Source organism: Collimonas sp. GW821-FHT07E08, assembly GCF_059418905.1.
Genome location: NZ_JBWKQR010000005.1, coordinates 1 through 56,681, shown reverse-complemented (window position 1 = coordinate 56,681; position 56,681 = coordinate 1). Strand labels below are relative to the sequence as shown.

Annotated in this window: 54 protein-coding genes and 1 riboswitch (1 of these 55 running past the window's edge); of the genes, 31 read left to right on the top strand and 23 right to left on the bottom strand. The window is 60.3% G+C overall.

Annotated elements, in window-relative coordinates:
• From AC07RZ_RS07865 to AC07RZ_RS07805, 13 genes are all read left to right on the top strand, one after another.
• Positions 1-97 carry the 3' portion of an NAD(P)H-dependent glycerol-3-phosphate dehydrogenase gene (locus AC07RZ_RS07865; protein WP_494667544.1) on the top strand. The gene continues 920 nt to the left of window position 1, outside the view, so 97 of the gene's 1,017 nt are visible here — the last part of the coding sequence; its start codon lies off the left edge, out of view; its stop codon occupies positions 95-97.
• A 226-nt stretch (positions 98-323) separates the two neighbouring features.
• Entirely contained in the window at positions 324-776 is a 453-nt protein-coding gene (gene gspG, locus AC07RZ_RS07860; RefSeq protein WP_494667543.1) for a type II secretion system major pseudopilin GspG, read from the top strand.
• Positions 776-1,282: a GspH/FimT family pseudopilin gene (locus AC07RZ_RS07855; protein ID WP_186450497.1), complete on the top strand. Its 507-nt coding sequence runs from the start codon at positions 776-778 to the stop codon at positions 1,280-1,282. Before gspG ends, AC07RZ_RS07855 begins: the two co-directional genes overlap by 1 nt.
• A complete protein-coding gene (gene gspI, locus AC07RZ_RS07850; protein ID WP_144738345.1) occupies positions 1,283-1,675 on the top strand; it encodes a type II secretion system minor pseudopilin GspI in 393 nt (130 codons plus the stop codon).
• On the top strand, positions 1,665-2,315 hold the full coding sequence (locus tag AC07RZ_RS07845) for a PulJ/GspJ family protein (RefSeq protein ID WP_342829279.1): 651 nt from the start codon (positions 1,665-1,667) through the stop codon (positions 2,313-2,315). The genes gspI and AC07RZ_RS07845 overlap by 11 nt, the downstream gene beginning before the upstream one ends.
• Positions 2,312-3,295 carry a type II secretion system minor pseudopilin GspK gene (gene gspK / locus AC07RZ_RS07840; protein WP_494667542.1) on the top strand — a complete coding sequence of 328 codons (984 nt, stop codon included), beginning with the start codon at positions 2,312-2,314 and terminating at the stop codon, positions 3,293-3,295. Before AC07RZ_RS07845 ends, gspK begins: the two co-directional genes overlap by 4 nt.
• A gap of 14 nt (positions 3,296-3,309) precedes the next feature.
• Positions 3,310-4,596 (top strand): type II secretion system protein GspL, encoded by a 1,287-nt coding sequence (gspL, locus tag AC07RZ_RS07835; protein WP_494667541.1) that lies wholly within the window; start codon positions 3,310-3,312, stop codon positions 4,594-4,596.
• Positions 4,596-5,135 carry a type II secretion system protein M gene (locus AC07RZ_RS07830; protein ID WP_494667540.1) on the top strand — a complete coding sequence of 180 codons (540 nt, stop codon included), beginning with the start codon at positions 4,596-4,598 and terminating at the stop codon, positions 5,133-5,135. Before gspL ends, AC07RZ_RS07830 begins: the two co-directional genes overlap by 1 nt.
• Positions 5,136-5,189: 54 nt before the next feature.
• Positions 5,190-5,969 (top strand): type II secretion system protein N, encoded by a 780-nt coding sequence (locus AC07RZ_RS07825; RefSeq protein ID WP_494667539.1) that lies wholly within the window; start codon positions 5,190-5,192, stop codon positions 5,967-5,969.
• On the top strand, positions 5,966-8,242 hold the full coding sequence (gene gspD / locus AC07RZ_RS07820) for a type II secretion system secretin GspD (RefSeq protein WP_494667538.1): 2,277 nt from the start codon (positions 5,966-5,968) through the stop codon (positions 8,240-8,242). Before AC07RZ_RS07825 ends, gspD begins: the two co-directional genes overlap by 4 nt.
• Complete coding sequence (gene gspE, locus AC07RZ_RS07815; RefSeq protein WP_186450499.1) at positions 8,239-9,690, top strand: type II secretion system ATPase GspE; 1,452 nt, start codon at positions 8,239-8,241, stop codon at positions 9,688-9,690. The genes gspD and gspE overlap by 4 nt, the downstream gene beginning before the upstream one ends.
• A 44-nt stretch (positions 9,691-9,734) precedes the next feature.
• Positions 9,735-10,955, top strand: coding sequence for a type II secretion system inner membrane protein GspF (gspF, locus tag AC07RZ_RS07810; RefSeq protein WP_144738351.1), 1,221 nt, complete (start codon positions 9,735-9,737; stop codon positions 10,953-10,955).
• Positions 10,956-10,973: 18 nt separating this feature from the next.
• Positions 10,974-11,525 carry a type II secretion system protein N gene (locus tag AC07RZ_RS07805; RefSeq protein WP_494667537.1) on the top strand — a complete coding sequence of 184 codons (552 nt, stop codon included), beginning with the start codon at positions 10,974-10,976 and terminating at the stop codon, positions 11,523-11,525.
• A 157-nt stretch (positions 11,526-11,682) separates the two neighbouring features.
• Here AC07RZ_RS07805 and hslU read toward each other — a convergent pair whose 3' ends face one another.
• From hslU to dksA, 6 genes are all read right to left on the bottom strand, one after another.
• Positions 11,683-13,041 (bottom strand): ATP-dependent protease ATPase subunit HslU, encoded by a 1,359-nt coding sequence (hslU, locus tag AC07RZ_RS07800; RefSeq protein WP_144738355.1) that lies wholly within the window; start codon positions 13,039-13,041, stop codon positions 11,683-11,685.
• A gap of 11 nt (positions 13,042-13,052) precedes the next feature.
• Complete coding sequence (hslV, locus tag AC07RZ_RS07795) at positions 13,053-13,589, bottom strand: ATP-dependent protease subunit HslV (protein WP_144738356.1); 537 nt, start codon at positions 13,587-13,589, stop codon at positions 13,053-13,055.
• Positions 13,590-13,791: 202 nt separating this feature from the next.
• Positions 13,792-15,171 carry an STAS domain-containing protein gene (locus AC07RZ_RS07790; RefSeq protein WP_494667536.1) on the bottom strand — a complete coding sequence of 460 codons (1,380 nt, stop codon included), beginning with the start codon at positions 15,169-15,171 and terminating at the stop codon, positions 13,792-13,794.
• Positions 15,172-15,566: 395 nt separating this feature from the next.
• Positions 15,567-17,588 (bottom strand): TonB-dependent receptor, encoded by a 2,022-nt coding sequence (locus AC07RZ_RS07785; RefSeq protein WP_494667535.1) that lies wholly within the window; start codon positions 17,586-17,588, stop codon positions 15,567-15,569.
• A gap of 152 nt (positions 17,589-17,740) precedes the next feature.
• A complete protein-coding gene (locus AC07RZ_RS07780) occupies positions 17,741-18,124 on the bottom strand; it encodes a hypothetical protein (RefSeq protein WP_494667534.1) in 384 nt (127 codons plus the stop codon).
• Positions 18,125-18,237: 113 nt separating this feature from the next.
• A complete protein-coding gene (gene dksA / locus AC07RZ_RS07775) occupies positions 18,238-18,642 on the bottom strand; it encodes an RNA polymerase-binding protein DksA (protein WP_038497220.1) in 405 nt (134 codons plus the stop codon).
• Position 18,643: 1 nt separating this feature from the next.
• Between dksA and AC07RZ_RS07770 the strand changes: the two genes are divergently transcribed.
• Complete coding sequence (locus tag AC07RZ_RS07770) at positions 18,644-19,219, top strand: hypothetical protein (protein ID WP_494667714.1); 576 nt, start codon at positions 18,644-18,646, stop codon at positions 19,217-19,219.
• 25 nt (positions 19,220-19,244) lie between these two features.
• Here AC07RZ_RS07770 and AC07RZ_RS07765 read toward each other — a convergent pair whose 3' ends face one another.
• From AC07RZ_RS07765 to AC07RZ_RS07740, 6 genes are all read right to left on the bottom strand, one after another.
• Positions 19,245-20,300: a CobW family GTP-binding protein gene (locus AC07RZ_RS07765; RefSeq protein WP_144738360.1), complete on the bottom strand. Its 1,056-nt coding sequence runs from the start codon at positions 20,298-20,300 to the stop codon at positions 19,245-19,247.
• 70 nt (positions 20,301-20,370) lie between these two features.
• The gene (locus AC07RZ_RS07760; protein WP_494667533.1) at positions 20,371-20,964 is read right to left on the bottom strand and encodes a Fur family transcriptional regulator; all 594 of its coding nucleotides are present in this window, start codon (positions 20,962-20,964) and stop codon (positions 20,371-20,373) included.
• Between the two features lie 108 nt (positions 20,965-21,072).
• On the bottom strand, positions 21,073-22,047 hold the full coding sequence (xerC, locus tag AC07RZ_RS07755; RefSeq protein ID WP_494667532.1) for a tyrosine recombinase XerC: 975 nt from the start codon (positions 22,045-22,047) through the stop codon (positions 21,073-21,075).
• 8 nt (positions 22,048-22,055) lie between these two features.
• Complete coding sequence (locus AC07RZ_RS07750; RefSeq protein WP_494667531.1) at positions 22,056-22,721, bottom strand: DUF484 family protein; 666 nt, start codon at positions 22,719-22,721, stop codon at positions 22,056-22,058.
• Positions 22,722-22,902: 181 nt separating this feature from the next.
• Entirely contained in the window at positions 22,903-24,075 is a 1,173-nt protein-coding gene (locus AC07RZ_RS07745; RefSeq protein WP_494667530.1) for a porin, read from the bottom strand.
• A 499-nt stretch (positions 24,076-24,574) separates the two neighbouring features.
• Complete coding sequence (locus AC07RZ_RS07740) at positions 24,575-25,696, bottom strand: porin (RefSeq protein ID WP_144738365.1); 1,122 nt, start codon at positions 25,694-25,696, stop codon at positions 24,575-24,577.
• Between the two features lie 343 nt (positions 25,697-26,039).
• On the opposite strand from AC07RZ_RS07740, the gene AC07RZ_RS07735 reads away from it, so the two are divergent.
• Entirely contained in the window at positions 26,040-27,650 is a 1,611-nt protein-coding gene (locus AC07RZ_RS07735; protein ID WP_494667529.1) for a tetratricopeptide repeat protein, read from the top strand.
• A gap of 5 nt (positions 27,651-27,655) precedes the next feature.
• On the opposite strand, the gene dapF is transcribed toward AC07RZ_RS07735, so the two are convergent.
• Genes dapF through AC07RZ_RS07720 form a run of 3 tightly spaced genes read right to left on the bottom strand, consistent with a single transcriptional unit; the run spans position 27,656 to position 30,312 of the window.
• Positions 27,656-28,519: a diaminopimelate epimerase gene (dapF, locus tag AC07RZ_RS07730; RefSeq protein ID WP_494667528.1), complete on the bottom strand. Its 864-nt coding sequence runs from the start codon at positions 28,517-28,519 to the stop codon at positions 27,656-27,658.
• Positions 28,520-28,564: 45 nt separating this feature from the next.
• Positions 28,565-29,452 (bottom strand): LpxL/LpxP family acyltransferase, encoded by an 888-nt coding sequence (locus tag AC07RZ_RS07725; protein WP_144738368.1) that lies wholly within the window; start codon positions 29,450-29,452, stop codon positions 28,565-28,567.
• Complete coding sequence (locus AC07RZ_RS07720) at positions 29,449-30,312, bottom strand: lysophospholipid acyltransferase family protein (protein ID WP_144738369.1); 864 nt, start codon at positions 30,310-30,312, stop codon at positions 29,449-29,451. Before AC07RZ_RS07720 ends, AC07RZ_RS07725 begins: the two co-directional genes overlap by 4 nt.
• 277 nt (positions 30,313-30,589) lie before the next feature.
• On the opposite strand from AC07RZ_RS07720, the gene metK reads away from it, so the two are divergent.
• The 5 genes from metK to metF all read left to right on the top strand — a co-directional run bounded on the left by metK (position 30,590) and on the right by metF (position 35,853).
• Positions 30,590-31,750: a methionine adenosyltransferase gene (gene metK / locus AC07RZ_RS07715; protein WP_014008004.1), complete on the top strand. Its 1,161-nt coding sequence runs from the start codon at positions 30,590-30,592 to the stop codon at positions 31,748-31,750.
• A 150-nt stretch (positions 31,751-31,900) separates the two neighbouring features.
• Positions 31,901-32,968, top strand: a complete 1,068-nt coding sequence (locus AC07RZ_RS07710) for an AI-2E family transporter (RefSeq protein WP_494667527.1) — start codon at positions 31,901-31,903, stop codon at positions 32,966-32,968.
• Between the two features lie 79 nt (positions 32,969-33,047).
• Positions 33,048-33,122: riboswitch (S-adenosyl-L-homocysteine riboswitch) on the top strand.
• Between the two features lie 26 nt (positions 33,123-33,148).
• Positions 33,149-34,591 (top strand): adenosylhomocysteinase, encoded by a 1,443-nt coding sequence (gene ahcY / locus AC07RZ_RS07705; protein ID WP_144738370.1) that lies wholly within the window; start codon positions 33,149-33,151, stop codon positions 34,589-34,591.
• A gap of 62 nt (positions 34,592-34,653) precedes the next feature.
• On the top strand, positions 34,654-34,998 hold the full coding sequence (locus tag AC07RZ_RS07700) for a phage holin family protein (RefSeq protein ID WP_041742591.1): 345 nt from the start codon (positions 34,654-34,656) through the stop codon (positions 34,996-34,998).
• Positions 34,999-35,853 (top strand): methylenetetrahydrofolate reductase [NAD(P)H], encoded by an 855-nt coding sequence (gene metF / locus AC07RZ_RS07695; protein ID WP_494667526.1) that lies wholly within the window; start codon positions 34,999-35,001, stop codon positions 35,851-35,853.
• Here the strand turns inward: metF and AC07RZ_RS07690 are convergent.
• Positions 35,848-36,444 (bottom strand): 5-formyltetrahydrofolate cyclo-ligase, encoded by a 597-nt coding sequence (locus AC07RZ_RS07690; protein WP_144738372.1) that lies wholly within the window; start codon positions 36,442-36,444, stop codon positions 35,848-35,850. The genes metF and AC07RZ_RS07690 overlap by 6 nt on opposite strands.
• A 33-nt stretch (positions 36,445-36,477) precedes the next feature.
• Here AC07RZ_RS07690 and AC07RZ_RS07685 point away from each other — a divergent pair, with 33 nt between their 5' ends.
• The 4 genes from AC07RZ_RS07685 to AC07RZ_RS07670 are packed head-to-tail and all read left to right on the top strand — an operon-like array spanning position 36,478 to position 41,201.
• A complete protein-coding gene (locus AC07RZ_RS07685) occupies positions 36,478-38,454 on the top strand; it encodes a lytic transglycosylase domain-containing protein (protein ID WP_494667525.1) in 1,977 nt (658 codons plus the stop codon).
• 33 nt (positions 38,455-38,487) lie between these two features.
• On the top strand, positions 38,488-39,183 hold the full coding sequence (locus AC07RZ_RS07680; RefSeq protein ID WP_494667524.1) for a glutathione S-transferase family protein: 696 nt from the start codon (positions 38,488-38,490) through the stop codon (positions 39,181-39,183).
• Between the two features lie 18 nt (positions 39,184-39,201).
• Positions 39,202-40,467 (top strand): multifunctional CCA addition/repair protein, encoded by a 1,266-nt coding sequence (locus AC07RZ_RS07675; RefSeq protein WP_494667523.1) that lies wholly within the window; start codon positions 39,202-39,204, stop codon positions 40,465-40,467.
• A 23-nt stretch (positions 40,468-40,490) separates the two neighbouring features.
• On the top strand, positions 40,491-41,201 hold the full coding sequence (locus AC07RZ_RS07670) for a GNAT family N-acetyltransferase (RefSeq protein ID WP_494667522.1): 711 nt from the start codon (positions 40,491-40,493) through the stop codon (positions 41,199-41,201).
• A gap of 25 nt (positions 41,202-41,226) precedes the next feature.
• On the opposite strand, the gene AC07RZ_RS07665 is transcribed toward AC07RZ_RS07670, so the two are convergent.
• On the bottom strand, positions 41,227-41,745 hold the full coding sequence (locus tag AC07RZ_RS07665; RefSeq protein WP_092395160.1) for an Lrp/AsnC family transcriptional regulator: 519 nt from the start codon (positions 41,743-41,745) through the stop codon (positions 41,227-41,229).
• A gap of 143 nt (positions 41,746-41,888) precedes the next feature.
• Between AC07RZ_RS07665 and phhA the strand changes: the two genes are divergently transcribed.
• Entirely contained in the window at positions 41,889-42,782 is an 894-nt protein-coding gene (gene phhA / locus AC07RZ_RS07660; RefSeq protein ID WP_494667521.1) for a phenylalanine 4-monooxygenase, read from the top strand.
• 362 nt (positions 42,783-43,144) lie between these two features.
• Positions 43,145-46,786, top strand: coding sequence for an indolepyruvate ferredoxin oxidoreductase family protein (locus AC07RZ_RS07655; RefSeq protein ID WP_494667520.1), 3,642 nt, complete (start codon positions 43,145-43,147; stop codon positions 46,784-46,786).
• 75 nt (positions 46,787-46,861) lie between these two features.
• On the opposite strand, the gene queC is transcribed toward AC07RZ_RS07655, so the two are convergent.
• Genes queC through AC07RZ_RS07640 form a run of 3 tightly spaced genes read right to left on the bottom strand, consistent with a single transcriptional unit; the run spans position 46,862 to position 49,519 of the window.
• Entirely contained in the window at positions 46,862-47,572 is a 711-nt protein-coding gene (gene queC / locus AC07RZ_RS07650) for a 7-cyano-7-deazaguanine synthase QueC (protein ID WP_494667519.1), read from the bottom strand.
• Between the two features lie 54 nt (positions 47,573-47,626).
• Positions 47,627-48,388: a DUF3108 domain-containing protein gene (locus tag AC07RZ_RS07645; protein WP_494667518.1), complete on the bottom strand. Its 762-nt coding sequence runs from the start codon at positions 48,386-48,388 to the stop codon at positions 47,627-47,629.
• 57 nt (positions 48,389-48,445) lie between these two features.
• Positions 48,446-49,519, bottom strand: coding sequence for a DUF3108 domain-containing protein (locus tag AC07RZ_RS07640; RefSeq protein WP_494667517.1), 1,074 nt, complete (start codon positions 49,517-49,519; stop codon positions 48,446-48,448).
• A gap of 172 nt (positions 49,520-49,691) precedes the next feature.
• On the opposite strand from AC07RZ_RS07640, the gene AC07RZ_RS07635 reads away from it, so the two are divergent.
• The 4 genes from AC07RZ_RS07635 to rfaE2 all read left to right on the top strand — a co-directional run bounded on the left by AC07RZ_RS07635 (position 49,692) and on the right by rfaE2 (position 53,367).
• The gene (locus tag AC07RZ_RS07635) at positions 49,692-51,011 is read left to right on the top strand and encodes a branched-chain amino acid ABC transporter substrate-binding protein (protein WP_494667516.1); all 1,320 of its coding nucleotides are present in this window, start codon (positions 49,692-49,694) and stop codon (positions 51,009-51,011) included.
• Positions 51,012-51,050: 39 nt separating this feature from the next.
• A complete protein-coding gene (locus AC07RZ_RS07630; protein WP_494667515.1) occupies positions 51,051-51,722 on the top strand; it encodes a PhaM family polyhydroxyalkanoate granule multifunctional regulatory protein in 672 nt (223 codons plus the stop codon).
• Between the two features lie 218 nt (positions 51,723-51,940).
• Entirely contained in the window at positions 51,941-52,798 is an 858-nt protein-coding gene (locus AC07RZ_RS07625) for a ferritin family protein (protein WP_092395137.1), read from the top strand.
• A gap of 89 nt (positions 52,799-52,887) precedes the next feature.
• Entirely contained in the window at positions 52,888-53,367 is a 480-nt protein-coding gene (gene rfaE2 / locus AC07RZ_RS07620) for a D-glycero-beta-D-manno-heptose 1-phosphate adenylyltransferase (RefSeq protein WP_144738383.1), read from the top strand.
• A gap of 68 nt (positions 53,368-53,435) precedes the next feature.
• On the opposite strand, the gene AC07RZ_RS07615 is transcribed toward rfaE2, so the two are convergent.
• The 3 genes from AC07RZ_RS07615 to AC07RZ_RS07605 all read right to left on the bottom strand — a co-directional run bounded on the left by AC07RZ_RS07615 (position 53,436) and on the right by AC07RZ_RS07605 (position 55,277).
• Positions 53,436-53,912, bottom strand: a complete 477-nt coding sequence (locus AC07RZ_RS07615) for a copper chaperone PCu(A)C (protein ID WP_144738384.1) — start codon at positions 53,910-53,912, stop codon at positions 53,436-53,438.
• Positions 53,913-54,052: 140 nt separating this feature from the next.
• Positions 54,053-54,535, bottom strand: coding sequence for a tRNA (uridine(34)/cytosine(34)/5-carboxymethylaminomethyluridine(34)-2'-O)-methyltransferase TrmL (gene trmL, locus AC07RZ_RS07610; protein ID WP_494667514.1), 483 nt, complete (start codon positions 54,533-54,535; stop codon positions 54,053-54,055).
• Between the two features lie 43 nt (positions 54,536-54,578).
• Complete coding sequence (locus AC07RZ_RS07605) at positions 54,579-55,277, bottom strand: ComF family protein (protein WP_494667513.1); 699 nt, start codon at positions 55,275-55,277, stop codon at positions 54,579-54,581.
• Positions 55,278-55,446: 169 nt separating this feature from the next.
• Between AC07RZ_RS07605 and AC07RZ_RS07600 the strand changes: the two genes are divergently transcribed.
• Positions 55,447-56,391: a methyltransferase domain-containing protein gene (locus tag AC07RZ_RS07600; protein WP_494667512.1), complete on the top strand. Its 945-nt coding sequence runs from the start codon at positions 55,447-55,449 to the stop codon at positions 56,389-56,391.
• Positions 56,392-56,681: the final 290 nt, after the last annotated feature.

Genomic DNA, 56,681 nt, shown 5'->3' with positions numbered 1-56,681 from the left:
CACCAATGCGGTGGCCGGCGTTTTATTCGATGGCGATTCGCTGCAGTCAGTGATGGAGCTGCTGCTGTCGCGCAATCCGCGCGAAGAGGCGGCGTAACTCGCGGCTGCCGGGTTTTTTGCGGATCGGGCAAGGCGATGCAATGTCGCAGTGTGCGTTTGAAGTAGTATCATTTCTTTGTGTCGAATCAGTGACAAAACCTGGATAGATACACTGGTTAGAATTAAGTGTCTCTCTCATGCTTATTTGCAACGATTGCAGCATATAATCGCCCTTTCCAAACATGTTTATGGCTTTTTTGATAAGGAAAGAAATGCATAGCACAATGTTTCCTGCCCTTCGGCGCCGTTCCACACTTGCCATGCAACGCGGCTTCACGCTGATTGAAATCATGGTGGTGGTGGTGATCATGGGGATCCTGGCGGCATTGGTGGTGCCCAAGCTGATGGGTCGCACCGACGATGCGCGGATCCAGGCCGCGCGCCAGGATATCGGCACCTTGATGCAGGCGCTCAAGCTATACAAGCTGGACAACCAGCGCTACCCGACCACTGAGCAAGGCTTGCAGGCGCTGGTCACCAAGCCCACCACCGGCCCGGCCGCCAACGGCTGGAAGAGCGGCGGTTATATCGACAAGCTGCCGAAGGATCCGTGGGGCACCCCTTATCAATATCTGTCGCCCGGCATCAAGGGCGAAGTCGACATATTCTCTTACGGTGCGGATGGCCAGCCGGGCGGCGAAGGTAATGATGCCGACATCGGCTCGTGGGATCTGTAATGTTTCCTGTGGCGCACCGCAATCTGCGCCAGATCGGAGCCGGCCGGCGCCAGGGTTTCACCCTGCTGGAGCTGCTGGTAGTGGTGGTGATTGCCGGCATCACGCTGGGCGCGGTCTCGCTTAACGCCTTCCGCAGCGACCGCCAGGTCATGCAGAACGATGCGCAGCGCATCGCCTTGCTGCTGCAATTGACGCGCGAAGAAGCCATCTTGCGCAACCGTCCCACCGCTTTCGAAGCCGACGCCAACGGCTACCGTTTCCTGGTGCGCGAAGAAAGCGGCTGGCAGGCGCTGACCCAGGACGACATGCTGCGCCAGCGCGAATTCAAACGTACACCCATGCAGCTATCGATGAATCCGGCGCCGACCGAAGCGTCGGCGCCGGATACGCTGCGCATCACCTTCGGCCGCGAACCGGTCGACAAGCCGTTTGCGCTGACCATGGCCAGCGGCGACAGCAGCGTCGTCATCCGCGCCGATGGCATCGGTCATTTTGCGGTCGAATAAATGCTTACGCCGAAACCGCTTCCCCATCGTTGTCAAGCCGGTTTTACCTTGCTGGAAGTGCTGGTGGCGCTGGTCATTGTCGGCACGGCGCTGGGCGCCAGCCTGCGTGCGGTCGGCAGCCTGACGCAGAACAGCAGCGGCTTGCGCGCCGCCATGATGGCGAACTGGTCGGCGGAAAACCGGCTGACCCAGATCCGTCTCGGCCATGAATGGCCCGCGATCGGCAATCGCAGCTTCGATTGCCCGCAAGGCGACTTGCCGCTGCGTTGCGAAGAAAAGGTATCCGGTACGCCGAATCCGTATTTCCGGCGGGTCGAAGTAGCGGTGTTCGCCGACGCCAGCTCGGACCGGCGCATCATCAACTTGTCGCAGGTGGTGCCGAATGCGCGTTAGCAGCAAAAACGGCTCGTCCGGCTTTACGCTGGTTGAGATGATCATTGCGATCACCATCCTGGCGATGGTGGCGATACTCGGCTGGCGCGGGCTGGACGGGATCGTGCGGTCGCGGGTTGCGCTGACCACTGAAATGGAACAGACGCGCGGCATGCAGCTGACGTTTGCGCAGCTGCAAAGCGATTGCGCCCAGATCGCTCCGCTCAGCCTGATGTCGGCGCGGCCCACCTTGCTGGCGCAGCCGGGGCGCCTGCTGATGGTGCGGCTGGTGTTTGCCGACCAGCAGCCGACCCGCGTCCAGGTAATCGACTACCGTCTGCGCGACGGCCGCCTGACGCGCCAGGAGTCGGCGCCCACGCGCGACCTGAACCAGCTCGACAGCATGTGGCAGAGCGCCCTCAACGATGCCGGCGACAGCAGCCAGGCAGTGCTGCTGCAATCCGATATCGCCAGCATGCAAATGCAATTATGGGGCAGCGACGGCCAGGGCTGGCGGCCATCCGCCGCGGCCGCCGGCACAGGCAGCCAAGACAGCACCAACGTCAACGCCAACCGCTGGACCGGCCTGCAAGTCGCCCTGCAGCTGCGCGGCCATGACAACAGCACCATGGCCAAGACCTTCCTGCTGGGGGCCTCATGAGCCGGACGCGGCGGCCGCCGACGCATTACGCGCAACGCGGCGTCGCGGTGGTGACCGCCTTGCTGCTGACGACGCTGGCGGTGACCATCGTCGCCAGCCTGTTCTGGCAGCAGCAGGTGCAGGTGCGCTCGATCGAGAACCAGCGCCTGCAGTTGCAGAAAGACTGGATCATGCGCGGCGCCCTGGATTGGGCCAGCATGATCTTGCGCGCCAGCGGCCGCCAATTCAACTACGACCACCTGGGACAGCCGTGGGCCGCGCCGCTGGCCGATACCCGCCTTGACCAGTACGTGGAAGACGGCCAGCCGGCCGGCGATGCCGGTGACGCCATCCTTTCCGGCAGCATTGTCGACGCCCAGTCGCGCTACAACCTGAACAACCTGAGCCAGAACGGCGTGCCGATTCCCGACGAGGTGGCGGTGTTCAAGCGCCTGCTGGGCTATCTGCACCTGCCGACCGGCCTGGCGACCGCCACTGCGCAAGCCATCGCCAAAAGCCAGCCGATCGTCAATCCCGCCGGGCAGCAGACCGCAGCCAAGTCGGACAGCAGCGCTTTGCCCTTGCTGCAGGTGGACGACCTGCTGTCGGTGCCCGGCTATACCCCGGCCATGGTGAAGCAATTGCAAGACTTTGTCGTGGTGCTGCCCTTGGCCGGCGCCGCCATGCCGATCAATGCAAATACCGCGCCGGCGGAGGTGCTGGCGGCCCGTTTTGCCGATTTGTCGCTGGCGGAGGCGAATACGCTGGTCGCCGCACGGCGTACGGCACCGTTTCTGGATACGGCGAATTTATCGACGCAAATGTCAAACCTGTTCGGGAAGACTTTTTCGGCGAACACCAATGTGGCGGTCGCCAGCAACTTTTTTTTGGTGTACGGCAAGATTCGAATGGGGCGGGCGGGCCTCAATACCGTATCCTTGATACAGCGTCCGACCAATAACCGGGCCGGCAGCACTATAGTGTGGATTAGAGAACAATAAATGGAAGATGCGTTTTGAGTACCTTATATATCCGCTTACCCGCCAGGGCCACGCTCGATAGCGCGGCGGCAGTGGCCATGCCCGATTGCCGCTTCGCGCTGGTGGCCGACAGCGGCCGCATCGAGCACCAGGGCGCCGAGCAGCTGTCGGGCCTGGCCGAGGTAATTGCCGGCGCGACGCGCGTGGTGCTGCTGCTGGCCGCGGCCGACGTCAACCTGCTGCAATTGCAGGTACCGCCGCTATCCGACGCCAAACTGAAGCTGGCGTTGCCGAACCTGGTGGAAGAACAACTGCTGGTCGACCCCTTTGACTGCGTGATCGTTGCCGGCCGCAAGCGCAGCGGCCGGGCCGCGGCGCAGGTTGAGGACAAGCAGCGCCTGATCGCCGTGGTCCAGCGAGACTGGCTGGAGCTGCTGGTCAAGACCCTGCTGGCGCTGGGCGCGCACAATCTGCAAGCCTGGCCGGCCCAGCTCTGCCTGCCCCTGCGCGAACCGGACACGGCCGCTGCGGCCATCACCGATCATGGCGGCGACATCGACGTCGCCTTGCGCACCTCGGCCGAACAGGGGTTGGGCTGGTCCTTGTCGCCCGCTTCCGGACAGTCCGTGGCGCAAGGCGTCCTGGACAGCATGGCGGCAATTGTGCCGCAGCTGCCGGTCACCTTGTATGTGCCGCAGTCCAGCCTGGCGCAGTACCAGGAACTGGCGCAGCCGCAAGTGACGGTGCTGGCCGACGACTGGTCGCACTGGATACCGGGCGCCCAGGACCTGGCGCGCACCGGCGTTGACCTGATGAGCGGCCTGACCGCGAGCGCAGCCGGCACCGAGTTCAGCTGGCGCCGCTGGCGCTGGCCGCTGGGTTTGGCGGCAGCCGTGCTGCTGGTGAATGTCGTCAGCCTCAATTACGACTGGCTGCGCATGCGGCGCGAAGCCGCCAGCCTGCGCGCCGGCATGATGCAGAGCTATCGCGCGGCCTTTCCAAAAGAAACCGTGATCGTCGATCCGATCGCCCAGACCAGGCAAAAGATTGCCGCCGCGCAGCGCGATGGCGGCCAGCTGGCGCCTGACGATTTCCTGGCGCTGGCGTCCATATTCGGCGCGGCCTGGGCCGGATCGCCGCAAAGCGCGGACATCGCGGCCATCAGCAGCGTCGAATATCGCGACCATCATTTGCTGGTGCGCTTGAAAAACCCGGCCGACGCCGATGCGGCGGAAGCGCAGGTCAAGAGCGTGCTGGAGAGCAGCCAATTAACACTGAGCAAGCCGGCTAGCGGCGCATGGCAGATCGGGAGCCGCAAGTAATGTCGACACGTAACCAGCTACAGCAATCCTGGGAAAAAATCAGCACCCCGGCAAACCAGTATTGGGCGCAAAGAAACCAGCGCGAACGCCGCCTGCTAGGTGCGGCCGGCGCGCTGATCCTGGTCGCCGTGATTTACCTGCTTCTGCTCGATCCTGCCCTGAGCGGCCGCGCCCGCCTGCAGAAAGACTTGCCGGCGCTGCGCCAGCAAGCCGCTGAATTGCAGTCGCTGACAGCCAAGGCGGCGTCCCTGTCCGGCCAGCTGGCTGAACGGCCAGCCGCGCCGCTCAGCAAAGAGGCGGTCGAGATGGCGTTGAAAGCCAAAGGTTTGATTCCGCAAAGCGTGACGCTCAGCGGCGACATGGCCAAGGTGCAGTTGTCGGCAGTAGCGTTTGCCGGGCTGCTGGACTGGCTCGACGATGCGCAGAAGAATGCTCACTGGCAAGTGGTAGACGCCAATGTCAGTGCGGCCGGCGGTGCGAATGCGCAGCCGGGCATCGTCAATGCCACGGTCACGTTGTGGCAGCAAAAGCATGAGTAATGGCCGCATGTGGCTGGCGTTGTTATCCGGCTTCCAGGAAATTCGATGCGTGGCTTGAGCAGAGTATTGGTGTGGACGGCGGTGGCGTTGCTGAGTACGCTGGTCACGGTGTCGGTCTTTTTGCCGGCTGCCTGGCTGGCGCCGCTGCTGGAAAGCCGCACCGGCGGCAGGCTGACGCTGGGCGATGCGCAAGGTTCCTTGTGGCGCGGTTCGGCCTTCATCGGCGCCGCGCCCAGCGGCAAGGATGCTGTGACGGCGTTGCTGCCGGGGCGGTTCGCCTGGCGCCTGTCGCCACTGGTTTTGCTGGGACGGGTCGACGCGACGCTGGAGAATGCACAAGTATTGTCGGCCGCGGTCAGCATCCGCGGCAGCTGGAGCGCCTGGAGCATCAGCCCGGCCAGCATGGTTTTGCCGGCCGAGCGCCTGGCGGCGCTGGGCGCGCCCTTGAACACTTTGCAGCCGTCGGGCAAGATGCAGCTGGGCTGGCAGCCGCTGACGCTGGCGCGCAACAGCGCCGGCGGAGTGGATATCAACGGCGTGATGACGCTGGACCTGCTGGCGATGGCGTCGCGCTTGTCGCCGGTCAAGCCGCTCGGCAGCTATCGGCTGCGCTTTGACTGGCAGGGCAGGCAGGCAAGATTGACGCTGGCGACCCTGGGCGGAGCCATGCTATTGAACGGCAGCGGAAAATTGCAAGACGGCCGTTTTCAGTTTTCGGGCACCGCGGAAGCGGCGGCAGGACAAGAGGAAAAGTTGGCGACCTTGCTCAGTTTGCTCGGTCAGCGTCGCCAGGTGAATGGCAGAAATGTTATCGGACTAGAGTTCAAATCATGAAAGATAAAATGTATTCCGCACTACTTTCAAGTACATGCAACTGGCGCAGCGCCGCCGCCATCGCCTTGCTGACCTGCGCCACTGCCGTCGCGGCGCAGCCGGCGCCGGGCGCCTCCGGAACTGCCACCGAGGGCGCGAGCGGCCAGGCCGTGATGAATTTCGTCGGCGCCGACATCGAGTCGGTAATCAAGGCGGTCGGCCAGTACACCAACACGACTTTCATTGTCGATCCGCGCGTCAAGGGCAGCATCAACCTGGTGTCGGAAAAGCCGCTGAGCAAAACCCAGGCTTTCGACCTGCTGGCCTCGACCCTGCGCCTGCAAGGCTATGCGGTGGTGCGCGGCGACGGTTTTGTGAAAGTGGTGCCGGAAGCCGACGCCAAGCTGCAAGTGGCGCCAACCCGCCCGGCCAGCGTCCGCGGCGACCAGATCGCCACCCAGATTTTTTCGCTGAACTATGAATCGGCAACCAATATCCTGCCGGTGCTGCGGCCGCTGATTTCACCCAACAACACCATCAACGCCAATCCGGGCAACAACACGCTGGTGGTGACCGATTACGCGGAAAACCTGCAGCGGCTGGGGAAAATGATCGCGGCGCTCGATGTGCCGGCGGTCAATGACCTTGATGTGATTCCGGTACGCTACGCGGTGGCCAGCGATATCGCCGTGATGGCGAGCAAGCTGCTCGATTCGGGCTCTGCCGCGCCGGGCGCCAGCGATAGCGCGCGCACCATGATCATGGCTGACTCGCGGACCAATTCGGTGGTGGTGCGGGCGCCGTCGGCAGGCCGCGCCAACCTGGCCAAGTCGCTGATCGCCAAGCTCGACCAGCCGACCGCCAACGCCGGCAACGTGCATGTGGTTTACCTGAAAAACGCCGATGCCGTGAAACTGGCCAAGACCTTGCGCGCGATTGTGTCGCAGGATACGTCGATGTCGAACATCAGCCCGGCCAAGAGTTCCAGCAGCAGTTCCGGCGGCATGCTGCAGGGTTCGAACAGCGGCAGCGCGCTGGGCTCCAATAACAATTCGACTCAGCCGTCGACGCCATCGTCGCCATCTTCCGACAGTTCGTCCCAGTCTTCCGGCGGCAGCGGTAGCGGCGCCGCGGGCTTCATCCAGGCCGACGACTCTACCAATACCCTGATCATCACCGCCAGCGAACCGGTCTACCGCAATATCCGCGGCGTGATCGACCAGCTCGACCAGCGGCGTGCCCAGGTATATGTGGAAGCCTTGATCGTCGAGGTCACGGATAGCGCGGCGAGCGAGATCGGTGTGCAGTGGCTGGCCTTGAGCGGAGATTCGAACAGTAATTACCGCGTCGGCGGCGGCACCGGCTTTACCGGCACCAACACCGGCATCACCAGCGGCAACCTGTTCAACACGGCTATCGGCCAGGCGATCAATACCGGCACTACCACCTCCGTACCGACCGTCGGCAGCGGCTTGCAGCTCGGCATATTCCGCCAGATCGCCGGCAAGATCGGTTTGGGCGCCCTGGCCAGCGCCTTGAATTCGACCACCGGCAGCAATGTGCTGTCGATGCCGAACCTGCTGACGCTGGATAACGAGGAAGCCAAGATCATCGTCGGCCAGAACGTGCCGTTCGTCACAGGTTCCACCTTGACCACGGGAGCCGGCACCAGCAGCCCGTTCACCACCATCGAGCGCAAGGACGTCGGCACGGCGTTGAAGATCAAGCCGCATATTTCGGAAGGCGGAACGGTTCGCCTGGAAATTTCGCAAGAAGTATCGGCAGTCGTTGCCGGCACTGCGGGCGCCACCAATGGCCCGACGACGACCAAGCGTTCGCTGGATACGAATGTCGTGATCGACGATGGCGAGATCATCGCCTTGGGCGGCTTGATTGGCGATAACAACCAGAACGGCGTGCAAAAAGTCCCGCTGCTGGGCGATCTGCCGTTTATCGGGAATCTTTTCAAATACCAGTCCGGTTCCCGCGAAAAAACCAACCTGATGATATTTTTGCGTCCGATCATCGTGCGCGACAAAGACACCAGCAACCTGCTGGCCGTCGATCGTTACGATTACATGCGCAAGCAGCAGATCAAGGTACAGCCGGACAAGAGCATCCTGACCGATTTCGGCTCGTCGGTGACCTCCAGGCTGGAAGACGGCGGCCCGTTCATCGATCTGCGCAAGCAGGCTGTGCCGGACGGACAGCACCAGCCTGCTCCCGAGCAGCCTCAGCTGCAGATGCCGAAGCCCGCAGCTGCTCCCGGTTTTTTGAATGACAGAGCGCCATGAGCGATCCCAGGATGACCGATACGCGCCTGCTGCCCTACGCCTTCGCCCGCGATTTTTCATTGCTGGCGCAGCGTATCGAGGATGCCAACGGCGCCGACAATGCGGTCGAGTTATGGATTTCCGAGGCAACCAAGCCTAGCGCGATCGCTGAGGCCAGCCGCCGCTTCGGCCGCGTCAAGTTCCGCACGCTGTCGCGCGAGGAACTCGACGAGGCGATCGCCAGGGCCTATGCCGGCGCCGGCGGCGACGCCGCCCAGGTGGTGGACGAATTCGAATCCGACCTGGACCTCGCCAAGCTGATGCAAGACATGCCGGCGATCGAGGACTTGCTGGAATCGTCCGACGATGCGCCGGTGATCCGCATGATCAATGTGTTGCTGACGCAAGCGCTGCGGGAAGGCGCTTCCGATATCCACATCGAACCGTTCGAGCAGATTTCGGTAGTGCGTTTCCGCATCGACGGCAGCCTGCGCGATGTGGTGCGGCCAAAGAAGGCAGTCCATGCCTCGCTGATTTCCCGTATCAAGATCATGGCGCAGCTCGACATCGCAGAAAAACGCCTGCCGCAGGATGGACGGATTACCTTGCGCGTCGGCGGCAAGCCGGTCGACGTGCGGGTGTCGACCTTGCCCACCGGCCACGGCGAACGCGCCGTGCTGCGCCTGCTGGACAAGGAAGCGGGCCGGCTTGACCTGCAGCACCTCGGCATGAGCCCCGCAGTCCTGCCCCAGTTCGACCGCCTGATCGCGCAGCCGCACGGCATCGTGCTGGTCACCGGGCCGACCGGTTCGGGCAAGACCACCACGCTGTACGCCGCGCTGTCGCGCCTGAACACCAGCAGCACCAATATCCTGACGGTGGAAGACCCGATCGAGTACGAACTGGCCGGCGTCGGCCAGACCCAGGTCAATGCGCGCATCGACATGACTTTCGCCAAGGCCCTGCGGGCTATCCTGCGGCAGGATCCCGACGTCATCATGATCGGTGAAATCCGCGACCTGGAAACCGCGCAGATTGCAGTACAGGCTTCGCTGACCGGCCATCTGGTGCTGGCGACCTTGCACACCAACGATTCTGCCGCCGCGGTGACGCGATTGCTGGACATGGGGATCGAACCCTTCCTGCTGTCGTCTTCCCTGTTGGGGGTGGTGGCGCAGCGCCTGGTGCGGAAACTGTGCACCCATTGCCGCCGTCACGACGGCGAACTGTGGCATGCGGTCGGTTGCGAACAATGCGGCCACACCGGCTACCACGGCCGGGTTGGCGTCTACGAGCTATTGCTGACCACCGATGAAATTACGGCGCAGATCCATAACCGGGCGTCGGAAGCCGAGATCCAGCAGGTAGCGCTGCGCAACGGCATGCGCACCATGCGCCAGGATGGCGAACGCTGGCTGAGCGAAGGCATCACGACCCAGGCCGAACTGCTGCGGGTCACCAAGGAATGACCGAAAAGAATGACTGAAAAACCAGCGAAGAGTAGAGGACCAGAGTGCCAGCATTTCGTTATGAAGCGGTAGACGCCGCCGGCAGCACCACCAAGGGCGTGGTGAATGCGGACAGCGCCAAGTTGGCGCGTGCCGACCTGCGCGCCCAGGGTTTGCTGCCGCTGACGGTGGAAGCCATCGCGCAGCAGGTGGACGCTGCCGGCAACCTGAAACGGCGCGGTTTCGGCGAACATCTGTCGACGGTGGAAATCGCCTTGTTTACTCGCCAGCTGGCCAGCCTGCTGGAAGCCAGCCTGCCGCTGGAGCAGGCTTTGACGGCGCTGCTGGAACAGTCGGAGCGCAATTACCAGCGCGACCTGATCGCATCGATCCGGTCCGACGTCATGGGCGGCGCTTCCCTGTCCAGCGCGCTGGCCGGCCATCCGCGCGATTTCGCCGAAATCTACCGGGCGCTGGTTGCATCCGGTGAACAGATCGGCCAGCTGTCGCGCGTGCTGTCGCGGCTGGCCGATTACATCGAGCGCCGCAATTCGCTGGTGCAGAAGGTGAAGCTGGCGTTTACCTATCCGGCGATCGTGACCGTGGTGGCCTTCGTGATCGTGATTTTCCTGTTGACCTATGTGGTGCCGCAGATCGTGTCGGTGTTCGCCAACACCAAGCAGAAACTGCCGATGCTGACAGTGATGATGCTGGCCACTTCCGACTTTGTCCGCAACTATGGCTGGATCGTCCTGATCGTGGTGGTTGCGCTGTTCTACGGCTGGCGCATGGCGCTGAAAAACCCTGCGACCAAGATGCGCTGGCATACCTGGCTGCTGAATGCGCCGCTGTACGGGAAATTCGAGCGCAGCTTGAATACCGCCCGTTTTGCCAGTACGCTGGCGATTACCACCGGCTCGGGCGTGCCGATCCTGAAAGCGCTGCAAACCAGCCGCGATACGCTGTCCAACGTCGCCATGCGGCAGCAGGTCGACACGGCCGCCACCAGCGTGCGCGAAGGGGTGGGCCTGGCGCGTGCGCTGGCGGCGCATAAACATTTTCCGCCGATGCTGATCCACATGATACGGGCCGGCGAAGTGACCGGTGAATTGCCCGCCATGCTGGAGCGCGCCGCCAGCGCCCAGGAACAGGACCTGGAACGGCGCGCCATGACCATCGCCGGCTTGCTGGAGCCGGCCCTGATCCTGGCGATGGGGGTGGTGGTGCTGCTGATCGTGCTGGCGGTGCTGATGCCGATTATTGAAATCAACCAGTTGGTGCGTTAGGACAAAGTCAGGAAAAGCGTGAAACTGCAAATAACAAAAAAACTCGGCCGCCAAAGCAAGCGCCTGCCGGAATTCCTCAGCCTGCTGCTGTTCATGCTGCTGTGCGCCTGCACGGCATACTGGGTGATGCAACTGATCAAACCGCAGCTGCGCGCGGTGACCGCGCCGCCGCAGGCGGAACAGGCGCAGATCGATGTTTCCCTCGCGGCGGGACTGTTCGGCGGCCGCGGCACGGTGACGGTCGCCAGCAATTACCAGCTGCTGGGTGTGGTGGCGGCGAAAAAAGACGGCGAGAGCGTGGCGATCCTGAGCGCCGACGGCAAGCCGGCGCAGGCGGTGCGGCAGGGCAAGGAGCTGCTGCCGGGAACCAGCGTCAAGGAAGTGCACGCAAGCTATGTCTTGTTATCCGAGGGCGGGGTCCTGAAGCGTGTGATGCTGCCGGAAGATGCGCGCACCAAGTCGGGACTGGGTGGCGCTTCGCCAATGCCGGCGCCGACCCAGATGATGCAGCAGGCGCCTAACCAGGACTTGCCGCCGGAACAGCCGGCGGTGCCGGTGCAGGATAAATAAAGCCGTAATTAAGGCAGCCGGAGACCAAAGAACATGCTCGTTTTAGACTTGCTCAAGTCATCGCGGGCATGTTCCATTGACATCCAAAATTTTGCCGTTCTTGCCGGCTAGCGGTTTGCCGCCGGGGGATCGGCCCGGCGACAACACAAGCGGCTGTTTACAGTACGTAACGCGACAAGTCTTCGTTCACCACCAGGGCGCCCAGGCGCTCATCGACATAAGCCGCATCGATCACCATGGTTTTCTCGGCGGCGTTGGTCGCCGAAAACGAGATTTCTTCCAGCAGTTTTTCCATCACCGTGTACAGCCGGCGCGCGCCGATATTCTCGGTTTTCTCGTTGACCGAGAAAGCGATTTCCGCCAGCCGCTGCACGCCTTCCTTGGCAAACTCCAGCGTGACGCCTTCGGTGGCCAGCAATGCTTCGTACTGCTTGGTCAGGCAGGCGTCGGTGCCGGTCATGATCCTTTCGAAATCGCTGATCGACAAGGAGTCGAGTTCGACCCGGATCGGGAAGCGGCCTTGCAGTTCCGGGATCAGGTCCGAGGGCTTGGCCAGGTGGAACGCCCCGGAAGCAATGAACAGGATATGGTCGGTCTTGATCATGCCGTACTTGGTGTTGACGGTGGTGCCTTCCACCAGCGGCAGCAAGTCGCGCTGCACGCCGGCGCGCGAGACATCGGCGCCGCCGCTGTTTTGCGAGCGGGTAGCGATCTTGTCGATCTCGTCCAGGAACACGATGCCGTTTTGTTCAACGTTGCTGATGGCTTTCTGCTTCAGTTCATCTTCGTTGACCAGCTTGGCGGCTTCTTCTTCGATCAGGACTTTCATCGCATCCTTGATCTTGATCTTGCGGTTTTTCTTGCGGTTGCTGCCGATGCCGGAAAACATGGATTTGATCTGCTCGGTCATTTCTTCCATGCCGGGCGGCGCCATGATTTCCATCTGCGACGAAGCTTCCGACAGTTCTATCTCGATTTCCTTGTCGTCGAGCGCGCCTTCGCGCAGCCGCTTGCGGAAAGTCTGGCGGGTATTCCCATCCTTGCTGCCTTTGTCGCCATTGCCTTCGCCTGGGTCCTGTTCAGGATGAAAGCCGAAATCACGCGCCGGAGGCACCAGGATGTCGATCACCCGGTCTTCGGCGGCGTCTTCCGCACGCGTGCGGACCTTGCGCATTTCAGCTTCGCGGGTTTGCTTGATGCCGATGTCGATCAGGTCGCGGATGATGGTGTCGACATCGCGGCCAACATAGCCCACTTCGGTAAACTTGGTGGCTTCGATCTTGATGAAGGGAGCATCGGCCAGCTTGGCCAGGCGCCGCGCGATCTCGGTCTTGCCGACACCGGTGGGCCCGATCATCAAGATATTCTTCGGCGTGATTTCGTGCCGCAGCGGTTCCGCAATCTGCTGCCGGCGCCAGCGGTTACGCAATGCGATCGCCACAGCGCGCTTGGCGCGATCCTGGCCGACTACATGTTTGTCCAGTTCTGAAACGATTTCTTGGGGAGTCATGTTCATGGTGTTGGGTCTTAATCGAGAGTTTCGATGATGTGCGACTGGTTGGTGTAGATGCAGAGCTCGCCGGCGATCACCAGCGATTTCTTGACGATATCGGCCGGCGACAATTCGGTGTTTTCCTGCAGCGCCTTGGCGGCCGACTGGGCAAAAGTGCCGCCCGAGCCGATCGCACCAATACCGTCGGCAGGCTCCAGCACATCGCCGTTGCCGGTGATTACCAGCGTGGTTTCGCGGTCGGCGGTCAGCAGCATCGCTTCCAGCCGGCGCAGCATGCGGTCGGTGCGCCATTCCTTGGCCAGGTCAACCGATGCCCGCATCAGATTGCCCTGGTGTTTTTCCAGTTTTGCCTCGAACAGGTCGAGCAGGGTGAAGGCATCCGCGGTGCCGCCGGCAAAACCGACCAGCACCTTGCCTTGATATAACTTGCGGACTTTGCGGGCCGTGCCCTTCATGACGACGTTGCCGAGAGTGACCTGGCCATCCCCGCCCAATGCAACGCTGTTGCCGCGCCGTACTGAAAGGATGGTGGTGCCGTGAAATTGTTCCATTTTGCTAGCCTCAGAAAATGCGGCCCGGGATAGCCTGGCCGCGCATGCGGGGCGCGGGGCGCCGGCTCGCATGTATTTCGCTATCGAATGACAAATCGATACTGTCCCAAAAAAATGGGGACGGCCGGTCTGATTACAAGCGCTGAATTGCGTGGATTTAGCGTTGTTTTTATGACTGCAGAGGGTGGGTTTTGTTAAAAGCTTAATTTTTGCGTGATACCACGCGGACAATTTCCTGTATGCCGACTACCTTGAACAGGGCAGTCACCAAGTGGTTGACGTTGTGAAACTCGATCGCATTGCCGTTGCTGGTGAGTAATGACAGCCCGTTGAGCAGTTCGCCGGCGGCGCTGAAGTCGACCCTGGCCAGGCGCGAGCAATCGATGATTGCAGGACTATGGGCGTTGGCGTGGGTTTGGATCTTGGTCAGCAACTCTTCAGTCCGGCCTTCGATCAGCACCGGCATGAGCAGGCTGTTGTTGCCGCTGAGGCTTACGCCCTGGGTATTGTCTTCGGCCGCCGTGATGATCTTGGAGTGGGGGGCGACAAACGGCGGCGGCGAGACTTCAAACGTGATCGAATAATCTATGCTGGCGTCTTCGTAAGCCTGTTCCTGGTTGAGCAGATGCAGGATTTCCAGCAGCAGCAGCCAGGGCGCGGCGGTTTCGTCGCGCCGTCCGACCAGCAGGATCTCGCGGATCTTGTCGGCCAGTTCGTCGGCGCCGACCAGTATCAGGTCCAGCCCGGATTTTTGCAGTTTTTTCAGCATGCGCAGCAGCAGGCCGCAGCCGATCGGGTCGACTGAGCTGACTCGGGTAAATTCGAGACGCACGGCAGGATGGGTGACGCTCAGTTTTTGCGCGCGCTCCAGCTGCTTGCCGATGTTGGCGTCGAGCTTGCCGGAGAAGGCCACGGCTGGCGTCGCGCCTGTCTTTTCCTGGGGCTTGGCTTGCGGATCGAGGGTCATGATATCGATCCAGGTCGGCGGCGAGGTTTCAAACTTGTTGGCGAAGTCGACCGACAGATTGTCGAATTCCTGCTGCCTGCCGGTGATCTGGTACAGGTCCAGCAGCATCCACCAGACAATGTGGGTGGACGAGCCGAGATTGTTTTCGGCGATGGCGCTCAGCAGGAGCGCTTCGGCGATGTCGTTCTGGTCGCTGGCGAACAGCACTGCGGCCTCTTCAATCACTTCCGGGGTATCGGATACCGACACTTCGATGCTGCCGCTGCGCGACTGGTCATCCAGGTATTCCGTGGTCCTGCTCATCACGGGCAGCGTCAACTGGGTGGTGTTGCCCTGGGTAAGCGTGACCGGCGCCACGCTGTCCGGACCGGCCGGTTTGGCAGAGGGCGGCAGATGAACGAACTCGGACGACATTTCCGATTCGATCGCATCGATCTTCATGGTCGTGGTGCTGCGTGCGGCGCCGTCGCGCAGCGTGATCGAGTTGTTCAGCCGCTCATGGTTTTCACCAAACAGAACCGGCGCTTGATTGTCTGCTGCGGCTGGTACTTTGTCATCCGCCGGCGGTGCGCCGTTTGGACGATTGTTTTTGCCGAAGAGCGAGAAAATCCCCACGTGTTAATCCCGAAAGTAAGTTGCTATCAAAGCTGCGATTTTATATGTACTGGAATGGCGCGCCTGTTCCGGCACCGGTTCCGCGCATTGCGTTTTTATCATCGCATTTGCCATGGCGCCTGCTATGTTCATGGCTACATTTTTGTTTTGAGACTGCTCCCGCTTTTGCTCATTATTACGCAAAAAAAGCACGATCAATCGATACCTCCAAAGGTAACACAAAGCAACTCAGGAAGTATGTCCAGACCCCCTAAGTTGCGACATAAATATGTCATGTTTTTTGCATATCGAGTGATGAGAACGATCATTCTATCTACGGCTTCCGGCGCCGACCGGGACTGCGCGGCAGCATGTTGCCTGGCATTTCGCTGGCCTCGCAATCCCATTTTTCCGGCTTAGAACTTGGTGCGTACGCCAAGGATGAAGCTGCGTCCCGGCTGCGGTGCGACATCTTTCAACACCGAGGTCGCCAGGCGGATATCCTGGTTCAGCAGGTTTTTGGCCAAGGCAAACCAGGTGAGCTGCAGCGCACCGACTTGCTGGGTGTAAGAAAGGTTGGCGTCGATCTTGGTGTAGCCCGGCGTCACGCTGTTCTCAAAGGTCGCCAGGCGGTCCTGCTGCTGCGCGCGCAGGATAGTGAGGCCGCTGCGCCAGGCGCCCTGCGCATAACCGAGATCAACGCCATAGCGGCTAGCCGGCTGCAAGGGCAGGTTGCCCATGTTATCCAGCCTGCCGCGCGAGGTATCGGCGAAGCTGCGTATCGAAAAGCCCTCGCCGCGCAGGTTGTAGCTGAGTTCCGCCTCGGCGCCGCGGATGGTGGCGTCTGCCTGCGACCAGAAACGCTCGGTGAATTCGCCCGCCGGATCAGGTGCGCCGCTGCTGTCAACCGTGCCGGCGTTGCGGCCAAACACATAGTTGCTGACGTGGTTCTGGAACAGGTTGGCTTTCCAGCGGATCAGTCCGCTGGTTTTTTGCAAGGTCAGTTCGATATTGCGCGAAGTTTCCTTTTTCAGGGCCGGGTCGCCGATATCGAACGTGGCGGTGGATTCATGCGGCCCGCGTGAATACAGCTCTTCGGCTGCGGGCGCCCGTTGCGCGATCGACACCGTAGGGCCGAAGCCATATCCTGGCAGGAAGCTCCAGAGGGCGCCGACCGAATAGGACGCCAGGTTGAATTTGCGGTCGGCGAAGCCGGATTCCGCTTCGGGGCGGCGCTTCACCGATTCAAGGCGCAAACCGGCGCTGGCCAGCACCGGGCCGAAGTTGCGCTCTTCCACCAGGAATGCCGCGATCGAAGTCGATTTGGTGCGCGGCACGGTATCCGGCAAGCCGCTTTCGGCTGCCAGGGCCGAGAAGCGCGTGTCTTCGGTCTGCATGCCGAAGGTGCCGTGCCAGCCGGCTAACGGCTTGTGCGCGAGTTCCCATCGGCTCTCAGTCGACTTGTTGGAGAAGATCGTATTCGGCTTGCCGTTTTCCTGTTTCTCGGTGTGGGTGTAGTCGGTGTGTCCGAGCTTGAACGTCAGCTTTTCGAAACCGGCCAGCGGGTTGTCGATCTGGCCGGCAATGTCGTAGCGGGTTTGATGCAGGTCGATAAAGGACTTTTCCGCGGTGGGGATGCCGTAGTGGTCGTCCAGGGTTGCCACGGAGGCGCCGATATAGCCCCAGGACGCAATATAGGACGCGCCGGCGCCGACCCCGGTTTCGTGGGTGAAGGAATTCGGCAGGCGGCCCGACGCGGAACCGGCGTCGTTGCGGTTGGCGTGTTCCGGGATCTTGTAGTTGCCGGTGTCGCGCCAGTTGCCGTCCAGGTGCATGCCTATCGGGCCGGTAGAGCCGTCCAGCACCAGCGATGTGCTTCTGCCGTTGTCGCCGCTGCCATAGCGGGCCTCAGCCTCGCCGCTGATTCCTTTTTGCAGTTCGGTAGGGATGCGGTCATTGACGACGTTGACCAGGCCGCCGATGGCGCCGGAACCATACAGCAACGCGGCCGGGCCGCGCAGGATTTCAATCTGGCGTGCAATCGCCGCTTCAGTGGCTACCGCGTGGTCGTTGGACAGGCTGGAGACATCGGCCACCGACATGCCGTTTTGCAGGATCTTGACGCGTGGACCTTCCATGCCGCGGATGATAGGACGGGAGGCGCCGGCGCCGAAGCCGGATGCCGACACGCCGAGCTCCTGCGACAAGGTGTCGCCCAGCGAAGCGCCGGTCTTGTTGCGTAATTCTTCGCCGAACAATACCTTGGCCGGGGCCAGGATCTGGGTGTCGACATTGGCATTGAGCGGGCTGGCGCTGACTACGATGGGCGGCAAGGCCCTGGCCTGTCCGGCAGTGTCGGCCTGGGCCGATGCGGTGGATGATAGAACGGCCAGCGCGGACAGGACCGCGCTGGATAACAGCGTACGTTGGGCAAGCATGATGATTCCTAGACAGGTAATGGCCGTCGGCTTCCGGATCGATGCGGAATACGCGCGTCAGAACGCGATCGATCACCCGTGGTCCGGCATCCGGGCGACGGCGATAAATGGTGTGATGCTTCGGGATAAGCGAAGCGCTTGGCTGCGTCCTGTCAGGAACGAGGTGGTGCGCGTGGTGAAAAGTGGCAGGTGAACGGGGCGTCCCAGGAAGCGAATGCCTGCCACAAGGCCAGCAGGTGTTTGCCAGGCAGGGGCGGCAGGTTCAGGGGGACCGAGTAGATCGCCGCCGCCAGGGTGGCGTCGTCGAACGCTGCGCAAGAGTGATGCGCTTTGCCGCCGCCTTCGATGACGCGTTCGATTACCGACGTGATGTGCGTCAGGCTGGTCGACTGTTTGTTTTCCCAGGCCGCATGGACAATGCTATGCGTCAGTCCCAGCCATTGCGAGAACAGGATCGCGCATATCAGCACAAGCGCCAGCACTGGCGCCGGGGCAGCGTGCTGGAGGCGTCTCGAACGGAGGGCTTGGGCTGGCATCAAGGAATCTGGATAAGCGGGACACGGCAGCAGGAAAAGCGACGGCGGTCAGGCAGGGAAAGCAAGGCCGTTGCTCTGGCTAGTGTTTTCCCGCAGCCGGACCGCTCCGGGAATCAATCGCCGTAAAGCTTTTGTTTCAGTTCGCGGCGTTGTTGCGCTTCCAGCGACAGGGTGGCGGTCGGGCGCGCCAGCAAACGTGGAATGCCGATCGGTTCGCCGGTTTCTTCGCACCAGCCGTATTCGCCGGCATCGATCGAAGCGATCGATTGCTGCACTTTCTTCAGCAGCTTGCGCTCGCGGTCACGGGTACGCAGTTCCAGCGCATGTTCTTCTTCGATGGTCGCGCGGTCCGCGGGATCCGGCACCAGGACGGTTTCGCGCAAATGTTCCGTGGTTTCTCCGGCGTTCTTGAGCAGGTCGATTTCTAGCTGCTGCAAACGCGCCTTGAAGAAAGCCAGTTGCGCTTCATTCATGTAGTCCTTTTCGCTCATCTTGAGGATTTGCTCTTCGGTCAACAGAATGGAATCAGATGTTGGTTTGGTTGTTTTAGTAGCCACTTCGCTTGCTTTCGATACGACGTTTTTTTCAATTTTATCCGTTAATCCGGCGCTTGCGGGCTTGTTGCTGGTGCTGCTGGCGCCGGATCTGGCCGTTGGGGAACTCAGTTTCTTTGTTACAGAACTACTGGCCTGGGTATTGCGCGCTGCCTTGTCTGCCGCCGCAGCGGAGGATGACTTGGCAATCGCCGTTTTCTTGGCTAGGGATTTTACAACAGGTTTGGGACTGGGTTTGGCAACTTTGGGAACCGCCTTGCTTGCGGTGGCAACGGGAGGCTCGGTCTTCCGCGGCGCCGTGGCGGAAAGTTTTGCCGGTTTTTCAGCTACTTTTACGCTGCTGGCCGCGCTTTTTGCAGTGCTCTTCACTGCGCTCTTAACCTTACTGCTGGCGGGAGCAGCAGCCTGCCGGGCTTTCGGCGTCGATTTGCCTAGCGAGGCCGGTGCCTTCTTGGCAACGGTCTTTTTAACGGTCAGGTTCATGGTCCTCTCCCTTAAATCAGCGGCCAAGCAATGGTGTGGTTGGCCCGCTATCCAGTGATTTCCCAGCGCAAAACTGCCATAGTTTATACCAAACATTGCTCCAAACCGCGAATAAAGATGTCTTTCGGCAGATTCTTGCCAATGAAGACCATTTTGCTGCCGCGTGTCTCATTTGCGTCCCATTTGCCGCCGACATCGCTGCCCATGATCTGGTGCACGCCTTGAAACACCACCTTGCGGTCGGCCCCATCCATCAACAATACGCCTTTGTAGCGCAACATGCGCGGTCCGTAGACCTGCACCAGGCCGCCCAGGAATTCATCCAGGCGCGCGGTATCGAACGGCCTTTCACTTTTGAAAACAAAAGCGGCGATCTCATCGTCGTGATGCGCGTGGTGGTGGTCATGGTGGCCATGTCCTTCATGCTGGTGGGACGGATGGTCGCAGTCGTCGCCGCTATGCTCGTGGGCGTGCGCTTCCTCGGTTGCCAAAAAGTCAGGATCGATTTCCAGCTTGGCGTTGAGGTTGAAGCCGCGGATGTCCAGGATTTCTTCTATCGGCGTATGTTGCGGATCAAGGGTAATGACAGGCGCACGCGGATTGATGCGCTTCAGGCGGCTGGTCAGGGCGGCCACTTCTTCCGGTGCCACCAGGTCAGTCTTGGAGAGCAGCAGCTTGTCGGCGAAACCGACCTGGCGTTGCGCCTCTTCCTGCTGGTCGAGCTGCATCATCGCGTGTTTTGCATCCACTACGGTGACGATGGCGTCGAGCATGAAGTGCATCGCTACTTCGTCGTCGACAAAGAAGGTTTGCGCCACCGGTCCTGGATTGGCCATGCCGGTGGTTTCGATGATCACCCGGTCGAAATTCAGTTCGCCTGCGGTGCGGCGGCGCGCCAGCGTGGTCAGGGCGACGATCAGGTCGCCGCGCACCGTGCAGCAGATGCAGCCGTTGTTCATTTCGACGATTTGTTCGGTGCTGTCTTGCACCAGGATTTCATTGTCGATATTTTCCTGGCCGAACTCGTTTTCAATCACGGCGATTTTATGGCCGTGCTGCTGCTGCAGGATGCGGTTGAGCAAAGTGGTTTTCCCGGCGCCGAGAAAGCCGGTCAGGATGGTGGTTGGTATAAGTGCCATGGTGGAATCCGGAAAAGTAAAAAACGATATGAAGCCGAGAGGGGTGGGATCGGCAAGCCGCTGCGGCAGATTAATGCGCGCAGTCGGCGCACCAGCCCTTGATGGTCAGTTCTATCTCATGCCCCTGGAAACCTTTGCCCAGCGTGTCCTGCAAAGCTTGCTGCAGCTGCTTGCGCAGCTTGGCCGGCGTGGTGCTGCTGCCGCCATGGCTGTCTCCGAGCGCCAGTATGCTGTCGAGGAAACCGGCATCGCCGCTGCCGTCCAGGCAGAATACCTTGGCGCAGCGGGTGCATTTGAAATGGCCGTGCTGGTGCTGGGCGTGATGTGCCGCGTGGCCGGAGTGGCTGGACTCGCTGTGTTCGGTGCCGGCGCTATAGCGGAATACGCGGTCGTCGCCGGCAATCTTGTGCGCCAGGCCGGCATCTGTCAGGCAGTCGAGAGCGCGATACAAGGTCACCCGGTCCATCTCGACAAACTGGTCTTGCATGTCTTGATGCGAAAAAGCGCAGCGCGCTTCCAGCAGGGTAGCGAGTACCTTGATGCGGGCAGGGGTGATGCGCAGCGCAGCTTCGCGCAGCTGCGCCTCGGCCAATGCTGCCGCATGCGGACGAGAGCTGCCGGCGGCAGCGGTCGCGGCAGATTTGGATTTTGGACCTGGGTTCATATGGAAATATAGGTAGCTGAGACTTCAATTATGCCTGAAATGCAATTCAGTTGCATATTTGATGTGGCTTATGTTCCAAACGGCCGTCGTTCGCGGTTTGCCTGCTGTCTATTTCTCGGTGATTTTTTTTGCCCGCGGATGGGCGGCGTCATATACCTGCGCCAGGCGCTGGAAATCCAGCGAAGTGTAAACCTGGGTGGCGGCAATCGACGCATGGCCCAGCAGTTCTTGCACTGCGCGCAAGTCGCCCGAACCCTGCAGCATGTGCGAGGCGAACGAATGGCGCAGCACATGGGGATGGACGTTGCTGGCGATGCCAAGCGACTGCGCATGGTGCTTCAAGCGCAGCTGGACCACGCGCGGCGAGACGCGGGTGCCGCGTTCGGTCAGGAACAAGGCTGCTGCATGTTCGCCCTGGTCGCTCTTGAGCAATGCCGCACGTTGCGGCAGCCAGGCAGCAATGGCTTGTATTGCCGGTTTTCCTACCGGCACGCTGCGCTTCTTGCCGCCTTTCCCGGTGACCGTCACTTCGGCGGCGTCGAGGTCGATCCAGCCGGCCGATTCATGGTCTGCCCGGCGGCTGTAGCGCAGGTCCAGCCCCGCCAGTTCCGAGACTCGCAGGCCGCTGGAATACAGCAATTCAAACATCGCCTGGTTGCATAACGCCATGCTGGAGCCGGCATCGGCTAGCGGGTTGCCGCTGGCGACCAGGTGTATCGCGTCATCCGCAGCCATCGCTTTCGGCAGCGGTTTGGCGCGCTTGGGTGCTTTGACGCCTTCAACTGGATTGCTGGCGAGCGTGGTCTGCTCCGCCAGCCATTCGAAGAATCCGCGCCAGGCTGAAAGCTTACGTGCGATCGAACTGGGATTCAAACCGCGGGAATGCAGCTGCGCGGCAAATTTACGGATGTGGAAATGGGTGACGGCGGCGAACTCCCAGTTAGCCCCCAATGCTTGGGTCAGGCTTGCCAGCTCTTTCAGGTCGCGGCCGTAGTTGCTGATGGTGTGCGCTGACAGCTGGCGCTGGCTGGCCAGGCTATCCAGGTAGCCGCTGAGATAAGACTGGTTGGCGCCGGCGCTCACGATCGAAGTTATTCGAGCAGGCAGGCCAGCGCCGCGCTTGCAGTCTCGCCAATCTGCACCAGGAAGTCGGTCGCCATGTCGGCGCTGAAGCGTTGCGGATCGGGGGAGCCCAGCACCAGCAGGCCGAAGGTTGCCGAGGCGGCGGCGCTGCTGCGCAGCGGCAGCATGGCGACGGACTGGATATCCTGTTCTAGCCAGGAGGCTGCTTCGAAATCGTTGTTGCTGCCGCAAAACGGCAGGTTCAGGCCATTCGCGAAAATCTTGGCGTCTTCGGATGCTTCCGCCGCAAACCATGTATGAGAATAATCCTCGGCCACGCCCCACAGGCGCAGGGTGGCTTGTGGCACCGCAAAGCCGGTGCGCAGGCCGTCGACCAGCGTGTGCGGCAGATCGACATCGTTGCGGGCCAGCAGCAAGCTGCGGGTCCAGGCATGCAGCTTGTGCGAGCTTGCATCGTTTTCCTGGGCATTGCGCATCATGTCGGCCAGGCGCAGGTCCTGTACCTTGATTTTCTCGCGCAGCACTTCCATTTGCCGTTCTTGCAGCGACACGGCCCGGCCCAGCAGCGGACTGCTGAGGCGGATCTTGGCCAGCAGTTCGGCATGTTCTTCAAAAAAATGGGGAGAGTCGATCAGATATTGGGCGACAGTATCGGGATCAGGTTGGAAGCTCATGTATATATCGGTGATGAAAAAAGAGAATGACCAAGGGTACACCGCTATGCCGGTGCATGACAACCTGAGGCCTGGACCGGCAAGGCAATAAAAAAGGCCCACATGGCAAGCCATGTGGGCCTTTTACATCTCTAGTCAAGCAACCTGGCCCGCTTGCTGCTGCGGGTCCAGCCAGCTTAAATTAGAACTTGTGGCGGATACCAACAGCAACTGCTGTTTGGTTGCCAGTGTTGCCGAGGCTGTCGCCATACACGCCTGGATTGACAGCATCCTTAGCGCGCAGGTTCGAAACGAATGCATACAGGTCAGTACGCTTCGACAGGAAGTAGTCAGTACCCAGGTTGATTTGGGTCAGCTTGCCCTTGGCGGAACCAGCATCAGCAAATGTCAGCTTGTTGTACTGAACGCTAGCCAACAGGTGCAGAGGAGCTGTAACAGCGTAGTTCACGCCCAGTTCGAAGATGTCAGCCTTGGTGTTGTTGAAGCTGCCAACTGTGAAGCCGCCGTTTGTCAGGACGCCAGTAGCCGACGAGTATGCCAGAGGTTGCTTGGTACGCGACCAGTTACCGTACAGACGTGCAGGGCCGACTTGGTAGCTAGCACCCAGGCTGAATGTCTTCAGAGCTGTGTCGCCAGCAGCGCCGTGACCAGCGAATGAAGTGTTGCCGAGGATCGAAGTGTCGCTGGCGTTAGTGCCGCCAATGGTACCCAGTTTCGATTGGTAGTAAGCAGCGAACAGACCCAGTGGGCCGTTAGCGTACTGACCGCCCAGACCGAACGATTGACCGTTCGAAGTTTGACCAGCTGCTTCGCCGAAACCGTAGATTGCGCTAGCTGTGAAGCCGGACAGATCTGGTGTGTTGTAACGGATCGAGTTGTTGGTGCGTGTACCTTCCAAACGGTTCAGGTTGTGACCGACGGAACCAGTTACGCCACCGAAATCTTGAACCGAAGTCCATTGGCTGACGTCGTCCAGGATGTCAGTTTGACGACCCAGCAGAACGGAACCGAAGTTGCCGCCCAGACCGACTACCGATTTACGACGGAACAGGTTAGTTGCGCCCTTGTCTTGGCCGTTCAATGCGCCAGTGTCGTTGTTGAAGCCAGCTTCCAATTGGAACAGAGCCTTCAGACCGCCGCCCAGATCTTCAACGCCCTTGAAACCCAGACGCGAACCTTGGATAACGCCGGAGTTAACGCTGAATTTGCTGCCTGTGCCGCCAGTTGCTGTTACAGCTTTGCTTGTGTAAACGATGCCAGTGTCGACGATACCGTAGATAGTGACGGAGCTTTGAGCTTGTGCTGCACCTGCGATTGCGCCGAGTACGGCCAGTGCGATTAGTGATTTCTTCATTTGACGTCCTTTATTTAGAAAACTGTCTTAAGGATCCGTACATCTTGCCGGATGGATGAACATTAAGGTGTCTCGCTGGCTATGCTGGCGGTTTGGTTTCCTGTGATGCTATAAATTGGTCGAAATTGGAGAAGATTGTTAATTCTGTTGTATTTTTGTGACACGAGGCAGCGCAAGCCCGCGCTCTGGGCTGGTTGTGCTTTTCTAAACGGCTTGCTGGGGGAGGCAAAAAACGGAGGGGATATTATTTGCTATCTGGCATGTTAAAGATGCATGGAGCATCAGTGCATCTGAAAATTGCCATTTCCAGTTTGTTTAAAGCAGGTTTTGGCGACAATGTACGTCAAAATCTTCTATTTTTAAATAATCTCGGGCTACGTACAGGTGATTCTTCTTCCCGGCCGTAGCGATTGATGCGTCGAACCGGGAAGAGAGGGGGCATGCAAGCCCCCTCGATGCAATCGACTTTATTGTCAAACGACAATAAAGTCCAAGTCCATTAGAACTTGTGGCGGATGCCGACAGCAATCGCGGTCTGGCTGCTGTTGCCATTGTCGCCCTGTACTGCTGGAGCGGAAATGTCGCCAACCAGCGCGCCATTGCGGCCCTTTGCGTAGGAAGCCAGGGTGTACAGGTCGGTACGCTTGGACAGGTAATAGTCCAGGCCCAGGTTGAACTGGGTCACCGATGGCTTGGAGCCTTGGCTGCCGTCGATCGATGTTTTTGTGTGCTGAACCGCTGCCAGCAGGTGCATCGGTGCTGTCACGGCATAGTCTGCGCCCAGTTCGAAAACATTTTGCTTGAGCAAGTCTGGCACGTTGACGCGCGACCAGTTGCCATACAGGCGTGCTGGACCGGCTTGATAGCTGGCGCCCAGGCTGAATGTCTTGTTAACTGTAGTGCCGTCAAGGTTGGCGGCGGACAGCTGGGCTGGGGTCAGGCCAGTCAGGGCGGCGACGCTGGAAATCAGCGTGTCGCTAGGAGTGGCGCCAAACTTCGATTGGTAGTAGCCAGCGTACAGTCCCAGCGGGCCGTTAGCGTAAGTACCGCCGGCGCCGAAGGATTGGCCAGCAGTCGTATGGCCGGCTTGTTCGCCGAAGCCGTAAATCAGGCTGCCGGTGAAGCCGCTCAGGTTCATGCTGTCATAGCGGATCGAATTTTGGGTGCGGATGCCTTCAAGGCGATCCAGGGCGTGCGGGTTGCCAACGAAATTGCCGAAGTCTTTAACGGACGTGAATGCATGGCCAGCATCGTCCAGGATGTCGGACTGGCGACCCAGCGTCACTGTACCGAAGTTGCCGGCCAGGCCAACCACCGATTTGCGCGCAAAACCTTGGCCGTCGAACGCGCCGGTATCGTTTTTGAAGCCGGTTTCCAGTTGGAACAAGGCTTTCAGGCCGCCACCCAGGTCTTCGGTGCCCTTGAAGCCGAGGCGCGAAGTGTCGATGTTGCCCGAGTCAACGCCGAACTTGTTGCCATTGCTGGCGGTGCCGGTTCTGGCGTTGTGGTTCGAGAAAGTAATGCCGGTATCGACGGTGCCGTAGATGGTGACCGAGCTTTGCGCTTGTGCGGCGCTGGCGATTGTGCCGAGTGCGGCCAATGCGATGAGTGATTTTTTCATTTAACGTCCTTGATTTGATGATCGGCAACTGAGCTTTTTGCCGGAGCCGCGAACATTAAACGGGGTTGACATAAAAGAATGCTGTTTTGTCAGTTGGCTATTTGTTATTTTGTGGAAATTAGTGTTAATAATGAAATTTGTTGTATTTTCACAACTGTTGTGTGTTTTTCATGCTTCTTTTCCTTGAGACTCCTGGGCCAAGGCTTCCATTACCACCTGTAGCCAGATATGGTTGATTTGTAAATCCATGTAGCGTAAAAGATGCGCAGATTGTAAAAATCGGCCAAAAATAAAACTTAATTGATTTATCGAGCATAATTTAGGTTTTTATAATGAATACTTTATGGCTAAACGTGAGGACCTAGCGATTATCCGCGCCGCTCGCGCAGGGCAAGGCGCAGCGCAGCTGGCTTTAGGTACCCGTTATCTGTTTGGCGGCAATGGCTTGCCGCAAAGCTTCTCGACCGCGCTGCACTGGCTGGATCGCGCCGCGCAGCAACAGGAGTCCGAAGCCTGGATGCTGATTGGCAGCCATATCCCGCTGGAAGTGGCTCGTGCCGCTGCCGATCCCCTGGCTATCTGCGTCTGGTATGAACGGGCTTTTGATGCCGGCGTGATGCAGGCGGGCCTGGTGCTGGCGCAGCTGGTATTGACCGGCAACGGCCAGCTTGGCGGTGAGCAGGTACTGCCGGGACTGCGCGCCAAGGTGATCAAGGTATTGGAAACCGCTGCCAACGCAGGCGTTGCCGAAGCCCAGTGGCTGTTGGCGCAGCATGCCGACAGCGCAGCACCGGCAGTCGCGGTCGGCCGGCAGTCGCCGGCGGTGACTGTCAGCGATACGAAGGCTGAAAACAAGACGGAGCAGGATGCCACCCTGAAGTGGACTGCGCGCGCCGCAGATGCCGGCGTGATGCAGGCTCAGCAATCGCTGGCGCAACTGGCCTGGGAAAAAGCCGATTGGCCGGTTTTCCTGGAAAGAGCATTGCCGCTGGCCAGGGCGCTGTCGGAGCAATATGTCGAAATCCTGGCGCAATTGAATGTGCCGTCGGAAACCCTGGCGCGCCAGCTTGGCGAGGAAAACCTGTCTCTGCTGCTGCGCTGCGCACAGGTATTGCAGACCAGCGATGCCTTCGATGCGGGCGAGGTGCAGCAGTTTCTTGAACTGGCCGCGTATGGCGACGACAAGGCTGCGCAACTGGCGCTGGGCTTGTGGTATGCCCGCATGAACAGCGACGGCCAGCGCTTGCTGGTGGGGAGCGGTTCCGCCAATTACAAGAAAGCAATCCGCTGGCTGACGCTGGCCGGCGAAGCCGGATTGGCGGATGCCTGGTATGCCTTGTCACGGATTTATCTGAAGTCCGAGTTTTCCCAGCGCAATCTGGTGGATATGCAGCGTCACCTGGAGCACGCCGCTGAAATGGGCCATTGCGCGGCGCAGCTGGAGTGCGGCCTGAGCGCCTGGCGCAATCGCCGCGAGCAACTCGCCAACGATGTGCGCGCGGTGTATTGGCTGCAAAAGGCGGCCGCCCAGGGCAGTCGCGAGGCGGCCGACTTATTGGACAAGATTGCCGACGGCGCACGGCCGGCGCCATGGGCGGAGGCCGCCAGGCAGCAGCTGACACGCGAGCAGGTCAAGGCGCATCCGTTCCTGGCGGCGCGCATCGAATTGGCCACCTTGTTCGGCCTGAGCCGGCCGGAAGCGCTGTTGCTGGATCTGAACCAGGCTGACTGCGGCCACTGCCTGGTGGTCGACATTCGCACCCTGTACGCGCGCAGCAAACGGCGCTTGATCCAGATCCAGACCGGCGACGAACGCCAGGCCCTGAGCCGGATTGCACGTTTGTTCGAAGATGTGGACTGCGGCCCGAACGGGCCTGAAGGAAATTACCGGCAACGCCTGTACCGTTTCAAGACGGCGCTGCCGGCGGCAGAGTCAGAAGCTGACGCCGACTGACGAGCTCAGCCGGCTCCGCCGATTTCAATTTCACCCTCGAATACCGATACTGCCGGACCAGTCATGAATACCGGCTGCCGGTCGCCGGCCCAGGCAATCGACAATTCGCCGCCGTGGGTCTGCACCTTGACCGGCGAATCCAGCAAACCGCGGCGTATTCCTGCCACCACCGCGGCGCAAGCGCCGGTGCCGCAAGCCAGCGTTTCGCCGGCGCCGCGTTCAAATACGCGCAACTTGGCATGGTGGCGATCGACAACCTGCAAAAAACCGGCATTGACGCGATTTGGAAAACGCGGGTGGTGTTCGATCAGGGGGCCGTCGGTCAGGACCGGCGCCGCTTCGCTGTCTTCGACCACTTGCACCGCATGCGGATTGCCCATGGAAACCACCGAGATCCAGACCTGCCTGCCCTGGATGTCCAGCGGCCACAGGGCATCGTCGCCCATCGGGCGGCTGTCCAGGTTGCTGGCGTCAAACGGCACCGCAGCGGGCGCCAGGATAGGCGCGCCCATATCTACCGTGATGCGGCCGTCGTCTTCCAGCTTTGGTTCAATGATGCCGGACATGGTTTCAACCCGGATCGCACGCTTGCCGGTCAAACCCTTGTCGGTGACAAACTTGACGAATGCACGAGCGCCGTTGCCGCATTGCTCAACTTCGCCGCCGTCGGCGTTGTATATCCGATAGCGGAAATCGACGCCGTCCGCCTGCGATTTTTCCACCACCAGCATCTGGTCGGCGCCCACGCCAAAACGGCGGTCGCCCAACTGCTGCCATTGCGCTGGAGTGAAATCGACATGCTGGTGAATGGCGTCGATGACAATGAAATCATTGCCTGCGCCATGCATTTTCGTGAATTTGAGTTTCATGCGTACATTATGGTGGAAACGGCGCCGGCGCGCAGCAATGTTGAATTACGGCTCAGCCGGCGGCGAATAAACATCGGGATCGCCAGGCGGGCGCGTCTTGAAGCGCTTGTGAGCCCAGAAATACTCGGCCGGCGCTTCCAGGATGCGGGCTTCGATGAATGCGTTCATGCGGCGGGTAGCCTCTGTCATATCGTCGCCCGGATAGTTTTCCCATGCCGGATAAAAGGTCACTTTCCAGCCTTTGTAGCCGGGCAGGAAAGTCGCGATCATCGGCACCACGCTGGCCTTGGTGGCGGCGGCAATGCGGGCGGTGGCGGTCAGCGTCGCCGTCGGGATGCCGAAAAACGGCACGAATTCGGCGTCCTTCAAGCCGAAGTCCATGTCCGGCAGCATGATGAATGGAAAACCTTCGCGCATGGCACGGATAATCGGTTTGACTCCTTGCTCGCGGGTAAACAGCTTGACCGGGCGGAAACGCGAGCGGCCCTTCAGCAGCGCGGCATCGGTCACTGCATCTTGCTGGCGCGTATAGATGGTGCAGATCGACAGCGAGGAATTCAGCACCAGGGCGATGCCGGGGATTTCCAGGCAAACGAAATGCGGGCACAGCAGGATGGTCGGGCCGGCCTGCAGCGTGCTGAGCGGCAGGTCCGATTCGATCTTGATCAGCCGCCGCAAGCGGCTCTCCGAAGCCCACCACAGCACGCTGCGCTCCAGCACGCTGCGCGAATAAGCCTGGAAGTGCCGGCGCGCCAGCACCACGCGCTCGGCTTCCGCCATGTCAGGAAAACACAGCCGGAGATTGGTCAGCGTGATATGCCGCCGCGGTTTCATGATGATAAACAGCAGCGAGCCGAGGGCTTCGCCGACCGGGCCCAGGATCCACAGCGGCAGGAAATGCGCTAGCCACAGCAAGCCGAGCAGGGCCCTCATGCTTGCGGCTCCTGTGCCGCGGATGCCGGCGGCGCCTCGACTCCAGGCGGCGTCTTGTAGCGGTTGTAGCTCCAGATGTACTGCGCAGGGCAGCGTGCGATCAGTTTCTCCATGGCCAGGTTGATGGCCAGCGTGCGCTGCTCCGGGGTGTGGCCGGGGGTTTCATCGAAAGGCACGAAGCGGATCACGTAACCGCGGCCGAACGGTAGGCGCTCCGCATAAGACAGGATGATCGGCGCGCCGCTCATCTGCTGCAGCTTGGCCGGCAAGGTCATGGTGTAGGCCGGCCGGCCGAAAAAATCAGCCCATATGCCTTCGCCGTTTTGCGGTACCTGGTCCGGCAGCAAGCCGATCGCCTGGCCTTTCTTGAGCGCCTTGAACAAAGTGCGCACGCCGGCCAGGTTGGCCGGCGCCAGCAACAGGTTGTGCCGTCCGCGCGCGCCTTCGATCAAGGGCTTGAGCGCGGCTTTGCGCGGCGGGCGGTACAGCGCGGTGAGCGGGGTCTTGGTGGCGATCGCCTGGGCGATGATTTCAAAGCAGCCCAGGTGCGGAGTCAGGAAGATCACGCCGGTCTTGGCGTCCAGCGCCGCTTGCGCCAGTTCCCAGTTCTCGATGGTGGCGGTGCGCAGCACCCGCTGCGGCTCGGCGCACCAGATGAACGGCAGCTCGAACATGCTCTTGCCAGATTCGCTGATCGCCTGCGGCAAAGCCGCTTGATAACCGGCCCGGAACAGGTTGTCCTTCAATTTGCTGCGATACGAAGCCGAGGCCAGGTATACTAGCCAGCCGCCCAGCGTCCCTATTGCATGCAAGAAAAATAAAGGGAGCGTCGACAGCAGGCGGAAGAGTGTTACAAGCATTGGCGGAGCTCATCAAGAGCTAAAAGAGGGTGGATTTTGCCGATTTTTTTCAAGAGGCGTAAAATAGCACAATAGTTTGAAAACCGAATATCGTTGCAAGGTGATTTTGGAAAGCGGATTGGTTGCTTGCCAGAATTATCTTAATATATAGTAATTAGCATTATCCGCCGAGTTAATAGACAACTTGCGAGGCGGCATACAAATTTCGCTAAAGCGTCGCAGGCTCAACAGGTTTGACTGCGACATGGTCACCACTGTTTTTTTGTAGGAGCCTGTTATGGCACATGAATACCTCTTCACTTCCGAATCCGTTTCCGAGGGTCATCCCGACAAAGTCGCGGACCAGATTTCCGACGCGATCCTCGACGCCATCTTTACCCAAGACCCGCAAGCCCGGGTCGCCGCCGAAACCCTGTGCAATACCGGCCTGGTCGTGCTGGCGGGTGAAGTCACCACTTTCGCCAACGTCGATTACATCGCCGTCGCGCGCGAAACCATCAAGCGTATCGGCTACGACAACGCCGACTACGGCATCGACTACAAGAGTTGCTCGGTGCTGGTCGGCTACGACAAGCAATCGCCGGATATCGCCCAGGGCGTGGATGAAGGCAAAGGCATCGATCTCGACCAGGGCGCCGGCGACCAGGGCCTGATGTTCGGTTATGCCTGCGATGAAACGCCGGAACTGATGCCGGCCGCAATCTATTACGCGCACCGGATCGTCGAACGCCAGTCGCAGCTGCGCAAGGACGGCCGCCTGCCTTGGCTGCGCCCGGACGCCAAGTCGCAAGTCACGCTGAAATACGTCGATGGCGTGCCGGTGGCGATCGACACCGTGGTGCTGTCGACGCAGCACGCGCCCGAGATGCAGCACAAGGCGATCGAAGAAGCGGCGATCGAAGAAATCATCAAGCCGGTGGTGCCGAAGGAATGGCTGCAAAACACCCGCTACCTGATCAACCCGACCGGCCGTTTCGTCATCGGCGGCCCGCAAGGCGATTGCGGCCTGACCGGACGCAAGATCATTGTCGATACCTACGGCGGCGCCGCGCCTCACGGCGGTGGGGCATTCTCCGGCAAGGACCCGTCCAAGGTCGACCGCTCGGCAGCCTACGCCGGCCGTTATGTAGCCAAGAACATCGTGGCCGCCGGGCTGGCGACCCGCTGCCAGATCCAGGTGTCGTACGCCATCGGCATCGCCAAACCGACCTCGGTGATGGTGACCACCTTCGGCACCGGCAAGATCAGCGACGAGAAACTGGCGCAGCTGGTGCTGGAACATTTCGACCTGCGTCCTAAAGGCATCGTGCAGATGCTGGACCTGCTGCGCCCTATCTACCAGAAGACCGCAGCCTACGGCCATTTCGGCCGCGAAGAGCCGGAATTCACCTGGGAACGCACCGACAAGGCCGCTGCCTTGAAAGCCGCCGCCCTGTAATTGCCGCCCGCCGGCATGGCGGGAATGGATGTTTCATTTCCCCGCCATGCCGGACCAGACATCGGCGATGCCAGAATCGTGCTTTGCACGATGGTAGCGACTTGCTACACTGACCACCTCAGTGACTACGATAAAAGAAACAAGTCCGCCATGGCCTCTGCCCCCCAATCCGTTTCCGATTCATCCGCCGATGGTCCGCCTCTGCGTCCCGTGGTGACCACCTTGCCGCGTTTCCGCCTGGCCGCCTGGCTGGTCGCGCTCACGGCGCTGTTCCTGGTGATGACCTTGCACATGCTGACGGCGCTGCTGGCCGGTCTGCTGGTCTACGAGCTGGTGCGCACGCTGACGCCCCTGGTGCAGCGCCGCCTGACCAGCCAGCGCGCGCACCTGATTTCGGTGGTGTTCCTGTCGGCCATCATCATCGGCTTGCTGACGCTGGCGATTGTCGGCCTGGTGGCCTTTTTCCACGGCGGCCCGGATCGTATCCAGGTGCTGCAAGGGAAGCTGATGGTGGTGGTGGACCAGGCCCGCACCCAGCTGCCGGCCTGGCTGCAGCAGTACCTGCCGGACGATATCGACGACATCCGCGACATCATCAGCGACTGGCTGCAATCGCATCGCGGCGAGGTGCAGCTGGCCGGCAAGGAAGCGGTGCAGGTATTCGTCCACGTGCTGGTCGGCATGGTGCTGGGCGCCATGGTGGCCCTGAATGCTGCGCATCCGATGCCGCTGCTGCAGCCGCTGGCCGCCGAACTGCTGGGACGGGCGCACCTGCTGGCGGACGCATTTCACCGCGTGGTGTTCGCCCAGGTCAAGATTTCCCTGTTGAACACTGCGCTGACGGCGATTTTCCTGCTGGTGGTGTTGCGGCTCGGCGGCATCCACCTGCCGTTGACCAAGACCATGATCGTCGTCACGTTCCTGGCGGGTTTGCTGCCGGTGATAGGCAACCTGATTTCAAATACGCTGATCGTGCTGGTTGCGTTGTCGGTATCTATCTATGTGGCGGCGGCGGCGCTGGTGTTCCTGATCGTGATCCACAAACTGGAATACTTCCTGAACGCGCGCATAGTCGGATCGCAGATCAACGCGCGCAGCTGGGAATTGCTGCTGGTGATGGTCCTGACCGAAGCCGCGTTCGGCTTGCCGGGGCTGGTGGCGGCGCCGATTTACTATGCTTATATCAAGAGCGAGTTGCACGAAATGGGTTGGGTCTGAGGCTTATTCGCCGAGTCGGATAACCGGAATAAGCGCTTCACCTAGCCGAAAGCTTGCCGTTTGCTTTAAAATGGCGGCTCGTATCCAAGGAGCGTTGCGACAGACACGGTCTGCCAGGCTTGGTACAGTCATTTTGCAACTGCGCTCACGTTACTTTTTTTCTAACGAAAGGAGGGCGTGATGAACGCCGCAGTCATGAACGCATCTACACATTCCTCGACAACTTCCACCGCCAACGATTACGTGGTTGCCGATATCAGCTTGTCCGCCTGGGGCGACAAGGAAATCAAGATCGCCGAAACCGAAATGCCGGGCCTGATGGCGATCCGCGAAGAATTCGCCGCTGCCCAGCCGCTCAAGGGCGCACGCATCACCGGTTCGATCCACATGACGATCCAGACCGCGGTGCTGATCCAGACCCTGGAAGCATTGGGCGCCAAGGTGCGCTGGGCATCCTGCAATATCTATTCGACCCAGGACCACGCCGCCGCCGCGATTGCCGCTGCCGGCACGCCTGTGTTCGCCTTCAAGGGCGAATCGCTGGACGACTACTGGGATTTCACGCACCGCATTTTCGAATGGCCGGGCGAACAGCAAGCCAACATGATCCTGGATGACGGCGGTGACGCAACACTGCTGCTGCACCTCGGCACCCGCGCGGAAAAAGACATTTCAGTCTTGAACAATCCAGGTTCCGAAGAGGAAATCTGCCTGTTCAACGCCATCAAGAAAAAGCTGGCGACGGCGCCAAACTGGTATTCGACGCGCCTGGCCCAGATCAAGGGCGTGACGGAAGAAACCACAACCGGCGTGCATCGCCTGTACCAGATGCACAAGGAAGGCAAGCTGGCCTTCCCGGCGATCAACGTCAACGATTCGGTCACCAAATCCAAGTTCGACAACCTGTACGGCTGCCGCGAATCGCTGGTCGACGGCATCAAGCGCGCCACCGACGTCATGATCGCCGGCAAGGTCGCCGTCATCGCCGGTTACGGTGACGTCGGCAAGGGTTCGGCGCAAGCCATGCGCGCCCTGTCGGCGCAAGTCTGGGTGACAGAAGTCGATCCGATCTGCGCCCTGCAGGCAGCGATGGAAGGCTATCGCGTCGTGACCATGGAATACGCGGCCGAGCACGGCGACATCTTCGTCACCTGCACCGGCAACTACCATGTGATCACCCATGACCACATGCAAAAGATGAAGGACCAGGCGATTGTCTGCAACATCGGCCATTTCGACAATGAAATCGAAGTCGCCGCGCTGAAGCAATACACCTGGGAAAACATCAAGCCGCAAGTCGACCACATCATTTTCCCGGACGGCAAGCGCATCATCTTGCTGGCCGAGGGCCGCCTGGTGAACCTGGGTTGCGGTACCGGCCACCCGTCGTATGTGATGAGCTCGTCGTTCGCCAACCAGACCATCGCCCAGATTGAATTGTTCGTCAATACCAAGGCCTATCCGGTCGGCGTATACACCTTGCCAAAACATCTGGATGAAAAAGTCGCGCGCCTGCAGCTGAAAAAACTGAATGCGCAGCTGTCGGTCTTGACCGAAGAGCAGGCGGCTTACATCGGCGTCAAGCAAACCGGTCCTTACAAGCCGGAACATTACCGCTACTAACCGCCGGCTGCGCACCGGCAAGCACCGGTGCGCAGGTCCTGCAACTCCAAGAGGAACACGCGATGCGCTTACTGATTACCTGGCTGATTAATACCCTGGCCTTGCTGGCGGTGCCGTATCTGATGCACTCGGTGCAGTTCGCCAGCTTCGGCGCGGCGCTGATCGCGGCGCTGGTGCTGGGCTTCGTCAACACCCTGATCCGTCCGATCCTGCTGCTGCTGACCTTGCCGGCGACCCTGCTGACGCTGGGCTTGTTCATCTTCATCATCAACGGCCTGATGTTCTGGCTGGTGTCGCACCTGGTGAGCGGGTTTTACGTGGCGAGCTTCTGGTCGGCGGTCGGTGGCGCCATCTTGTACAGCATCGTTTCGTGGGCACTTTCCACCTTGCTACTGAAGAAGAATTAGATGTCACAAAAAAACGCTCAAAAGAATTTCAGCATTGAGTTTTTCCCGCCCAAGACCCCCGAAGGCGCCGAAAAACTGCGGGTGACGCGCGCCAAGCTGGCCGAGCTGCACCCACGGTATTTTTCGGTCACTTTCGGCGCCGGCGGTTCGACCCAGAAGGGGACGCTGGATACGGTGCTCGACATCCGCAGCGAGGGCCATGAGGCTGCGCCGCACCTGTCCTGCCTGGGCAGCTCGCGCGAATCGCTGCGCGCGATCCTGGCGCAATACAAGGACCATGGCATCAAGCGCCTGGTGGCATTGCGCGGCGATTTGCCCAGTGGTTACGGTGCGATGGATATTTCTTCCGGCGAATTCCGCTACGCCAACGAGCTGGTGGAATTCATCCGCGCGGAAACCGGCGACTGGTTCCATATCGAAGTCGCCGCCTATCCTGAAATGCATCCGCAAGCGAAGTCGCCGCAAGACGACGTGCAGCGTTTTGCCAGCAAGGTCAAGGCAGGCGCCAACGGCGCCATCACGCAATATTTCTACAATGCCGATGCGTATTTCCGTTTTGTCGACGAAGCGCAGAAACTGGGCGTGGCAGTGCCGGTAATCGCCGGCATCATGCCGATCACCAACTACTCGCAGCTGATGCGTTTTTCCGACATGTGCGGTACCGAGATCCCGCGCTGGATCCGTCTCAAGCTCGCCAGCTACGGCGACGATACGGATTCGATCCGAGCCTTCGGCCTGGATGTCGTGACCCAGCTGTGCGAACGCTTGCTGGCGGGCGGCGCGCCCGGCTTGCATTTCTACACGCTGAACCAGTCGCCGGCGACCATCGCCATCTGGCAGCGCCTCAAGTTATAAGTCGGCCGTTTCAGTAATGACGGCGTCCAGCGCGATATCGTGCGCTGCGCCGTCAAACTCCGCCAACCCGCAGGAATAGGCGATGCCGACTGTCTGCGGCCGCGAAAGCGGCGCCAGCGTCCGGTCGTAAAATCCGCCGCCGTAACCCAGCCGTATCTTGTTCCGGTTAAAACCTACGCAGGGAATCAGCAGGGCCTGCGGCATGACGGTCACATAGCTGGCCGGTATGGCGACGCCGAATCCATCCTTGACCATGGCTTCTCCCGGGGTCCAGCTGACAAAGCGCAGCGGGCTGTCGACGCCTGTCACTACCGGCAACGCCAGGCGCATGCCGCGCGCCGCCAGTTCGTCATAGGCCGGGCGCAGGTCCGGCTCGCCGCGGATCGGCCAGTAGACACCCAGCGTGCCGTCCGGATGCGCCTGGCTCCAGCCGGTAGCCCAGGCGACTACCCGTTTTCCAAGTTCCGCATCCCAATCGCGGCGGTGCGCCGGATCGATGGCCTGGCGCGTTGCCAGCAAGGTACGCCGCAGCTGCGCTTTGTCCGGTCCAGGTGTTGCATCACTGGCATCACATGCTATGCTAGGCGTCATCGTTCGCACTCGTAAAATAAGGTTGGCAGTTATATGTTCAAAAAGAAATGGCTTGCTGTTATCGCCGTCGCCGTGGCTTCTTCCGCTGTGATGGCGAGCGCTGCGTATGCCCAGAAACGTTCCGCAAATGGCGCCACCGCAGCCAGCTACGCCGGCCAGGACGATAGTTTCCTGGCCTTGCGCGATGCCGCTCGCGCCAACAATGCGGATAAAGCGGAGCTGCTGGCTTCTACTTTAAGTGATTATGACATTCCTTCCTATGTCGATTATTACCGCCTGAAACCGCTGATCAAGGACCTGGTCGCGCCGCAATCGGATATCCGCGACTACTTGGCGCGCTACGACGGCAGCGCGATCGCCGACCGCCTGCGCAACGACTGGCTGCTGGAGCTGGGCAAGGCAGGCGACTGGAACACCTTCGACGAGCAATATCCGAAATTCGTACTCGACGACGACACCCAGCTGAAATGCTATGCGCTGATGTCGGCCGCCTTGAAAGGCGTAAATGTCGCCAATGAGGCGCGCGCCTTGCTGACCACGCCTAAGGATTACGGCCAGGGCTGCACCGGCCTGATCGGCATATTGGCGCAGAACGGCCAGTTCAGCGCCGATGACGTGTGGTTCCAGATCAGGCAGGCGGTAGAGGCCGGTTTCGCAGGCGTTGCGCGCCGCATGACGCCGTATATCGACGCTGACGACTCCCAGGTGGCGCAAGCCATCGACAAGTCGGCGCTGGTGCTTGCGCGCGGTCCCGGCGCCGGCCGCAGCAACCACGAATTATTCATACTGGCTTTAGGTCGGGTGGCCAAGAACGACAGCGGCCGCGCAGCCGCGGCCCTGAGCGCCGGGGCCGACCAGCTGACTTCGTCCGAGCGTTCACTGGCATGGGCGCAGGTAGCGCTGCAATCGGCGCTCAAGCTGGAGCCGCAAGCCATCGATTACTGGCGCCAGGTGAAGAGCAATGCAGTATTGTCGGGCGACGCTTATCAATGGCGCGTCCGCTCCGCCTTGCGCGCCAGCGACTGGAAACTGGTGCGTAGCGGCATCGAGGCAATGCCGGAGGCTTTGCGCAGCGATCCGGCCTGGATCTACTGGCAAGCCCGGGCCGACCAGGTCCAGGGTAAAACCGAGCAAGCGCAGCAGCAGTTCGAGTCGATCGCCGACCAGACCAATTTCTACGGCCAGCTGGCGCTGGAAGAACTGGGCCAGAAAATCATCGCGGTGCCTTCCAACCAGGTCTTCAGCCCGGCCGAAATGGCGCCGATGACAAATAACCAAGGCTTCCGCCGTGCGCTGCGCTTTTTTGACATGAACCTGCGTTTCGAAGGCGTGCGCGAATGGAACTGGGAGCTGCGCAAGATGACAGACCGCCAGTTGCTGACCGCCGCCGAATTCGCCCGCCAGAACAATGTCCTGGACCGCATGGTGAATACTTCCGACCGCACCAAGGTTGAAATCGATTTCAGCCAGCGTTTCCCGTCGCCCCATCGGGACGTGATGACTACCAATACCCAGAACCTGGGGCTCGACATGGCCTGGGTCTATGGCGTGATCCGGCAAGAATCGCGTTTTATCAGGAGCGCCCGCTCGAATGTCGGCGCCAGCGGCCTGATGCAGGTGATGCCGGCGACGGCGCGCTGGGTCGCTAAAAAAATCGGCTTGAGCGGTTTTACCAACGACCAGATTGCCGACGTCAACACCAACATCCTGCTGGGCACCAATTACCTGAGCATGGTGCTGGCCGACCTGGACGGTTCGCAAGCGCTGGCGTCGGCGGCCTACAATGCCGGTCCCGGCCGGCCGCGCGCCTGGCGTTCGACTTTGCCGGGCACGGTCGAAGGCGCGGTTTTTGCGGAATCGATCCCGTTCGGAGAAACCCGCGGCTATGTCAAGAATGTACTGTCCAACGCGACTTATTACGCGGCCCTGTTCGACGGCAAGCCGCAATCCCTGAAAGCGCGCCTGGGCACCGTCGCGCCCAAGGGATTTGTCGAATCGGCCTTGCCTTGAGACGGCATAGAATGTCGGAATCTGGAGTCGCTTATGCAAACCACCGAGCTTGACCCCAGCCTTTCCGCCGCTTTGCAAAAAGCCGGCGCGGACGGCTTGCTGCTGGTGATCGCCAACAAGAATTATTCTTCATGGTCGATGCGGCCATGGGTGGCGATGACCGCCTTCGGGATCCCGTTCAAAGAGATCAAGATCCTGCTGCGCCAGGCCGATACCGCGAACCAGATCGGCCGCTATTCGGCCAGCGGCCGGGTGCCGATCCTGATGGTGGGCGAGACGCCGATCTGGGATTCTCTGGCGATCTGCGAATACCTGGCCGAGCAGTTTCCCGATCTCGGCATGTGGCCGCAAGACGTGCTGGCGCGCGCTACCGCTCGTTCGATATGTGCGGAAATGCATTCCGGTTTCGCGGCGTTGCGCTCGGACATGCCGATGGATATCCGCACGCACAAGCCCGGATTCGGCCGTACCGCCGGCGCCCAGGCCGATATTGCGCGGGTAGTCGAAATCTGGGAAACCTGCCTGTCCGAATTCGGCCACCATCAATTCCTGTTTGGCGCTTTCTCGATTGCCGACGCCTATTTCGCCCCGGTGGTGATGCGCTTCCGCAGCTACGGCGTTTCGCTGGCGCCGGCCCTGCAGGCATACGCCGACCGGATGCAAGCGCATCCCGCCGTGGCGCGCTGGATGCTGGAAGCGCTGGCGGAAACCGAAGTACTGCCGGATTAACGGGATTCAATAACAGCCATGAAAGTTTTTGCAGTCGGCGGCGCGGTACGCGACGAGTTGCTCGGGCTCCCGGTGAAAGACCGCGACTACGTAGTGGTCGGCGCTACGCCGGAAGACATGCTGGCGCAGGGCTTCCGCCCTGTCGGCAAGGATTTCCCGGTGTTCCTGCATCCCCGCACGCACGAGGAATATGCGCTGGCGCGCACTGAGCGCAAGACTGCGCCCGGCTACAAGGGGTTTGTGTTCCATACCGATCCCGACGTTACGCTGGAGCAGGACCTGGTGCGCCGCGACCTGACCATCAACGCCATTGCACGAGCCGAAGACGGCACGGTAGCCGATCCATTCAACGGCCGCCAGGATTTGCAGGACAAGATATTCCGCCATGTATCCGATGCTTTCGCCGAGGACCCGGTGCGCATCCTGCGCGTGGCCAGGTTTGCCGCGCGTTTTACCGACTTCACCGTGGCGCCGGAAACCAATGTGCTGATGCAGCGCATGGTGGCCGCCGGCGAAGTCGATGCGCTGGTGCCGGAACGGGTGTGGCAGGAACTGGCGCGCGGCTTGATGGAAACGCAGCCGTCGCGCATGTTCGAGGTCTTGCGCGCATGCGGCGCCTTGGCGCGCATCCTGCCGGAACTGGATGTCCTGTGGGGCATACCGCAGCCGGAAAAATATCATCCGGAAATCGATACCGGCGTACACGTGATGATGGTGCTGGACACCGCCGCCCGCGAAAATTTTGCGTTGCCGGTGCGCTTTGCCGCGCTGGCGCATGATCTCGGAAAAGGCGCGACGCCGGCTGCCGGCTGGCCTAGCCATCATGGTCACGAGGGGCTTGGCGTGGCGCTGGTGGAACAGGTGTGCCAGCGCCTCAAGGTGCCGGGCGAGGTGCGCGACCTGGCGCTGATGACGACGCGTGAGCACGGCAATGTCGGCCGCGCGTTCGAGCTGCGCGCGAATACCATCGTCAATCTTTTGGGGCGCTGCGACGCCTTTCGCAAGCCGCAGCGTTTCGTCGACATGCTGCGCGCCACTGAATGCGATTACCGCGGCAGGACCGGTTACGCCGGCAAGCCGTTTCCGCAATTCGCTTATCTGCAGGCCGCCCTGAAGGCGGCGCAGTCGGTCAATGCCGGCGTGATCGCCGGCATGTTCCAGCAACAGCCGCAACGGATACCCGACGCCATCCATGCGGCGCGTGTCGAAATGGTTGAGCAGGTAGTGCAGGCACAACGGCTTCGTCCGGGCGGCCCTGGCACGGGCGGCCCGGACTCGGAGTAAGCTTATCCAACAGGAGAGCCAGGATGACCACGACAGATGCCAGGGCAGGTTCGGCCAGCGAGGCGCCGGGAAAAACCGGCGGCGCCGGCACGGACAAAACCAAGGCATCGCGCTCCACAATATTCGTCAAGGAACTGTCGCGCCGCGCTCGCTGGCGTTTGCTGCGCCATTTCCTGGCGTTGAATAGCGGCGATCGTCTGTTGCGCTTCGGTTCGGTATTGTCGGACGAGCTGGTCAGCCGTTACGTTGAAAATATCGATTTTTCGCGCGACACAGTGTTTGGCGTCTATGACCGCAAATTGCGCCTGCTCGGTGTCGGCCACCTGGCGTTTGCGCCGCGCGAAGCGATGCCCTCGGTGAGCGCTTCCACCACCAAGGAGCGGGTGGCCGAGTTCGGTGTCTCGGTCGCCGCTTCTGCCCGCGGCATGGGAGTCGGCAGCCGCTTGTTCGAACGGGCCGCCATCCGTTGCCGCAACGTCGATATCGACACCTTGTACATGCACTGCCTGTCGTCAAACAAAGTGATGATGCACATTGCTAAAAAAGCCGGCATGGCCATCCATCGCGATTACGGCGAGGCCGACGCCTACCTGAAGCTGCCGCCGGCCAATCCGGCCAGCGTATTGCAGGAAGCGGTCCAGGAACAGGTGGCGACGCTCGATTACACGCTCAAGGCGAACTTGCGCGCCGCGCTGAAATGGCTGGGCAGCTTGCCCGGCATCAAGCGCGACTGAAGCGGCCTCGCAGCTCAAAGTCCTTTCAAAGCAAGGGCAGTGCAGTGGTGTCCTTGATGCGCTGCAGCGCAAAGCTCGATTTGACGTCCAGCACCGCCGGATGGCGTAGCAGCGTCTCCATCATGAAGCGCGAAAAATGGGTCATGTCTTCCACATGCACCCGCAGCAGGAAATCCATTTCGCCGGTCATCGCGTAGCACACGACGACTTCCGGCCATTGTTCCACCGCGGCTGAAAAAGAGGCGCGCGGCGACATGGCCTGGTGCTGCGCCGCGGCCTTGGTGCCGCTCAGGTACTGCGGGTCGCTATGTTTTTCCAGGCGCACGTTGATGTAGGCCAGCAGGCCCAGGCCGATCTTGTCCGGCTCCAGCAGCGCCACGTATTGCCGTATCACGCCGGCCTGTTCCAGCTGCTTGATGCGGCGCAGGCATGGCGACGGCGACAGGTTGACCCTTTCGGCCACTTCCTGGTTGCTCAGGCGGCCATCCTCCTGCAAGATCGCCAAAATTTTACGGTCTGTTGCATCCATTGCAATCGTTGGCATAAATGACCCTAAAGAGAATGATTTTCATGTGATTATTGCGCAAATTTTTTCATACAGGGCGAATTTTGCAATTAACTGCCATCAACTCAGCCCTATACTGTAGGTATTCAAGCGCTCGGCGCGTTTAGCTCAGGAAAACGAAAATGGATGCAAAGGTAAAGAGTGCAGGCGTCAATACCGACGATTTTTTTGCCACGGTCGCTGAAAAATCGGACGGCGCGGCATTGCGCGGCGATTACAGCAAGATCGATGCGCAATACGTCGTCAAGCAGGACTGGGATGCTTACACGCCGGAGCAGCACGCGCTATGGCGCCGCCTGTACCAGCGGCAAGCCAGGCTGATCCCGGGACGGGCTTGCGATGTATTCATCGAAAGCCTGGAAATGCTGAACATCGGCGACGGCATTCCGCGCTTTGAAGACAGTTCGGCCCTGCTGTTCAAGGCTACCGGCTGGACCCTGGTGGCGGTGCCGGGCCTGGTGCCGGACCATACTTTCTTCGAGCACCTGGCCAATCGCCGTTTTCCGGTCACGGTCTGGCTGCGCAATCCTGAAGAATTCGACTACATTGTCGAACCGGACGTATTCCATGACTTTTTCGGCCATGTGCCGCTGCTGTTCAACCCGATTTTTGCCGATCACCTGCAGGAATACGGCAAGGGCGCCCTGAAGGCGATGAAGCTGGACGGCCTGTCGATGCTGGCGCGCCTGTACTGGTACACCGTCGAATTCGGCCTGATCCAGAGCCCCGAGGGCTTGCGCGTGTACGGCGCCGGAATCCTGTCCTCGGGCGGCGAAATCGAACATTGCCTGACCAGTCCAGCGTCGCTGCGCCTGCCGTTCGATGTCGAACGCGTGATGCGGACCTTGTACAAGATCGATTCCTACCAGGAAACTTATTTCGTGATTGACGATTTCCAGCAGCTGTTCAACGACACCGCGCCGGATTTCACGCCGATGTACCAGCGGCTGAAGGCGCTGGAACCGTTGCCGGCGAACACTTTGTTGCCTGGCGAAACAAACCTGGCGCTGAAATAAAAAAGCGGATCCTGCCGGGGAGAGCAGAATCCGCAAACTAGTGATAATGGGAACACTAGAGGGAGGAATGCCCGACATGACTGGCCCTGGGGGAGGTATTCAGCCATATCAGACAAGGTGCCATTACACGCTCAGTTGATTCCCATTCCTATTTGATTTACCAGTTGTTACAGTTGTTACGCCCGCTTTGCCGGGCTGTTTGCTGCGGCGTGCATTGAGAGAAGTACCCGCTTGTGATAATGTGCGAGCGCAATGAGCAGTAAAAAAACAGGACGATTTGCCCACAAGGCGAAGACGTTTTACCGCGTAGGATAACCTCCACGCAGTGCAATCAAAAACATAATTTTTGGCACGGAGACTGAATGAACGCACCACTCAAATCGGCGCAAGCCTTGCTGCCCACACAATCGGCGCAAGCGTCTGAAGCTGATGGCATTTCCCTGGATGACAAATTTACGCTGGAGCGTGGCCGTGCTTTCATGACGGGCACACAAGCCATCATCCGCTTGCCGATGCTGCAACGGCAACGCGATGTCCTGGCAGGCTTGAACACCGCCGGTTTTGTGACCGGCTATCGCGGTTCGCCGCTGGGCAGCGTCGACCTGACCGCCGCCAAGGCAAAAAAATACCTCGACGCGCACCACGTCAAGTTCCATCCCGGCATGAACGAAGACCTGGCAGCAACCAGTGTCTGGGGCACGCAGCAGGTGAACCTGTTTCCGGGCGCGCAATACGACGGCGTATTCGGCCTGTGGTATGGCAAAGGCCCCGGCGTGGATCGCTGCGGCGACGTCTTCAAGCATGCAAACATGGCCGGCACTTCCCGGCACGGCGGGGTGCTGGTGCTGGCCGGCGACGACCATGCGGCAAAATCCTCGACCACCGCCCACCAAAGCGAACATATCCTGAAAGCATGCGGCATCCCGGTGCTGTATCCGTCCTCGGTGCAGGAATATCTCGATTACGGCATGCATGGGTGGGCCATGAGCCGCTATACCGGCCTGTGGGTATCGATGAAATGCGTGACCGACCTGGTCGAGTCCGGCGCTTCGGTCGATCTCGATCCGGACCGCGTCAAGATCATCCTGCCGACCGCTGCCGACCTTGAACTGCCTCCGGACGGCTTGAACATCCGCCTGCCGGACACCGTGCTGGGACAGGAAGCGCGGATGAACAACTACAAATGGTATGCCGCGCTGACCTATGCGCGCGTCAACAAGCTCAACCAGATCATCTGGGACAGCCCGGTTGCCAAGATCGGCATCATCACCGCCGGCAAATCCTACCTGGATACGCGCCAAGCGCTGGCCGACCTCGGCATCGATGAGAGCGTGGCGCGCGACATCGGCATCCGCCTGTACAAGATCGGCATGACCTGGCCGCTGGAAGCGGAAGGCGTGCGCGAATTTGCGCAAGGACTGGAAGAAATCCTGGTGGTGGAAGAAAAACGCCAGATCCTGGAATACCAGGTCAAGGAAGAACTGTACAACTGGCGCGATGATGTCCGGCCACGCGTAGTCGGCAAGTTCGACGATACCGGCGAATGGAGCAACCGCAGCGGCGAAGGCCATGGCGACTGGCTGCTGCCGGCGACCTACGAATTGAATCCGGCGCAGATCGCCAGGGCGATTGCGACGCGCATTTCGAAGTACTTCGCCGGGCATCCGGTGGCGCAGCGGGTGCAGCAGCGGGTCGCTTACCTGGAAGCCAAGGAAGCGTTGCTCAATATCAGCAGCAAGCCCGATCCGAACAAGGACCGCATCCCGCATTTCTGTTCCGGCTGCCCGCACAATACCTCTACCAGGCTGCCGGACGGCAGCCGTGGCCTGGCCGGTATCGGCTGCCACTACATGGTGTTGTGGATGGACCGGGAATCGTCGACGTTTACCCATATGGGCGGCGAAGGCGTGACCTGGGTCGGCCAGGCGCCATTTACATCTGAAAAACACGTGTTCGCCAACCTGGGCGACGGCACCTATTTCCATTCCGGCCTGCTGGCGATCCGTGCCTCGGTCGCGGCCAAGGTCAACATCACCTACAAGATCCTGTTCAACGATGCGGTCGCCATGACCGGCGGCCAGGCGTTCGACGGCCCGCTCGACCCGGCCATGATTTCACGCCAGATTGCGGCGGAAGGCGTGACCCCGATTATCGTGGTGACCGACGAGCCCGACAAATACGCCGCCGGCACCGACTGGGCGCCAGGCGTCACCATCCGCCATCGCAGCGAACTCGATGCCGTGCAGCGCGAACTGCGCGAGATCAGCGGCACGTCGGCGATGATTTACGACCAGACCTGCGCTTCGGAAAAACGTCGCCGCCGGAAACGCAATGAATATCCGGACCCGGCCAAACGCGCCGTGATCAATGAAGCGGTATGCGAAGGCTGCGGCGATTGCAGCGTGCAATCGAATTGCCTGTCGGTGGAACCGCTGGAGACCGAGTTCGGCCGCAAGCGGCAGATCAACCAGTCTTCATGCAACAAGGATTTTTCCTGCGTTACCGGTTTTTGCCCGAGTTTCGTCACGGTCGAAGGCGGCAGCTTGAAGAAGCCGGCCAAAATTGCCGCGACGCCGGCGACGGCTGCGGCCCCTGTGGCCAGCCTGCCGTCGCCGGTCTTGCCGAATACGGTAAAACCTTTCGGCATCCTGGTGACCGGCATCGGCGGCACCGGCGTGGTGACCATCGGCCAGATCCTGGCCATGGCTGCCCACGTCGAAGGCAAAGGCTGTTCGGTGCTGGACATGAGCGGCCTGGCGCAAAAGGGCGGGCCGGTGATGTCGCATGTGCGGCTGGCCGATCATCCCGACGATATCTACTCGACCCGTGTCGGCACCGGCGATGCCGACCTGGTGATCGGCTGCGACTCGATTGTCAGCGCCAGCCGCGATGCCCTGTCGCGCATGGGCGAGGGACGCACCTTCGCCGCGATCAATGCAACCCGCACGCCTACCGCCGCTTTCGTCAAGAATCCGGACTGGCAGTTCCCCGATGCCGCGGCAGAGCAGGATATACGTGCAGCGTGCGGCAGCGACCGGGTGGAATTCATCGATGCCGGCCGCATTGCCACCGCCTTGATGGGCGATGCCATCGCCACCAACATGTTCATGCTCGGTTATGCATGGCAAAAAGGCTGGGTGCCGTTGCAAGAGGCGTCGCTGATGCGGGCGATTGAGTTGAACGCCCTGCAGGTCGCCTTCAACAAGCAAGCCTTCGTCTGGGGCCGCACCGCGGCTTGCGACCTGGCTGGGCTGGAAAAACGTACCCGCCTCAGCGATACGCCGGCGCAGGTGATTGAATTCAAGCGCGCACCGAACCTGGATGAACTGGTCAAGCGTCGCGTAGCTATCCTGACGTCATACCAGGATGCCGCATATGCGGAGCAGTATCGTGTTTTCGTCGAGCAGGTGCAGGCAGCCGAAGCACAGCTGCCTCACGCTGAAAGCGGACGCGGCGCGCAGCGCCTGAGCCTGGCGGTCGCTACCTACCTGTTCAAGCTGATGGCTTACAAGGACGAGTACGAAGTTGCCCGTTTATATACCGACGGTGCTTTCAAGGCCAAGGTCGCCGGCATGTTTGAAGGCGATTACAAGCTCAAGTTTCACCTGGCGCCGCCGCTGCTGGCCAAGCACGATGTGCACGGCCATCTGATCAAGCAGGAATTCGGTCCGTGGATGATGCGCGCTTTTGGCCTGCTGGCCAAGCTGAAATTCCTGCGCGGCAGCGCCCTGGATATTTTTGGGTATACGGCTGAGCGCAAGGAAGAGCGTGGCCTGATCGTGCACTACAAGGAAATCGTTGCTTCCTTGTTGCCGCAATTGACTGTAGATAACCTGGCTGCTGCCGTGGCAATCGCCAGCATCCCGGAGGAAATCCGCGGTTACGGCCACGTCAAGGAACGGCACCTGGCCGCAGCACGCATCAAGGAAACGCAGCTGCTCAATCAGTTCGGTCATCCCACGCCAGAACGCAAGGCGGAATTGTCGCGCTCGATCGCAGCTTGATCCAACACGATAAAAAACGGCCGGCAGATGAATATCTGCCGGCCGTTTTTATTTGTGCGTCGGTTCGCGGATGGATCAGGCGCCGGCAGCCTGCCTGAATTGCTGGTATCCCCGCGCACGCAAGGCGCAAGCCGGGCAGGTGCCGCAGCCATAACCCCAGTCATGCAGCGCGCCGCGCTGGCCCAGGTAGCAGGTATGGGTATCGGCCCGGATCAGGTCGACCAGGGCGTCGCCGCCGAGGTCCTGCGCCAGTTTCCAGGTCTCCGACTTGTCTATCCACATCAATGGCGTTTCCAGCTTGAGCTGGGTCGCCATGCCAAGGTTCAGCGCCACCTGCAAGGCTTTCATGGTGTCGTCGCGGCAATCGGGATAGCCGGAAAAATCGGTTTCGCACATGCCGCCCACCAGCACGTTCAAGCCGCGCCGATAGGCAACCGTCGCCGCTACCGTCATGAACAGCAGGTTGCGGCCTGGAACGAAGGTATTCGGCAGGCCGTTTTCCTGCATCACGATTTCAACGTCTTCGGTCATCGCGGTCGATGAAATTTTCGAAATCAGCGACAGGTCGATCAAGTGGTCTTCACCCAGCTTGCCGGCCCATTGCGGAAACTGGGCGCGGAGTTTCTGCAGCAGGACCGGGCGCACGGTCAGTTCGACCGCATGCCGCTGGCCGTAGTCGAAGCCGATCGTCTCGACCCGCTCATAGCGCGATAAAGCCCAGGCCAGGCAAGTAGTGGAGTCCTGGCCGCCGCTAAACAGGACGATGGCGCCGTTTGGTGTAGTCATGTGATTTACTGTTCAATGAGATTCAAGTAGGGATTGCATGCCTTGATTTCAGGCTTATTTGCCGGCCTTGTTGCTGACCTGCTGCAGGGTTTGTTCGACAAAGTCCTTGTTCGGATCGGTAAACCGCAAGCGCACCGGATACCATTCCAGGGACGGCGCCAGCCAGATATCCAGCTGCTGGTCCTTGGCGTCCGGCGGCGGCGCCTTGAAAATGTGGACTGTATCCAGGTCACCCAGCGGCGTCTTGATTTTTTCAGTGCTGATGACCTTGAACGTCCACGGTTCTGCATCGCGCATGCCGGCTACAAAGAAGGTCCATTCGGAACCTGGCTTGAACTGCTGCGGCGCTGCCCGCGCCACCGAAATCAGTTGCCAGATGATGCTGGTGCGGTCCTGTTCGCCGCCTTTTATCGGATAACTCTCGCTGGATTCGGAAAAGCCGATGGTGCCGCTATCGCGATGGAAGGTGGTGGTGGTCGCTTCCTTGCGAAAACGCTTGTTGACGAATTGGGTCGGCGCCAGGCCAAAGCTGTCGATGGCGCCTTCGCTGGAAGCTTCCAGGATTTTTCCAAACAGCATGGCGCGGGTTTCCGATTTGACGCTGAAACGCTTGTCGTCCACCTGCCATTTGACGCTGCCTTCTCCTCCCAGTGTAATGCCGCTCTGCTTGGCCTGGATCGCGTAAGTCAGGTCAGCCGACGGCGGCAGGTCTATCTTGTACTTGCTCGCCGAGTGATCGGTGGCCGCTGCGGAAGCTGTCAGCATGCTGCAGCACAGTGCGGCGGCCAAGGATAGGCGGAGTAAGGATGGTTTCATGGTTTTCCAAAAAAATGATGCCGTTTTCAAAATACTTGATCCGATGCCTCAGGCAGGTCAATTTGCCGATGCCGTATCCAGCCGTTTCATCTTGGACAGCGACATGTCCAGATAGTCGCCGTTGGTTTCGGTAAAGCGCAGTTTGACCGGATACCATTCCTGATGCGGCGCCAGCCAGATATCCAGGCGTTGCTCATGCGAGCCTGCTTGTGGAATGCGAATTACATGCCAGGCGTCGAAATCGTCGCCGCCGACCGTAATCTTTTCCTGGCCGATGATCTGCATGCGCCAGGTTTCCGCATCCACCGGACCGGCGACGAATATGTCGATCACCGCACCTGCAGCGAATTGCGAGCTGTCGCCGCGGCCGATGCTGGCCAGTTGCCAGACCACGCTGGCGCGGTCCTGTTCGCCGCCGCTGCGTGGATAGCTGTTCTGCGACGATGAAAAAATGATGTTGTTCAGTTCACGATGAAAAATGGTCTGGGTAGCAGGTTTGCGGAAGCGTTTTTGCGTATAGGTCACCGGCGCTACGCCAAAACCGTTGATTTCGCCTTCGCTTTTGAAATCAAGGACGGTAATGAACAGGGCGCCGGCCTCGCCGTTGATGGTGTAGCCCCCGCCATCGGTTTGCCAGGTGATTTTGCCGCTGCCGTGATAATTCTGGCCCTTCTGCAAGGCTTCTACATTGTATTTCAGCTCTGCCGACGGCGGCGGACTGGTCTGGTAGTGCTTGCCGGCCGCGGGCGTCGCCTCGGCTTGCGCCACCGGTTCGGTTGCCGGCGCAGTGGCGGCACTGGCCGCAGCCGTGCCGGCCGCCGGATCGGTTGATGCCGGAGCGACCGGCTCGGCGCTGACGATCGGCGTCACGGTTTCCCTGATGGGCGTGTCCGGCACTTCCACGGCCGGTTCCGGCGCCGGCCGCGGTTTCGGCGCTGCCTTGGGGGCTGGCTTGGTGCTGGGCTTGGGCTTCGGCTCCTGTGGCAACAGCACCGGCTTTTCGGCTGGAGGTAAAGGCGTCAGGTTGGCCATGATCACGGGTTCGGGGCGGTTGACCGGCACCGGCACGCCGAATTGGCGGTTGCCCCAGGCGATCAGGAGTATGTGCAGCAGCAAGGTGAGCAACAGCACCCATAGCCAGCGGCTACGGCTGGCAAAGGGATAGCCCGGAGTTGTGGATGATGCGGAAGAAGACGACATCCGCATAGTGTAAACGTATCCGCCGGGATTAAGCTCGGCAACAGTGAAGCGGGCGATAAACCACGTAAAATATTGTATTTACATCAAACTAGAATAATCGCCGATGCCTTATCGTTTTCCCCATGCTGCCGGCGTCGCGCTGGCATTCGCGCTGGCCACGGGCGCCATGGCGCCGGCCGCATCCGCCGCGCCGGCCAGTTTGCCGCCGATCCGGCTGGGCATGATCGAAGGCATGTCGGGGCCTTTCGCCAATGCGGGCGAAGCGGTAGAGCGCAATATCCGGTTTGCGGTGGAGCAAGTGAATGCGCGAGGCGGCGTGCGCTTGCCAGATGGCAAACATTTGTTGAGCTTGACCGTGTTTGACAGCAAGCAAGGCGTGGAGGACGCGTTATTGCAGCTGAAGCAACTGACCGACCAGAAAATCCCCTTCGTGCTGGAGGGCAACAGCTCCGCGGTGGCCGGCGCGCTGGTGGATGCGATCAACAAGCATAACGTCCGCAGCCCGGACAATCGGGTGCTGTTCCTGAACTACTCGGCAGTCGATCCGGTCTTGACCGGCGAAAAATGCAGCTTCTGGCATTTTCGTTTTGACGCCAATGCCGACATGCGCATGCAGGCGCTGGTGGATGTCATCAAAACCGACAGCAAGGCAAAAAGCGTTTACCTGATCGGCCAGGACTACAGTTTCGGCCAGCAGGTCGCCAAGGCCGCGCGCCGGCAGCTGCAGGCGGCGCGGCCGGATATCAGGATAGTCGGCGATGAGTTGCATCCGATCGGCAAGGTCAAGGATTTTGCACCCTATATCGCCAAGATCCGCGCCAGCGGCGCCGATACGGTTATCACCGGCAACTGGGGCAACGACCTGACCTTGCTGGTGAAAGCTGCGAAAGAGGCGGGGCTGCGTCTCAAGTTCTACACTTTCTACGCCAATAGCCTGGGAGCGCCGGCAGCTATCGGCGATGCCGGCGTGGGCACGGTGCGCGCAGTCGCGGAATGGCACCCCAACGCGGTCGACGGCAATGCCGCCAGCGATGCGTTTTACCGCAGTTTCCGGCAGCGTTATCCGCAGCCAAAAGATGACTATCTGTTTTTGCGTATGGATGTCATGATCGACATGCTGGCAGCTGCCATCGAAAAAGCCAGGACCACTGACGCGATCGCCGTGGCGCGGGCCCTGGAAGGAGCACAGTACAAGAGCCGATTCCATGAAGCCAGCATGCGCGCCGGCGATCACCAGCTGATACAGCCCTTGTACGTGGCCGTGATGCAAAGGCTTGCCGACGGCGGTATCCGGTTTGATAATGAAGGCAGCGGCTACGGCTTCAAGACTGAACGTTACCTGGCGCCGGCGGCAACGGCGACGCCTAGCACGTGCCAGATGCGGCGTCCGCAGGATGACGCTTCGACCCCGGGCGCAAGCTGACAGCTGTTATAAATAAATGATCTCTGAAGGAGATATGTGATGAGCCGTTCTAGTATTCCAGGAGCCGACGCAATGCAGGATAGTCTCGAATTCATCAAGAAAATGTGGGGCGGCATGGGCGTGCCGGGCATGGTTGTTCCTACCTTGTCGGTGGAAGAAATCAACAAGAAGATCGGCGACCTGAAAGCCGTGGAATCGTGGCTGAATCTCAACCTGAACATGCTGCGCACCACGATACAGGCGCTTGAAGTGCAGAGCGGGACCATTTCCGCGCTGCAGGCAATGGCGGCAGTCAATCAGGCCGGCGCAGAACGGCCAGACAGCAGCGACGCCGAACCCAGTGCAAGTTCCTGGGCGGCTGCGGCAGGCTTTCCGTTTTCATTCATGAACCCGGTGCAGGAACCAGCTCCTCCGCCAGCGCAAGCTGCGCCGCCGGCGGCTGAAGCTGAAAGCCCGCCTGCGGCAAGCGGCATGGCGGGACCCGCGTTGGGCAATTCCAACGCCTGGTGGGATTTGCTGCAGAACCAGTTCAAGCAAGCCGTCAATAGCGTAGCCGCGGCGGAAAAAATGGCCACGCCGGCAAAAACCGAGGCCAGGCCGCGCAGTAAAGCAAGCAGTGCGGCATCCAAGCCTGCCGGCAAGAAAAACGGCACGGTTGCCGGCGGCAAGGCAGTCCCGCGTCCAGGCAAGGCCAAGGTTGTTGCAAAATAATGTAATGACAAGCCTGGTTTTTGGATAGCTTGACTCGCGTCGGATACGTGCGATGATTAGAGATCGGTGCTTGGATGGAAAACTCTAAGTGATACCTTGACTTTGTTGTGATTTGAGCAGGATTTTCAGGAAAAACTCGGCCGTCAGCCGGTTTATAAACGGTCTTGTAACAAATTCTTGGTAAAATCGAACAGTTAACTCACTTGCTTAAGGTATGTATGCTGTATCCAGAACTGTTTAAATCGCTGGAACAAGTCCGTTGGAACATGGAGACCGATATTCCATGGGACAAGTTTGACGCCACCCAGCTGTCCGACGAACAAGCTCAAACTATTCGTATGAATGCGATTACGGAATGGTCGGCGCTGCCTGCAACCGAGATGTTCTTGCGCGATAACCACGGCGACAGCGATTTTTGCGCTTTCATGTCGGTCTGGTTTTTTGAAGAGCAGAAGCATTCCCTGGTGCTGATGGAATACCTGCGCCGTTTCCGCCCTGAACTGGTGCCTACCGAAGCCGAGCTGGACAAAGTGCGTTTCGAATTCGATCCGGCGCCGCCGCTGGAAACCCTGATGATGCATTTCTGCGGCGAGATCCGCCTCAACCACTGGTACCGTTGCGCCTCCGACTGGCACACCGAGCCTGTCATCAAGCAGATCTACAAGATCATCAGCCAGGACGAAGCGCGCCATGGCGGCGCTTACCTGCGTTACATGAAGAAGGCGTTGTCTGAAGTGGGCGACAGCGCTTCCGCCGCTTTCGCCAAGATCGGCGTCTTGATGGCGTCGGCCCGCCGTACCGAAAAACCGCTGCACCCGACCAACCTGCACGTGAACCAGTCGCTGTTCCCGAACGACACGGTGCAGAGCCGCCTGCCGGACCCGGAGTGGCTGGAGCGCTGGCTGGACGATCAGATCAAGTTCGACGGCGTATGGGAAAAGAAGGTGGTCGACCGCATCCTGCACAATATGTCTTTGCTGTTTGAACGCACTTTCGATACGGTGCAGGAACTGAACCGCTATCGCAAGGAAGTCGTGGCCCGCCTTGCTGCCTTGACGCCTGCTCCGGCAGCCTGATGTGACGGCGCCAGGCTTTGGCGCCGCCGCGACCGCAGACAATCTGTTTGATCCCAAGCCGCAGCTGTTGCGGCTTTTTCATATTCGCCATGCCTAAATTTGAAACCAAGCTTTGCACCCGCGCTGAATTGACATCCCGTGTGGCCGCCTTGCCGCAGCCGGTGGTGCTGACCAATGGCGTATTCGATATCCTGCACCGCGGCCATGTCACATACCTGGCGCAGGCGCGCGAGCAGGGCGCCGCGCTGGTGGTGGCGGTGAATACCGACGCCTCGGTCAAGCGACTGGGCAAGGGCGATGACCGGCCGATCAATACCTGTGCCGACCGCATGGCCGTATTGGCAGCGCTGGAAGCCGTCAGCCTGGTGGTTGAATTTGATGAAGATACTGCCTTGGAAGTCGTGCAGGAAGCGCGGCCTGGGGTATATGTCAAAGGCGGCGATTACCAGATGGACGCCATTCCAGAGGGACAGGCGGTGCTGGCATATGGCGGGCAGGTGGTGGCGATCCCGTTTGCGCATGACCGCTCGACCAGCAAGTTGCTGGACAAGGTGCGCCAAGGCTCCTGATCGTCGGCATCGGCAAGATGAAAAAAAGCGCGGATTCCGCGCTTTTTTTATACGTACATCGTTTGTCTTCAGTGCTGGTGCGGCGCGTCGGCTGCCTTGCCGCTCAGGTCGGTGACGTATACCGATACCTCAACTTTGCCGGCTTTCTGGAAGGTCAGCGTCAGCGGGAATTTATCGCCAGCCTTCAACGGCTGCGCCAGGCCCATCAGCATGATGTGGTAGCCGTGGCCCGGCGTCATCTCGACGGTGCTCGCCGGCGGTAGTGCAATCTCGCCGACTTCACGCATTTTCATGACATTGCCATCCATCGCCATGGTGTGGATCTCGGCGCTTTTGGCGGCCGGCGTGCTGACGCCTATCAATTTGTCCGCTTCCTTGCCCTTGTTTTCGATACTCAGGAAGGCGCCGCCGCTTGGCTGGCCTGGCACCGTGGCGCGTGCATAGGGATGGCCGATGTGCAGGCTGCCGAGTTCGTATTCATGCGCATGGGCGGAAACACTGAGGGCGAGGGCGCAGAAAAGCAGGGAAACGGAACGTAAAGACATGATGATAGACCTCTGATTAATTTGGGAAATACCAACCGCAAATCGAAGAAAATGCAGTGACTGGAAACATCATGCCTATTTGCAAGATGATGGATTATAACAATCGCGGCCAGGTTGTCCCTTTACCAATTGAAATCGATTCAGGCTCCACCGCTATAGCCGTTCTGGCGCCATGCCTCATACACCACGACCGCCACGGTATTGGACAGGTTCAGGCTGCGGTTGTCGGGCCGCATCGGCAAGCGGATGCGCTGCGAGGGGGCAAACGATTCGCGCAATGCCGGATCCAGTCCGCGCGTTTCGGAGCCGAATACAAAGACATCGCCTGCCTGGAACTTGAGATCGGCAAACGGCGTCGAGCCGTGGGTGGTCATGGCGAACATGCGGCTAGGATCGTAGGCGCCGGCGGCGCGCATGCTGGTGACGAAGGCATCCCAGCTGGCATGCACCTGCATGGTGGCGTAGTCATGATAATCCAGGCCCGCCCTGCGCATCTTGCTGTCATCCAGGGGAAAGCCAAGTGGTTCAATCAGATGCAATTGCGCGCCGGTGTTGGCGCACAGGCGGATGATGTTGCCGGTATTCGGCGGTATTTCCGGTTCAACCAGTACGACGTGGAACAAGGTGATTCTCCTGATATATGTAATCAATGGATTGCAAGGATGGTCATGGCGTCCTTGCAAACACAAAATTGGTAATGCGGCGGGCGCCATGCCGGCGCAGCGTTTGCGCCAGCGCATGCAGCGTTTCGCCGGTAGTCATGACATCATCGACTACGCCTATGTGGCGGCCGCGTATCTGCGCGATGGCGGCCGGCGGCACGATAAACGCCTGGCGCAGGTTGCGGCGCCTTTGTTCCAGGTCTGGCGCCAGCGACTGCGGCAGGGTATCGCGTTGCCGCAACAGCAGGCCATGCTGCAAGCCTAGCCCAAGCAGGCGCGCCAGGGGTTTGGCTATTTCCAGCGCCTGGTTGAAGCCGCGCTGTTGCAGGCGCTGGGCGCTGAGCGGCACGGCCGTCATGATATCCGGCAAATCCCCCGGCAGGCCCCGATGATCGCTGACGCGGCTGGCGTCGCACAACATTTGTGCAAATACGGGCGCCAGCGCCAGTCGGCCGCCGAATTTCAGCGCCAGGACCAGCTGGTCCGCCGGCGCGCCATAGTCGCAGGCTGCGATGGTGGCGTCGAAGGCGCGCGGCTGTTTCAGGCAATTGCCGCATAACACCGGGCCATGGCCATCGTGCCGGGGCAGCGGATTTGCGCATTGTGTACAGCGCGGCTGGCCGCCGGAAAAATAGTGCCTGCTGCAGCCATCGCAAATGACGCGCTTGCCATTGCGCCCGCATAGCGCGCAGCTGGATGGCATGGCCGTCAGGATGCGGGCTAATTGCTGTCGCGGCCAATGGCGTAATTGGCGAAATAACACTGGGCGGATCCCGTTCTGGTCGGATGGATGTCGGTACGCTCAGCCTACAGGCTATCAAGCGTGTAAACTACTGGCGATTATCGCATTTCATCTCACCTGCCGGATTCCGATGTCTACCTCACTCCCTCCTTTTGAAGCCAGTCAAAGTGCGCCGATCGACCTGCGCCGGGTACGCCGGCTGTTTGCCCAGCCTGCGCTGGTGCGCGAATCCGAATTCATGCGCCGTGAAATTTCAAGCCGCATGCATGAGCGCCTTGCCCTGGTGAAACTTGCTCCGCAGCGCGTGCTGGATGCCGGCTGCGGCGCCGGCCCGGATATATATACGTTGCAGCAACGCTTCAGCGAAGCCGCCATTATTGGGCTGGACGCGTCTGCCGCCATGCTGTCGATGGCAAAAGAGCAACGCCAGACGGCGCAACTGTCGGTCAACCGCTTGTTAAAGAAGTGGCTGCCGTTTACCGGCAACAGCGGCGAGCTGGCGTCCGACCTGGTGTGCGGCGATTTTGCGCAGCTGCCGCTGGCGCCAAACACGGTCGACCTGGTCTGGTCCAACCTGGCCCTGCATTGGCACCCGCAGCCAGACCGGGTGTTCGCCGAGTGGCGCCGCGTATTGCGGGTGGATGGCTTGCTGATGTTCTCCTGCTTCGGTCCCGACACATTCAAAGAATTGCGTAATGCCTTTGCCGGCATCGATGACGGCGCGCACGTACTGCCTTTCGTCGACATGCATGATTTTGGCGACATGCTGGTCAATGCCGGTTTCTCGACGCCGGTCATGGACATGGAAACTATCACGGTGACTTATGACACCGTGGAGAAATTGCTGGCCGATGTCCGCGCCTGGGGCGGCAATCCGCTGGCGACGCGAGGCCGCGGTTTGTTGGGACGCGCCGCCGGGGCTCGTATCAAAGCCGCGCTGGAAGCCGGGCGCCGGCCGGACGGCAAATTGCCGCTCACTTTTGAAATCATCTACGGCCATGCGTTCCGGCCAGTACCCAAAACCACCAGTGGCGGCGAGTCGATCGTGCAGTGGAACCTGGGTAAAAACAGGTAAATGAAAATATATTTAACAAAGGACTTGCGGGGAAGAAGGAGGGTTGCTATAGTTCGCCTCCCGTTGAGAACGACGCGAAATGAGCGAAGCAGCTGAAGTAGAAAAGAGGCTGATTTGTGAGTGGAGTTTGAGAGGGGAAAGCGGGGATTGAGTGTGTTGTAGGTGTTGAGAAGTTTTTCGGTGGTTGGTAAAAAAGTAGTTGACGAAAATCTGGAAACGCCACATAATCTCATCTCTCTGCTGCTGACAAACAAAACGATTTGACGGCGACGCGAACCAGGGTTCTGGTG

Coding starts and splice junctions, on each gene's coding strand:
- AC07RZ_RS07725 (WP_144738368.1), bottom strand. CDS start 29,452: ATGAGGGCCCTGCTCGGCTTGCTGTGGCTAGCGCATTTCCTGCCGCTG.
- dapF (WP_494667528.1), bottom strand. CDS start 28,519: ATGAAACTCAAATTCACGAAAATGCATGGCGCAGGCAATGATTTCATT.
- AC07RZ_RS07645 (WP_494667518.1), bottom strand. CDS start 48,388: ATGAAACCATCCTTACTCCGCCTATCCTTGGCCGCCGCACTGTGCTGC.
- gspE (WP_186450499.1), top strand. CDS start 8,239: ATGAGCGATCCCAGGATGACCGATACGCGCCTGCTGCCCTACGCCTTC.
- AC07RZ_RS07780 (WP_494667534.1), bottom strand. CDS start 18,124: ATGCCAGCCCAAGCCCTCCGTTCGAGACGCCTCCAGCACGCTGCCCCG.
- AC07RZ_RS07745 (WP_494667530.1), bottom strand. CDS start 24,075: ATGAAGAAATCACTAATCGCACTGGCCGTACTCGGCGCAATCGCAGGT.
- AC07RZ_RS07750 (WP_494667531.1), bottom strand. CDS start 22,721: ATGAGCTTCCAACCTGATCCCGATACTGTCGCCCAATATCTGATCGAC.
- AC07RZ_RS07600 (WP_494667512.1), top strand. CDS start 55,447: ATGTCTACCTCACTCCCTCCTTTTGAAGCCAGTCAAAGTGCGCCGATC.
- AC07RZ_RS07625 (WP_092395137.1), top strand. CDS start 51,941: ATGCTGTATCCAGAACTGTTTAAATCGCTGGAACAAGTCCGTTGGAAC.
- queC (WP_494667519.1), bottom strand. CDS start 47,572: ATGACTACACCAAACGGCGCCATCGTCCTGTTTAGCGGCGGCCAGGAC.
- AC07RZ_RS07670 (WP_494667522.1), top strand. CDS start 40,491: ATGACCACGACAGATGCCAGGGCAGGTTCGGCCAGCGAGGCGCCGGGA.
- AC07RZ_RS07760 (WP_494667533.1), bottom strand. CDS start 20,964: ATGAACCCAGGTCCAAAATCCAAATCTGCCGCGACCGCTGCCGCCGGC.
- AC07RZ_RS07720 (WP_144738369.1), bottom strand. CDS start 30,312: ATGCTTGTAACACTCTTCCGCCTGCTGTCGACGCTCCCTTTATTTTTC.
- hslU (WP_144738355.1), bottom strand. CDS start 13,041: ATGAACATGACTCCCCAAGAAATCGTTTCAGAACTGGACAAACATGTA.
- AC07RZ_RS07785 (WP_494667535.1), bottom strand. CDS start 17,588: ATGCTTGCCCAACGTACGCTGTTATCCAGCGCGGTCCTGTCCGCGCTG.
- gspG (WP_494667543.1), top strand. CDS start 324: ATGTTTCCTGCCCTTCGGCGCCGTTCCACACTTGCCATGCAACGCGGC.
- AC07RZ_RS07770 (WP_494667714.1), top strand. CDS start 18,644: ATGGAATCAGATGTTGGTTTGGTTGTTTTAGTAGCCACTTCGCTTGCT.
- AC07RZ_RS07615 (WP_144738384.1), bottom strand. CDS start 53,912: ATGTCTTTACGTTCCGTTTCCCTGCTTTTCTGCGCCCTCGCCCTCAGT.
- AC07RZ_RS07685 (WP_494667525.1), top strand. CDS start 36,478: ATGTTCAAAAAGAAATGGCTTGCTGTTATCGCCGTCGCCGTGGCTTCT.
- AC07RZ_RS07605 (WP_494667513.1), bottom strand. CDS start 55,277: ATGCCATCCAGCTGCGCGCTATGCGGGCGCAATGGCAAGCGCGTCATT.
- AC07RZ_RS07655 (WP_494667520.1), top strand. CDS start 43,145: ATGAACGCACCACTCAAATCGGCGCAAGCCTTGCTGCCCACACAATCG.
- AC07RZ_RS07845 (WP_342829279.1), top strand. CDS start 1,665: ATGCGCGTTAGCAGCAAAAACGGCTCGTCCGGCTTTACGCTGGTTGAG.
- rfaE2 (WP_144738383.1), top strand. CDS start 52,888: ATGCCTAAATTTGAAACCAAGCTTTGCACCCGCGCTGAATTGACATCC.
- AC07RZ_RS07680 (WP_494667524.1), top strand. CDS start 38,488: ATGCAAACCACCGAGCTTGACCCCAGCCTTTCCGCCGCTTTGCAAAAA.
- phhA (WP_494667521.1), top strand. CDS start 41,889: ATGGATGCAAAGGTAAAGAGTGCAGGCGTCAATACCGACGATTTTTTT.
- metF (WP_494667526.1), top strand. CDS start 34,999: ATGTCACAAAAAAACGCTCAAAAGAATTTCAGCATTGAGTTTTTCCCG.
- AC07RZ_RS07630 (WP_494667515.1), top strand. CDS start 51,051: ATGAGCCGTTCTAGTATTCCAGGAGCCGACGCAATGCAGGATAGTCTC.
- AC07RZ_RS07735 (WP_494667529.1), top strand. CDS start 26,040: ATGGCTAAACGTGAGGACCTAGCGATTATCCGCGCCGCTCGCGCAGGG.
- AC07RZ_RS07765 (WP_144738360.1), bottom strand. CDS start 20,300: ATGGCACTTATACCAACCACCATCCTGACCGGCTTTCTCGGCGCCGGG.
- AC07RZ_RS07675 (WP_494667523.1), top strand. CDS start 39,202: ATGAAAGTTTTTGCAGTCGGCGGCGCGGTACGCGACGAGTTGCTCGGG.
- hslV (WP_144738356.1), bottom strand. CDS start 13,589: ATGGAACAATTTCACGGCACCACCATCCTTTCAGTACGGCGCGGCAAC.
- AC07RZ_RS07690 (WP_144738372.1), bottom strand. CDS start 36,444: ATGACGCCTAGCATAGCATGTGATGCCAGTGATGCAACACCTGGACCG.
- metK (WP_014008004.1), top strand. CDS start 30,590: ATGGCACATGAATACCTCTTCACTTCCGAATCCGTTTCCGAGGGTCAT.
- ahcY (WP_144738370.1), top strand. CDS start 33,149: ATGAACGCCGCAGTCATGAACGCATCTACACATTCCTCGACAACTTCC.
- AC07RZ_RS07710 (WP_494667527.1), top strand. CDS start 31,901: ATGGCCTCTGCCCCCCAATCCGTTTCCGATTCATCCGCCGATGGTCCG.
- AC07RZ_RS07740 (WP_144738365.1), bottom strand. CDS start 25,696: ATGAAAAAATCACTCATCGCATTGGCCGCACTCGGCACAATCGCCAGC.
- gspD (WP_494667538.1), top strand. CDS start 5,966: ATGAAAGATAAAATGTATTCCGCACTACTTTCAAGTACATGCAACTGG.
- AC07RZ_RS07700 (WP_041742591.1), top strand. CDS start 34,654: ATGCGCTTACTGATTACCTGGCTGATTAATACCCTGGCCTTGCTGGCG.
- AC07RZ_RS07830 (WP_494667540.1), top strand. CDS start 4,596: ATGTCGACACGTAACCAGCTACAGCAATCCTGGGAAAAAATCAGCACC.
- gspI (WP_144738345.1), top strand. CDS start 1,283: ATGCTTACGCCGAAACCGCTTCCCCATCGTTGTCAAGCCGGTTTTACC.
- gspK (WP_494667542.1), top strand. CDS start 2,312: ATGAGCCGGACGCGGCGGCCGCCGACGCATTACGCGCAACGCGGCGTC.
- AC07RZ_RS07855 (WP_186450497.1), top strand. CDS start 776: ATGTTTCCTGTGGCGCACCGCAATCTGCGCCAGATCGGAGCCGGCCGG.
- AC07RZ_RS07635 (WP_494667516.1), top strand. CDS start 49,692: ATGCCTTATCGTTTTCCCCATGCTGCCGGCGTCGCGCTGGCATTCGCG.
- AC07RZ_RS07665 (WP_092395160.1), bottom strand. CDS start 41,745: ATGCCAACGATTGCAATGGATGCAACAGACCGTAAAATTTTGGCGATC.